The 54,526-nt window shown below is 65.9% G+C and carries 44 protein-coding genes and 4 pseudogenes (1 of these 48 running past the window's edge); 27 read left to right on the forward strand and 21 right to left on the reverse strand.

Features of this window, described 5'->3' with window-relative positions; translation table 11 throughout:
• From AC07EQ_RS33905 to AC07EQ_RS33940, 8 genes are all read left to right on the forward strand, one after another.
• Positions 1-717, forward strand: the end of a protein-coding gene (locus AC07EQ_RS33905) for an SDR family NAD(P)-dependent oxidoreductase (protein ID WP_478391908.1). 5,721 nt of this gene lie to the left of the window's left edge; the window shows 717 of its 6,438 coding nt (coding positions 5,722-6,438); the start codon falls outside the window, past its left edge; it ends in the stop codon at positions 715-717.
• Positions 718-783: 66 nt separating this feature from the next.
• Complete coding sequence (locus AC07EQ_RS33910) at positions 784-2,289, forward strand: ABC transporter substrate-binding protein (protein ID WP_478391909.1); 1,506 nt, start codon at positions 784-786, stop codon at positions 2,287-2,289.
• Positions 2,286-3,203: an ABC transporter permease gene (locus tag AC07EQ_RS33915; protein ID WP_478391910.1), complete on the forward strand. Its 918-nt coding sequence runs from the start codon at positions 2,286-2,288 to the stop codon at positions 3,201-3,203. The genes AC07EQ_RS33910 and AC07EQ_RS33915 overlap by 4 nt, the downstream gene beginning before the upstream one ends.
• Complete coding sequence (locus AC07EQ_RS33920) at positions 3,200-3,973, forward strand: ABC transporter permease (protein ID WP_478391911.1); 774 nt, start codon at positions 3,200-3,202, stop codon at positions 3,971-3,973. The genes AC07EQ_RS33915 and AC07EQ_RS33920 overlap by 4 nt, the downstream gene beginning before the upstream one ends.
• Positions 3,970-5,355, forward strand: coding sequence for an ABC transporter ATP-binding protein (locus AC07EQ_RS33925; protein ID WP_478391912.1), 1,386 nt, complete (start codon positions 3,970-3,972; stop codon positions 5,353-5,355). The genes AC07EQ_RS33920 and AC07EQ_RS33925 overlap by 4 nt, the downstream gene beginning before the upstream one ends.
• Positions 5,345-6,685 (forward strand): class I SAM-dependent methyltransferase, encoded by a 1,341-nt coding sequence (locus AC07EQ_RS33930; protein WP_478391913.1) that lies wholly within the window; start codon positions 5,345-5,347, stop codon positions 6,683-6,685. The genes AC07EQ_RS33925 and AC07EQ_RS33930 overlap by 11 nt, the downstream gene beginning before the upstream one ends.
• Positions 6,675-7,814 (forward strand): class I SAM-dependent methyltransferase, encoded by a 1,140-nt coding sequence (locus AC07EQ_RS33935; RefSeq protein WP_478391914.1) that lies wholly within the window; start codon positions 6,675-6,677, stop codon positions 7,812-7,814. Before AC07EQ_RS33930 ends, AC07EQ_RS33935 begins: the two co-directional genes overlap by 11 nt.
• Positions 7,811-9,754, forward strand: coding sequence for a condensation domain-containing protein (locus AC07EQ_RS33940; protein WP_478391915.1), 1,944 nt, complete (start codon positions 7,811-7,813; stop codon positions 9,752-9,754). Before AC07EQ_RS33935 ends, AC07EQ_RS33940 begins: the two co-directional genes overlap by 4 nt.
• Before the next feature lie 68 nt (positions 9,755-9,822).
• Here the strand turns inward: AC07EQ_RS33940 and AC07EQ_RS33945 are convergent, their stop codons facing one another.
• Entirely contained in the window at positions 9,823-10,737 is a 915-nt protein-coding gene (locus tag AC07EQ_RS33945) for an NAD(P)/FAD-dependent oxidoreductase (RefSeq protein WP_478391916.1), read from the reverse strand.
• Between the two features lie 71 nt (positions 10,738-10,808).
• Here AC07EQ_RS33945 and AC07EQ_RS33950 point away from each other — a divergent pair, with 71 nt between their 5' ends.
• From AC07EQ_RS33950 to AC07EQ_RS33960, 3 genes are read left to right on the forward strand one after another with little or no spacing between them, the layout of a single operon-like run.
• Entirely contained in the window at positions 10,809-11,894 is a 1,086-nt protein-coding gene (locus tag AC07EQ_RS33950) for a saccharopine dehydrogenase NADP-binding domain-containing protein (protein ID WP_478391917.1), read from the forward strand.
• A 44-nt stretch (positions 11,895-11,938) separates the two neighbouring features.
• Positions 11,939-12,352: a hypothetical protein gene (locus AC07EQ_RS33955; protein WP_478391918.1), complete on the forward strand. Its 414-nt coding sequence runs from the start codon at positions 11,939-11,941 to the stop codon at positions 12,350-12,352.
• A 36-nt stretch (positions 12,353-12,388) separates the two neighbouring features.
• A complete protein-coding gene (locus AC07EQ_RS33960) occupies positions 12,389-13,123 on the forward strand; it encodes a class I SAM-dependent methyltransferase (RefSeq protein WP_478391919.1) in 735 nt (244 codons plus the stop codon).
• Positions 13,124-13,161: 38 nt separating this feature from the next.
• Here AC07EQ_RS33960 and AC07EQ_RS33965 read toward each other — a convergent pair whose 3' ends face one another.
• Positions 13,162-14,001, reverse strand: a complete 840-nt coding sequence (locus tag AC07EQ_RS33965) for a metal ABC transporter solute-binding protein, Zn/Mn family (RefSeq protein WP_478391920.1) — start codon at positions 13,999-14,001, stop codon at positions 13,162-13,164.
• Positions 14,002-14,230: 229 nt separating this feature from the next.
• Here AC07EQ_RS33965 and AC07EQ_RS33970 point away from each other — a divergent pair, with 229 nt between their 5' ends.
• From AC07EQ_RS33970 to AC07EQ_RS33995, 6 genes and pseudogenes are all read left to right on the forward strand, one after another.
• The gene (locus tag AC07EQ_RS33970) at positions 14,231-14,533 is read left to right on the forward strand and encodes a hypothetical protein (RefSeq protein ID WP_478391921.1); all 303 of its coding nucleotides are present in this window, start codon (positions 14,231-14,233) and stop codon (positions 14,531-14,533) included.
• Positions 14,530-14,988, forward strand: a pseudogene (locus AC07EQ_RS33975) (CobW family GTP-binding protein); the annotation flags it as partial. The gene AC07EQ_RS33970 and the pseudogene AC07EQ_RS33975, both read left to right, overlap by 4 nt.
• Positions 14,989-15,088: 100 nt before the next feature.
• Positions 15,089-15,538 carry a CobW family GTP-binding protein gene (locus AC07EQ_RS33980; protein ID WP_478391922.1) on the forward strand — a complete coding sequence of 150 codons (450 nt, stop codon included), beginning with the start codon at positions 15,089-15,091 and terminating at the stop codon, positions 15,536-15,538.
• Positions 15,535-16,587 (forward strand): WD40 repeat domain-containing protein, encoded by a 1,053-nt coding sequence (locus tag AC07EQ_RS33985; RefSeq protein WP_478391951.1) that lies wholly within the window; start codon positions 15,535-15,537, stop codon positions 16,585-16,587. Before AC07EQ_RS33980 ends, AC07EQ_RS33985 begins: the two co-directional genes overlap by 4 nt.
• Before the next feature lie 138 nt (positions 16,588-16,725).
• Complete coding sequence (locus tag AC07EQ_RS33990; RefSeq protein WP_478391923.1) at positions 16,726-17,040, forward strand: Fur family transcriptional regulator; 315 nt, start codon at positions 16,726-16,728, stop codon at positions 17,038-17,040.
• A 63-nt stretch (positions 17,041-17,103) separates the two neighbouring features.
• On the forward strand, positions 17,104-17,325 hold the full coding sequence (locus AC07EQ_RS33995; RefSeq protein WP_478391924.1) for a hypothetical protein: 222 nt from the start codon (positions 17,104-17,106) through the stop codon (positions 17,323-17,325).
• A gap of 705 nt (positions 17,326-18,030) precedes the next feature.
• Here AC07EQ_RS33995 and AC07EQ_RS34000 read toward each other — a convergent pair.
• From AC07EQ_RS34000 to AC07EQ_RS34010, 3 genes are read right to left on the reverse strand one after another with little or no spacing between them, the layout of a single operon-like run.
• Positions 18,031-21,093, reverse strand: a complete 3,063-nt coding sequence (locus tag AC07EQ_RS34000) for a type I restriction endonuclease subunit R (protein WP_478391925.1) — start codon at positions 21,091-21,093, stop codon at positions 18,031-18,033.
• Position 21,094: 1 nt separating this feature from the next.
• Positions 21,095-22,255 (reverse strand): restriction endonuclease subunit S domain-containing protein, encoded by a 1,161-nt coding sequence (locus AC07EQ_RS34005; protein ID WP_478391926.1) that lies wholly within the window; start codon positions 22,253-22,255, stop codon positions 21,095-21,097.
• A 28-nt stretch (positions 22,256-22,283) separates the two neighbouring features.
• On the reverse strand, positions 22,284-23,798 hold the full coding sequence (locus tag AC07EQ_RS34010; RefSeq protein ID WP_478391927.1) for a type I restriction-modification system subunit M: 1,515 nt from the start codon (positions 23,796-23,798) through the stop codon (positions 22,284-22,286).
• Between the two features lie 418 nt (positions 23,799-24,216).
• Between AC07EQ_RS34010 and AC07EQ_RS34015 the strand changes: the two genes are divergently transcribed.
• On the forward strand, positions 24,217-24,528 hold the full coding sequence (locus AC07EQ_RS34015; protein WP_478391928.1) for an integrase: 312 nt from the start codon (positions 24,217-24,219) through the stop codon (positions 24,526-24,528).
• 10 nt (positions 24,529-24,538) lie between these two features.
• On the forward strand, positions 24,539-25,282 hold the full coding sequence (locus AC07EQ_RS34020; RefSeq protein ID WP_478391929.1) for an integrase core domain-containing protein: 744 nt from the start codon (positions 24,539-24,541) through the stop codon (positions 25,280-25,282).
• An 858-nt stretch (positions 25,283-26,140) separates the two neighbouring features.
• Here the strand turns inward: AC07EQ_RS34020 and AC07EQ_RS34025 are convergent.
• Together AC07EQ_RS34025 and AC07EQ_RS34030 are read right to left on the reverse strand one after the other, a co-directional pair.
• Entirely contained in the window at positions 26,141-26,491 is a 351-nt protein-coding gene (locus AC07EQ_RS34025; RefSeq protein ID WP_478391930.1) for a GNAT family N-acetyltransferase, read from the reverse strand.
• A gap of 4 nt (positions 26,492-26,495) precedes the next feature.
• Complete coding sequence (locus tag AC07EQ_RS34030) at positions 26,496-26,759, reverse strand: hypothetical protein (protein ID WP_478391931.1); 264 nt, start codon at positions 26,757-26,759, stop codon at positions 26,496-26,498.
• A 404-nt stretch (positions 26,760-27,163) separates the two neighbouring features.
• Here AC07EQ_RS34030 and AC07EQ_RS34035 point away from each other — a divergent pair, with 404 nt between their 5' ends.
• Positions 27,164-28,303 (forward strand): pentapeptide repeat-containing protein, encoded by a 1,140-nt coding sequence (locus AC07EQ_RS34035; protein WP_478391932.1) that lies wholly within the window; start codon positions 27,164-27,166, stop codon positions 28,301-28,303.
• A gap of 549 nt (positions 28,304-28,852) precedes the next feature.
• On the opposite strand, the gene AC07EQ_RS34040 is transcribed toward AC07EQ_RS34035, so the two are convergent.
• Entirely contained in the window at positions 28,853-29,278 is a 426-nt protein-coding gene (locus AC07EQ_RS34040; protein ID WP_478391933.1) for a hypothetical protein, read from the reverse strand.
• A 311-nt stretch (positions 29,279-29,589) separates the two neighbouring features.
• Here AC07EQ_RS34040 and cas3 point away from each other — a divergent pair.
• From cas3 to AC07EQ_RS34055, 3 genes and pseudogenes are all read left to right on the forward strand, one after another.
• Positions 29,590-30,471 (forward strand): annotated as a pseudogene (cas3, locus tag AC07EQ_RS34045) (CRISPR-associated helicase Cas3'); the annotation flags it as partial.
• Between the two features lie 89 nt (positions 30,472-30,560).
• Positions 30,561-30,668 (forward strand): annotated as a pseudogene (locus AC07EQ_RS34050) (hypothetical protein); the annotation flags it as partial.
• Positions 30,669-30,899: 231 nt separating this feature from the next.
• On the forward strand, positions 30,900-31,256 hold the full coding sequence (locus AC07EQ_RS34055) for a hypothetical protein (protein ID WP_478391934.1): 357 nt from the start codon (positions 30,900-30,902) through the stop codon (positions 31,254-31,256).
• Between the two features lie 324 nt (positions 31,257-31,580).
• Here the strand turns inward: AC07EQ_RS34055 and AC07EQ_RS34060 are convergent, their stop codons facing one another.
• On the reverse strand, positions 31,581-31,808 hold the full coding sequence (locus tag AC07EQ_RS34060; protein WP_478391935.1) for a hypothetical protein: 228 nt from the start codon (positions 31,806-31,808) through the stop codon (positions 31,581-31,583).
• Between the two features lie 741 nt (positions 31,809-32,549).
• Between AC07EQ_RS34060 and ltrA the strand changes: the two genes are divergently transcribed.
• A complete protein-coding gene (gene ltrA / locus AC07EQ_RS34065) occupies positions 32,550-34,025 on the forward strand; it encodes a group II intron reverse transcriptase/maturase (RefSeq protein ID WP_478391936.1) in 1,476 nt (491 codons plus the stop codon).
• A gap of 135 nt (positions 34,026-34,160) precedes the next feature.
• On the opposite strand, the gene AC07EQ_RS34070 is transcribed toward ltrA, so the two are convergent.
• Entirely contained in the window at positions 34,161-34,964 is an 804-nt protein-coding gene (locus tag AC07EQ_RS34070; protein WP_478391952.1) for a transposase, read from the reverse strand.
• Positions 34,965-36,086: 1,122 nt separating this feature from the next.
• Between AC07EQ_RS34070 and AC07EQ_RS34075 the strand changes: the two are divergent.
• A pseudogene (locus AC07EQ_RS34075) lies at positions 36,087-37,218 on the forward strand (IS30 family transposase).
• Between the two features lie 459 nt (positions 37,219-37,677).
• Here the strand turns inward: AC07EQ_RS34075 and AC07EQ_RS34080 are convergent.
• Complete coding sequence (locus tag AC07EQ_RS34080) at positions 37,678-40,632, reverse strand: AfsR/SARP family transcriptional regulator (RefSeq protein ID WP_478391937.1); 2,955 nt, start codon at positions 40,630-40,632, stop codon at positions 37,678-37,680.
• Between the two features lie 357 nt (positions 40,633-40,989).
• On the opposite strand from AC07EQ_RS34080, the gene AC07EQ_RS34085 reads away from it, so the two are divergent.
• A complete protein-coding gene (locus tag AC07EQ_RS34085; protein ID WP_478391938.1) occupies positions 40,990-42,237 on the forward strand; it encodes a hypothetical protein in 1,248 nt (415 codons plus the stop codon).
• Positions 42,238-42,248: 11 nt separating this feature from the next.
• Here the strand turns inward: AC07EQ_RS34085 and AC07EQ_RS34090 are convergent, their stop codons facing one another.
• From AC07EQ_RS34090 to AC07EQ_RS34135, 10 genes are all read right to left on the reverse strand, one after another.
• Positions 42,249-42,620 (reverse strand): hypothetical protein, encoded by a 372-nt coding sequence (locus AC07EQ_RS34090; protein WP_478391939.1) that lies wholly within the window; start codon positions 42,618-42,620, stop codon positions 42,249-42,251.
• A gap of 130 nt (positions 42,621-42,750) precedes the next feature.
• Positions 42,751-44,508 carry a tetratricopeptide repeat protein gene (locus AC07EQ_RS34095; RefSeq protein WP_478391940.1) on the reverse strand — a complete coding sequence of 586 codons (1,758 nt, stop codon included), beginning with the start codon at positions 44,506-44,508 and terminating at the stop codon, positions 42,751-42,753.
• Between the two features lie 1,476 nt (positions 44,509-45,984).
• Positions 45,985-47,145: a non-hydrolyzing UDP-N-acetylglucosamine 2-epimerase gene (gene wecB, locus AC07EQ_RS34100; protein WP_478391941.1), complete on the reverse strand. Its 1,161-nt coding sequence runs from the start codon at positions 47,143-47,145 to the stop codon at positions 45,985-45,987.
• Positions 47,146-47,169: 24 nt separating this feature from the next.
• Positions 47,170-47,820, reverse strand: coding sequence for an NUDIX hydrolase (locus tag AC07EQ_RS34105; RefSeq protein WP_478391942.1), 651 nt, complete (start codon positions 47,818-47,820; stop codon positions 47,170-47,172).
• Positions 47,811-48,608, reverse strand: coding sequence for a sugar phosphate nucleotidyltransferase (locus tag AC07EQ_RS34110; protein WP_478391943.1), 798 nt, complete (start codon positions 48,606-48,608; stop codon positions 47,811-47,813). The genes AC07EQ_RS34105 and AC07EQ_RS34110 overlap by 10 nt, the downstream gene beginning before the upstream one ends.
• Complete coding sequence (locus AC07EQ_RS34115) at positions 48,605-49,720, reverse strand: phosphoenolpyruvate carboxykinase (ATP) (protein ID WP_478391944.1); 1,116 nt, start codon at positions 49,718-49,720, stop codon at positions 48,605-48,607. Before AC07EQ_RS34115 ends, AC07EQ_RS34110 begins: the two co-directional genes overlap by 4 nt.
• Positions 49,720-50,514, reverse strand: a complete 795-nt coding sequence (locus tag AC07EQ_RS34120) for a hypothetical protein (protein WP_478391945.1) — start codon at positions 50,512-50,514, stop codon at positions 49,720-49,722. The genes AC07EQ_RS34115 and AC07EQ_RS34120 overlap by 1 nt, the downstream gene beginning before the upstream one ends.
• The gene (locus AC07EQ_RS34125) at positions 50,511-51,071 is read right to left on the reverse strand and encodes a hypothetical protein (RefSeq protein ID WP_478391946.1); all 561 of its coding nucleotides are present in this window, start codon (positions 51,069-51,071) and stop codon (positions 50,511-50,513) included. Before AC07EQ_RS34125 ends, AC07EQ_RS34120 begins: the two co-directional genes overlap by 4 nt.
• The gene (locus tag AC07EQ_RS34130) at positions 51,068-52,213 is read right to left on the reverse strand and encodes a radical SAM family protein (protein ID WP_478391947.1); all 1,146 of its coding nucleotides are present in this window, start codon (positions 52,211-52,213) and stop codon (positions 51,068-51,070) included. Before AC07EQ_RS34130 ends, AC07EQ_RS34125 begins: the two co-directional genes overlap by 4 nt.
• 202 nt (positions 52,214-52,415) lie before the next feature.
• Positions 52,416-53,606 (reverse strand): helix-turn-helix domain-containing protein, encoded by a 1,191-nt coding sequence (locus AC07EQ_RS34135; RefSeq protein ID WP_478391948.1) that lies wholly within the window; start codon positions 53,604-53,606, stop codon positions 52,416-52,418.
• Between the two features lie 74 nt (positions 53,607-53,680).
• Here AC07EQ_RS34135 and AC07EQ_RS34140 point away from each other — a divergent pair, with 74 nt between their 5' ends.
• Complete coding sequence (locus tag AC07EQ_RS34140; RefSeq protein ID WP_478391949.1) at positions 53,681-54,379, forward strand: HAD family hydrolase; 699 nt, start codon at positions 53,681-53,683, stop codon at positions 54,377-54,379.
• Positions 54,380-54,526: the final 147 nt, after the last annotated feature.

Here is a 54,526-nt window from a genome sequence, read left to right on the forward strand (position 1 = left end):
ATCGCAGGGATGGCCGCGCGCTTCCTCGACGTGGTGCGCCGGACGCAGCAGCACGGCCCCTACCTGCTCGGCGGCTGGTCGATGGGCGGTGACCTCGCGCAGGAGATGGCCCGCCGGCTCCACGCGCTTGGTGAGCGGACCGAGCTGCTGGTGATGCTCGACTCCAACGACCCGAGCTACATCACGCACATCGACGGGGGTGCGGACGAGGTGGAGCTGGCCGTCATCCGGCGTTTCCTGGGCGCGCTGGAGGGATTCGTAGGCGCCGACCTCGGCGTGGGCCCCGACCAGGGCGCCTCGGCCGTCATCGAGGCGATCCGGGAGCTCTCGGCCGATCAGCGCTGGGACGAGATCGACCGGCGGCTGCGAGCCGCCCGGCTGCTCGGGCGCCGCGACAGCGCCCGCCAGCGGGTCTCGGTGTTCGCCCGGCACCTGCGTGCGCTGGCCGACCACGAACCCGGGCGGCTGGACGACGAGAGCACCAGGACGTTGCTGGTGCGCGCCGATCGCCCGGCGCCGCGCAACTCCGGCGTGGGCATGGGCGTCGACGACACCCCGCCCGGCCTGGCGGACCTGGGCTGGGGCCGCCACCTGGCCGGACCGCTGGACGTGGTCGGCGTCGACGCCCACCACTACTCACTGCTGAGCCCACCGGCGATCACGCAAGTGGCGGCAGCGATCAACGAAGCGCTGAAAACGGCGCTGGACCGGCTCTGATCCACCCCCCGTGCGTCTTCTGCCACGGCCGGAAGGCGCACGGATCCGAACCGACGAAGGACCTCGATGCAACGACGACAGTTCGTCCTCGGCGCAGCCCTGGCCACCGCACTGGTGGCCACCGGTTGCGCCGCCAGCAGCACTCCGGGCACGAGCACCGACACGCTCCGCTACGCGGCCGTCGGCGCTCCGGCGGCGGCCAGCAACGATCCGCACGGCGGGCTCGGCAACGAGTCCGACGCCATGCGCTTCGCTCTGCTCTACGACGTGCTCACCGTGCCGGGCAGCGACGGCAGCACACAGCCCCGGCTGGCGACCTCCTGGACGTCGGACCCGACGTTGACCCGCTGGACTCTCGCGCTGCGCCCGGACGCGACCTTCACCGACGGGCGGCCGGTGCGGGCCGCCGACGTGCTGTTCTCACTGCGCCGGATGCAAGACAAAGCCGCCGAGAACTACGGCCGGATGGCCATGTTCGACCTCGCCGCGTCCACTGCGGTCGACGACCACACGCTGAGCCTGGCGACGCACAAGCCCTTCGCCGAAGTCGGCAAGGCGCTGGAGTCGGCGACCTTCGTGGTGCCCGAGGGCAACACCGACTTCGCCCACCCGGTCGCCGGTTCCGGACCGTTCCGGATGGCCGGCGGCGACGCCGCCAACGCCGTGCTGGAACGCAACGATCGCTGGTGGGGGCCGCGCCCGCCGCTGCGGCGCATCGAGATCCGCGCGATCGCCGACCCCCAAGCGCGGGCCGACGCGGTCGCGGCCGGGCAGGCCGATGTGGCCGGCAGCGTGAACCCGGCGGCCGCACGGCAGTCCGAACAGGACGGTCTGCAGGTCGTGCACCGGCCGGCAGTGACGGTGTATCCGGTGGTCATGCGCCTGGACCGGGCACCGTTCGATGACCCCCGCGTCCGCGAGGCGATCAAGCTCGCCGTGGACCGCAAGCAGTTGGTGGACACCGTCTTCCTCGGCCAGGGCGCGATCGGCAACGACCTGCTCACCCCTGCCGATCCGACCGCCCCGGCACCGCCGCAGCGGCAACGCGACCTCGACCAGGCACGACAGCTGCTGGCCGACGCCGGGCATGCGGGCGGCTTGGACCTCACGCTGCGGACGACGGCGGCCTACCCGGGCATGGACACCGCCGCGACGCTGCTCGCCGACCAGCTCAAGGCCGCCGGCATCCGGGTCCGAGTGCAGGTGGAACCGCAGGACACCTACTGGACCCAGGTCTATTCGCAGGCCGACTTCTACGTCAGCTACCTCGGCGGGATCCCGTTCCTCGACGTGGCGCGGGTGGCGTTGCTGTCGACGTCGCCGACGAACGAGACCGCGTGGCACCGGCCGGATTGGGACCGCGGCTTCGACGCGGCCCTCGCCACGCCCCACGAAGCCGGGCGTGGCGCACAGCTGGGCCGGTTGCAGCAGCAGGTGCGCGATGAGGGCGGCTACCTGGTGTGGGGCGCCGGCGACGGCCTCGACTTGGCGCGCCCGCAGGTGACGGGGCTGCCCACGGGGCCGGGATTCCAGCGGTTGTTCATCGACCAGGTCCGGATCAACGCCGCGTGATCCCGTCACTGCTCCGCTCGACCGCGCGCAGCTCCCTGTTGCTGCTCGCGGTCGCCGTCCTGGTCTTCGCCGCGACCGAGCTGCTGCCCGGTGACGCGGCGCAGGCCAGGACGCGCGGCCGGGCCAGCGATGCGGAGCTGGCCCGGCTGCGCGCGCAGGCCGGGCTGGATGATCCGGTGTGGCAGCGCTTCGGCCGCTGGTTGGCTGGTTTGCTGCGCGGGGACGCCGGTCGGTCGCTGATCAGCGACCGACCGGTGTCGGATCTGATCGCCGAACGACTGCTCACGACGCTGCTGCTGACCGGTCTCGCGCTAGCGGTGGCGGTGCCGCTGATGCTGCTGGTCGCGTGGGCGGGCAGCGCACCGCGCCTGCGGGCTCCGGCCAGCGGCGCGATCGCGGCTGCCGCCGGTGTGCCGCAGGTCGTGGTCGCCGGAGCCCTGGTCGCACTGTTCTCCGGCCTTCTCCATTGGCTGCCCAGGGTTTCGCTGCTCCCCATTGGACAGTCGCCGTGGCGGCAACCAGAACTCCTGGTATTGCCGACACTGTCCCTGGCTCTGCCGGCGGCGGCGTACGGCGCGGGTGTGCTCGCCGGAGCGGTGGCCGACGTGCGGCAGTTGCCTCACGTCGGCGATGCCGTCCTGCGAGGTGTCCCGTGCTGGCTCGTTGCGGCGCGGCACGTCCTTCCGATGCTGCTCGCACCGCTGCTGCGCATCCTCGCGATCATCGCTGGTGGGCTGATCGCGGGTGCTGCCGTGGTGGAGACCGTCTTCGGCTACAACGGCCTGGGCGAGCTGCTGGTCAGTTCGGTCGCCAGCCGTGATGTGCCGACCGTTCAGGCCGTGGCGGTGCTCGGTGCCGCGGTCGTGCTCGCCGGGCTGTGGCTGGCCGACCTGGTTCAGGGCGGCACCGGATGAAGCGGACGATCTGCGGCTTGTCGATCGCCGTGGTGTGCATGGCTCTCCTGGGCGGGGTGCTTGCTCCGCACGGTCCCACCGAGATCATCGGCGTGCCGCACGCACCTCCGGGTTCAGGCGCGCTCCTCGGCACCGATGGGCTCGGCCGGGATGTGCTGTCGCGGGTGCTCTCCGGCGGCCGGGACCTCGTCCTGATCGCGACGCTGGCCGCGCTGCTGGCGACGTCACTAGGTGTCGCCGGAGGTCTGTTCGCCGGCTGGGCCGACGGCCGGGCCTCCCGGCTGCTGACCGCGCTGGCCGACGTGCTGCTCGCCACTCCCCTGCTGCTCGTCGCACTGGTGCTGGCCGTTTCGCTGCCCGGTGATGCGGCTGTCGTGGCCGCGACCGTCTGCGGCGGCACTCCGCTGACCCTGCGGGTGGTCCGCGACGCCGCCCGGCTCTCCCGCCGCTCCGGGTACGTCGAGGCGGCCCGGTGCCGGGGCGAACGCGGTGCGGTGCTCCTCGTCCGGGAGGTCCTGCCGTCGATGGCCGGCCTGGTATCGGCCGATGCCGGGATGCGCTTCGTGGTCGCGATGCAGGTCGCCGCCGCGCTGAGCCTGCTCGGCTTCGGCGCCCAGCCACCGGATGCCGACTGGGCGCTGATGATCCGCGAGAATCTGCCCGGTTCCGGGCTCAACCCCGCAGGGGTGATCGCCCCCGCCGCAGTCTTGGCGGTGGTGACCGCTGGTGTCGCCGCTGCGGCGGCGCTGGCCGGCAGGAGGTCGGCATGAGCGTCTTGGAAGTCGACGGGATGACCGTGCTCGACCGGCGGGGACGTGCGGTGATCTCGGACGTCTCGCTGCACGCCGCCGCCGGTGAGGTCGTCGCGGTGGTCGGCCCGTCAGGCAGCGGGAAATCCACGCTGCTGCACGCGTTGCTGGACGCCTTGCCAGCAGGATTGCGCCGGGCGAGCGGCACGGTCCGTTGGGCTGGCCGGACGGTCGCACCTGGAAGTGCTGCGCGGCGCTGGCGGCGAACCGTGGCGGGCATCGTCGGTCAAGATCCCGCCGCTGCGCTGAACCCGTTGCAACGAGTGCATTCCCTGGTCGCCGAAGGCGCGCCAGACGCGCAGCTGGTCCAGCGCGCGCTCGATGATCTTGGGCTCGACAGCGCCCGGCTGTGGCGGCGGCGTCCGCATCAGCTCTCCGGTGGGCAGGCGCAACGCGTCGCCCTGGCCCGCGCGCTGGTGGGTGATCCGGAGTTGCTGGTGCTCGACGAGCCGACGGCCGGCCTGGATCCGGACGCCCTCGAACTGGTCGTGCGGGCGATTGCGAACCGACGTGCCGACGGACGCTCGGTGACGCTGGTGGTCTCGCACGACCGGGACTTCGTGTCCCGGCTGAGCGATCGCGTCGTCTCGTTCGGGGAGGCGACGAGGCCCACCGCTGACCGAACGATCGTGGGGAGATCGGCTGCACCGGTGTTCTCGGCGTCCGAGCTGACGGTCTCGCAAGGCGGCACGACGCTGCTCGACAACGGTGCTTTCGAGCTCCACCGGCACGAGCTCGTGGCCGTGCTGGGGCCATCCGGTTGTGGCAAGAGCACGATGCTGCGGGCGTTGGCCGGGTTGCACGTGCCGGATTCGGGCGAGGTCCGGTGGCTGGGCGAACCGCTCCCGGCTCAAGTCGAGCGCCGATCCCGCTCCCAGTTGCGCGCTGTGCAGTTCATCGCGCAGGATCCCGCCAACGCGCTCAACCCGGCGCACCGCGTCGGCGCCGCAATCGCCCGAACCGCGCAGCTGCTGCGCGACGTTTCTCCCGCCGACGCTCGGAAACGAGCCGACGACCTGCTGCGCTTGGTGGGGCTCGAAGGTGCCGCGAAACGCTTTCCGCGCGAGCTCTCCGGCGGGCAACGCCAACGCGTGTCCCTCGCGCGGGCGCTCGCCGCCGAGCCCGACGTGCTCCTGGCCGACGAGATCACATCCGCGCTCGACGATGCCACGGCCCACGACGTGCTCGATCTCCTCGACCGGCTGCGCACCGACGGTCTCGCCGTCCTGCTGGTCACGCACGACCGGACGATCGCCGACCGCGCCGACCGCACGCTCCGGCTGCACCAGCGCGGCCTGGCGCCCACCAGTTCCGACAGATCGGAGGAAACCCGTGCCCGGTGACGACACCGTGCCTGCAGACGACACAGCCATGCTGTGGCGAGCGGCCGAACACCTCAGCGCCCATCCCTGGATCGCTGCGGCCGAAGTGGATGACGAGGCCGTGCGGCTCGTTCCTGCCCGCGAGGCGCTCGCGGTGCGACCGACGCCGGGCGGGCTGCTCACCGAACACCTCGACCAGTGGAGCGAGGTCTACGACTGGACCTACTCCCAGGCCTCCGGGCGACATGCCGACGACCTGGACTTGTCGGGTTGGCGGGCGTCGGACACCGGCGAGCCGTTCCCGGTGGAGCACATGACCGACTGGCTGCGCCACACCGTCGAACTCGTGCTGCGCAACAAACCCCGTCGGGTGCTCGAACTCGGTTGCGGCACAGGCATGCTCATGCACCGCCTGCATCCACACGTCGACGCGTACGTCGGCACCGACGTAGCCGCTGACGCCGTGCGGAAACTGTCCGCATCAGCTCCGAAGGGCGTCAGGATCGTGCAGGCCGCCGCGCACGAGGCGCGAAGCGCTCCAGTGCAGGAGGCCATCGCAGCGGCCTTTCCCGGAGCTCAGCCCGACTGTGTGCTGCTCAACTCCGTCACGCAGTGCTTCCCCAGCGTCGAATACCTGCGTGCGGTCGTGCACGACGCGATCGGCATGGTCGCGCCGGGTGGCAGCGTCGTCATCGGCGACGTCCGCCACGCCGGACTGCTGCACGACCACCACCGCTGGCTCGACGACGCCGCCACAACCGCAGAACTGGACGAACGTGCCGAGCGCGACGAAGAGCTGCTCTTCGACCCGGCGCTGCTGGCCCGCTTGGCCGCCAAAGCCGGCCACGAAGTCCGGATCGCCGCCTTCGCCAAGACCATGCGCGCCGACACCGAGCTGACGCGCTACCGCTTCGACGCGGTGCTCCACATCGACCACGCCACCCCGACTGCTGAACCGACCGTGATCCGCTGGCCGGATCTCCCCACCGGCAACAGGATCGCAGCCCTGCGTGCCCGCCTCGACGAGACGCCGGTACGGATCGAGCAGATCCCCAACCGGCTGCTCCCCCCCGATGCCGGCACGACCGCCGCCGAACTGCACCAGGCCATCGGCGATCTGGACGCAGTGGTCTGCCTGGATCCGACCGATCCGCGACTGCTGGAGGTCATCGCGCCCGCCAGCTCCCTCGCCCGGCCGGTGCGGGACATCCCCGGCCCGGGAGCGGCCCACGAGCCGCTGCACGGGTTCGTGCGCCGCAGGCTCGCCGAGGTCGCCCGGCGGGAACTGCGCCGCGCGGGCCACGCTCCGGTGCCGATCACTGTCGCGCCGGGAGGCGCAGATGCCTGCTGACGCCTTGGAAGACCTCGCTCGATCCGCAGAGGCCGCGATCCGCGAGGTCGACGCATCCGCACTGCCCGGCTTCATGCGGCAGCTCGACCACGCCGCCCTGTTGGCGATGGCCCGCACCCTCGGCCGCAACGGGCTGTTCCGGCCGGGCATCCGCCACCGCTGGGACCAGATCGCCGACCGGCTGCGCGTCGCACCCCGCCACCGCTGGATCCTCCGCCGCTGGCTCACCGCACTGCACGAAGAAGGCCTGCTGCAACGCGACGACACGGGCTTCGTCCACGACCTGCGCGCTGTGCAGCGGTCCGAGGCGGCCGAGGCCACCGCCCTGGTGGCCGAAGCCGCCCAGGGCCTGGGATATCCCGCCGAGATGGCCCGGTTCTTCGTTTCGGCGATCGAGCAGCTCCCCCGCCTGCTCCGCGACGAGGTGGCGGTGCAGACGCTCTTGTTCCCCGACGGGGATCTCTCGACCGCCGAAGGCGCCTACAAGGACAACGTCATCAACTGCTACCTCAACGCGGCAGCGGTCGAATTGCTGCGCGGAGAATGCCGACGCGCTTCGGCCCCGCTCCGCGTGCTGGAACTCGGCGCCGGTGTCGGCGGGACCACCGCCGCCGTCGTGCCCGCGCTCGCCGGCGAGCCCGTGGACTACCTGTTCACCGATGTCTCCCAGTTCTTCCTGGACGCCGGACGGCGGCGGTTCGGCGACCGGCTCCGCTACGGGATCTTCGACATCAACGCGGACCAACCCGTGCAACCGGGCTCCGCCGATGTCGTGCTCGCCGCGAACGTCCTGCACAACTCCGTCCACATCGGACGACTGCTCGCGCGGTTGCGGGACCTGCTCGCCCCCGGCGGGCTGCTCGTGGTCATCGAGTCGTGCCGGGAGCACTACCAGGCCATGACGTCGATGCAGTTCCTGATGTCCCCGCGCGACGGCGAACCGCAGCCCGGCGCCACCGACGTGCGGGCCGGTACCGACCGCATCTTCCTCACCCGCGACGAGTGGCTGGGCGAACTGGCCGACGCCGGCTACACGCCGCTGCTCGACCTGCCCGCCCCGACGCACCCGCTCGCCACCCTCGGCCAGCACGTCTTCGCCGCCCGAACCGACGAACTGGAGCAACCATGACCGCCGAACCCGACATCAGCACCGTGCTGGCCGAGATCTGGGCCGAACTGCTCGGCCTGGACGAGGTGGCGCCGGAGTCGAGCTTCCTCAACCTCGGCGGGGATTCCGTGCTCGCCGTGCGGATGTCCGCCCTGGTCCGCCGGAAACTCGGCGTGGCGCTCGCCCTGTCCGACGTCCGGGTGGAGATCACCCTCGCCGAGTTGTCCGACCTCGTCGCCCGCCGCAGCGCCGGCACATCCAGCGACCGGGCACTGCCCGTCGAGGTGACCCGGCGCCTCGATCCGCTCGCACCGTTCCCGCTGCTGCCGCTGCAGCAGGGCTACTTCGTCGGCCAGCAAGACGGCTGGGAAATGTCCTACGACTCCGCGCACCACTACGTCGACATCGGCCTCACCGGCGTCGACCCGGACGAGGCCCCGGAAGCGCTCCAGGACGCACTGCGCCGACTCGTGCAGCACCAGCCGACGCTGCGAGCTCGCGTGCTACCCGAGGGCCGGCAGCACATCCTCGCCGCCGACGACCCCGATGCCGTGCCCACCCTCCAGGTGATCGACCTGCAAGACGCGCCTGACGAGGAAGCCGACGCCGCGGTGGCGGCCACCCGGGTTCAGATGAGCACCAACGGCCCGGATCCCGCTCGCGGCCCCGGCGTGGAGATGCGCCTGACGCTGCTGCCCGGCGACCGCGCCCGGCTGCACACCGCGGTCAGCCTGCTGATCATCGACGGCTGGTCGTCGAACGTCTTCTACCGCGACCTGTTCGCCCTGGTGGCCGACTGGAACGCGATGCTGCCGCCGCTGGAGGTCGATTACGGCGACTACGTCACCTCGGTGTCGACGCTGCCCGACACCGACGCGTGGGAAGCCCACCGCGACTGGTGGTGGGACCGCCTCGACGACTTCCCGCTGCCACCGGCCCTGCCGCTGGTCGCCGAACCGCGCGAGGTACGGCCGCAGCTCATGGGCACCCGCCAGACCACTGTGGACGCCGAAACCTGGGCAGCGTTCCGCAAGCAGTGCACCGCGCACGGGGTGACGCCGTCCGCGGCGATGTTCACCGCCTACGCGATCGTGCTGGCCCGCCAGGCCGGACACCGCCACATGCTGCTCAACTCCTTGCAACTCAACCGCTTGCCACTGCACCCCGACGTGCACCGCATCGTCGGCGCGTTCGCCTCGACGATGCTCATCCCGGTGGAGCTGGCCGAAGGCACCACCTTCGCCGGACTGGCCGCCGACAACCAGCGCCGGTTCAGCGAATCGGCGGCGCACAACCTGATCAGCGGCGTCGAGGTGTCCCGGGAACTGGGCCGCCGCCGCGGCACGCACCGCCCCGTCGCGCCCATCGTGTTCCAGAGCACCCTCGGGATGGACGCGGCCATGGGCGAACGCGTGCCGGACACCGCCGGTCCGCTGGGGCGCATCGACATGGCCGAACACCACCAGCAGCTGCGCACCCCGCAGGTCGCGCTGGAAGTGCGGATGTTCGAGCTGCGCGACGAGATGTTCCTGGTGTTCTCGCTGGTGGACGAGCTTTTCGACACTGTCGTGGTGGACGCGATGTTCCGCGAGCTGACCGGCATCGCCCGCACGCTCGCCGAACCGGGTAGCTGGGACGCCCCGGTGGCGCTCCCACCCGCGGCGGACGCTCCGGAATCGACGGATCTGCGCGTCGGCCGGTACGAACGCCAAGACCGAACCGAAGAGGCCGGTGCACCGCGAACCGACCTGGAACGCACGATCGCCGAAGTGTGGGAGGAAATGCTCGCGATCAGCGGAGTGGACCGCGCGGCCGACTTCTTCGCTCTGGGCGGTGATTCCTTGCTCGCAGTCCGAGTGCTCGGCAAACTCGCCCGGGACGGAATCACCGCGCCGGTCCGGGACTTCCTCGAAACCCCCACGATCGCCGGCCTGGCCGCGCTCGCGGAGCGCAACCGCTGACCGGCTTCGCCACGGATGCCGTGAGTACTTTGGGGCGTTATCGCACCCCAAAGCACTCACGGCAGGGGTCAGGCCAGGCTCGTGTGGAACAGGCCCTGTTCCACCCAGACCGCAGCACGAACACCATCGGCAGCGGCCTGACTGACCAACGTCAGCGCGTCCGGCACCGCCGGGACTCGAGCCATGTCCCCAGCCGCGGAAACACCCGGGACCGTGGTGGCCTGCAGCTCGTCGACCTGCACACAGCCGTCCTCCAGGATCGCGCACCCGAGATCGGCGGCGAACGGAGCGCGCTGCCGGGTCGGCGCGCGGTGGAACATGGCCTGCCGTTCCAGCGTCGAGTCGTCGGCGAAGTGCAGCTGCAGCGCGTCCAGTTCGCCGGTCACCTTCGCCAGCGGTTCGGTGCGCACCTCCACCCCGCGGCCGGACAGCTTGGCGATCACCTCGTCGGGCAGCTCGTGCGGGCCGTGGGTCACCACGACCACGTCGTCGCTGTAGCGATCGGCCAGGTACAGGCCGAGCATCACCTGCGGGACATCGCGGCCGAGCACCGCCAGCGTCTTGCCGGTGGCCTCCCAGCCGTGGCAGAAGGGACAGTGGAAGATGCTGCGGCCGAAGCGCTCCGGCACTCCCGGGACGTCGTAGGGCTCGTCGACCTGCCCGGTCGCCAGGATCAACCGGCGCGCCCGCTCCCGGCTTCCGTCGGCGAATTCGACGGTGAAGTCGTCGATGCCACCGGAAACCGAGGTGACCTGGCCGGACCGCAGTTCGATGCCGGGGTAGGCAGCGAGCTCCGCGCGCCCCAGCGACAGCAGCTCGTGCGGCGAGAAACCGTCCCGGCTGAGGTACATGTGCATCTCGTCGGCCGGTGCGTTTCGGACCTGGCCGCCGTCGGCGACCAGCACGCGGCGGCGCTGTCGACCCAGCACGAGCGCGGCGCTGAGCCCGGCAGGCCCACCGCCGATCACGATCACGTCTAACACGCTTGCTCCCTCTGTTCGGAAACTAATGGAAACGATTATCATTGTTACGCAGGATCTGCGAAAGGGGCACGATGGCCGATCAGCTCATCGCCGCACTGGGCGGTTACGGAGAGGTCGGCGCAACGGCCGTCCGCCGGCTCGCCGAGTCCGGCCACGGCCGGATCCGCGTCGGCGGACGCAACCCGGAGCGGGGCCGAAGTCAACTCAGCGACCTCCACGACATCGACACGTCCTATGTAGACATCGATGATCGGGAAAGCTTGAACAGGTTCTGCGCCGGCGCCGATCTGGTCCTCAACTGCGCTGGACCCTCCTACCGCATCCTCGACACCGTCGCCCGGGCAGCTTTGCGCGCGGGCGCGCACTACGTCGACGTCGCCGGCGACGTACCCGCCCGCCGTGCGCTCGGCTCGACCTTCGGCGACCGCGCAGCGGTCTTCTCCGCCGGGTTGATGCCAGGCCTGACCGGGCTGCTCCCCCGGCTCATCGCAGGTCCCGGAGATCGGCTGGAGATCAACGTCGGCGGCGCCGTGCGCATGACACCGGCCTCCGCAGCGGACATCCTCCTGGCGCAAGGACCGGACTTCGGGGAATCGTTGGCCCAGTGGCGAGGCGGCACCGTAGTCTCGCGAGCCCTATCGCCGCGGCGCGGCATCCGGCTGCCCGGCTTCCCAAAACCCGTCGACGCGATGCCGTTCCTCCCGACCGAGAGCGTCCGAGTGGCCGGCGAACTCCGCGTGGAAGAGCTGCGCTTCTACACCGCCTACGCCTCTGAGGCCATTCCGACCGCTCTGGCGATGGCCTGGGCGGACGATCCCGAGCACCGGGACGAATACGCCGAGATGCTGATCCAGGCGGCGTCCTCCGACCTGCGAGAGCGCGATCCGTACTACGTCCTCACGGCGAGCACCGGGGCATCTTCGGCGATCCTGCGCACTGACGATCCTTACCAGCTCAGCGGCGTGGTGGCGGCGTTGACGGCCGACGCCGTCCTCCAGAAAAAGCTCGGCCCGGGAGTGCACTTCGCGGACAGCGTCCTGGACCCGGCGGACACCGCCGAAGCCCTCCGCCACGACCCCCTCGTCCACTCGCTCACCATCGACACCCCGACCAGCACCAGCAGTGCTTTCGATCACACCCCAGCCGCAGGAAATTGAGAACGACGGTTGTCAGATGCGGCCAACAGAATCCAGGGACAGTGATGGAGCGAAAAACACGCCGCAGCACCGAAAACAACTCCCAGAAAGGGTTCACCGCCATCTTCTGCGACAGCTGCGGGAAAAGCGCGGAGCCTACGCTGCTCGACGCCTTCCGGGAAACGATTCGACGCTCCCCCAACGGAGTGCTCGTGCGCGCAAACTGCCCGCTCGGCCGCCTGTGGTGCCGCACCAGGAAGATCGCGGCATCGCAAGGAACGGGGCAGGTCGTGCTGGTGCAGCGGTGCACCAGCAGCAACCGCAGGCCGCTGGGCCCTGTCATCCTCGTCGGCCCCGTGGAAACCGCCGAGGACGTCACGGCGTTGACCCGCTGGCTGGAAACCACACCGCTGGCCGTTGACGCACTTCCCCAACGCCTGCGGCGACTCCAGAACGCCCATCACACCACCCAGAACTGAACCGTCGCGCACCCGAGCAGAGAAGCGAGGAGTCCTGTGATCGACGAATACGCCGAGTCAGCTGAGTTCATCGACATCCTGATCAGCCCGTTCTGGAACGACCTCGGCCCCGCACTGGCCGAGGCGATCAAGACGACCAACCCCGCCACCGGGCCGGTGGTGGACGTCGGCGCCGGAAGCGGCTGCGGAACTCTCGTGATCGGGGACGCGGTGCCGGAGGCCGAGATCTTCGCAGTGGAACCCTCCACCGGTCTGCGGGCGGCACTGCTGGCCAAGGTCAACGCCCACGACACGCTGCGCGAGCGGGTAACGGTCCTACCGGAAGGGTTCCTCGATAGCGACCTGCCCGATCAGCTGAGCCTAGTGGTCGCCATGAACGTCATCGGCCACTTCTCCCCGACCGAGCGCCTGGCGATCTGGGAACTGCTCGCCGAACGCCTCGCACCCAGCGGTCAGGCGGTGCTCAACCTCCAACCTCCATCCGAGCCGATCGAGATTCCGGAAACGGTGGCGGCAACAAGGCATGTCGGACGTCGCCGGTACGAGGGCCGAGCACGCGCCGAACCCGCCGGCGACAGGACGCTGACCTGGCACATGACCTATCGCACCTACCAGGGTGACGACGTCGTCGACGAGCGGACGCTGAGCTACACCTGGCACTTGGTCAGCGAACCGCTGCTCCGCGACGAACTCGCACAAGCAGGTCTCCGCCTACACCGCCTAGAGCCGGCAGAACTCGACATGTTCGCCATCACCCGAACGCAGGCCTGACCGCCAGGAGCAGGGCGCCGCCCCGCCCCCGGCCCCGCTCACGCCAGGCCCTCCGCGCGGCGGAGCGCGTCGATCTGGGCACCCATCCACTGCAGATAGCCCTGGCCCACAGGAAGGGTCTCCGTCATCGAGACCACCGGGATGCCCAGTTGCTCGGCGCGAACACGCAGTTGCGCGGTCACCGGACCTTCCGTCTGCGGCTTGAACACCAACGCCGAGGCTCGCCGCGCATCGAGCGCGTCCTGGATCTCCGCGACAGCAGCGACAGGCGGATCATTGCCGGCCTCCACCGCATCGACGAAGCTGTCCGGCGTGATGTCGCTGAGCCCGGACTCCTCGAGCAGGTAGAACGCGACGGGCTCGGTCGCCACCACCTCGGCACCCGGTCGCGCCGCCGCGATCTGCCGCGCCTGATCCGCAAGCCGCCCGACACCCGCGCGGAACCGCTCCGCATTGGCGACGAATTCCTGCGCCCTCGCGGGATGCAGCTCGCCAAGGTCGGCTGCGATCCGGTCGGCAACTGCGTCGACGGCGTGGAAGTCGTACCAGAAGTGCTCGTTGACCGAGTGGTCGTGGGAATGGCCGTGCCCCTCGACCGCCTGGGGCTCCGGCACGTGCTGCTGCGACTCGTCGGCGAGCGCAGAAGCTTCGACCGTCGGCTTGGCCCGCGGCGCAGCAGCCAAGACCTTCTCGACGAACTCGTCGTAGCCGCCTCCGTTGAACACCACCAGATCTGCTTCGGCGATCTTGGCCGCGTCCTCCGGGACGCTTTCGTAGGTGTGCGGGTTGACGACCGGGTTGCTGATCAACGGACGCACGTCGACGGCGTCGCCGCCGATCTCCTGCACAACACTCCCCCAGACGTTTGTCGAGGTCACGACCTCAATCCTGCCCTCACCCGCACGAGGTTCCGACCGGACCGAACCACATCCGGCCACCACCAGAGCCACCGCGCCGAGCCCTGCGGCGGCCACAGCCACCCCGGACCTGCGGCCTGCACTGCACGTCATCAAGTTCCTCCCCTGGAAGTCACGAATCCCCAGGAGCATATTCGAAAATGATTGTCGTTATCATCTAGGTCAGGAGTCCTGACGTCTGCGAGGTGCGATGAACGAAGCGTTGAGCCGCCTGCTCGGCCGGTCGAACCGTCCCGACCCCGGCCGCGCCGACCGCGCGGGCGAGATCGCCGAACTGGCGCGCGCCACCCTCAGCTTGCCCGTCAACGCGGCCGTGACGGTGCAGGAACTCGCTTGCGCCGAGCCCGGATGCCTGCCGATCGAGACGAAGATCGCCGTGCTCGACGAGCCACCGCGGCGCTGGACGATCCACGCCCGAGTGTCCGAAGTGGACGACGAGGCCGTCCAGGCGCTCCTGACCAACCGACCTGAAGGGGAGAACGCATCGCGATGAGCGAAACCGACAACCGGGTGTCGGTGACGGTGCTGACCGGATTCCTCGGATCAGGCAAGACCACCCTGCTCAACCGGATCCTCACCGAGAACCACGGCATGCGCATCGCCGTGATCGAGAACGAGTTCGGCGAGGTCGGCATCGACGACGGCCTGGTGCTCGACGCCGAAGAAGAAGTCTTCGAGATGAACAACGGCTGCATCTGCTGCACCGTCCGCGGCGACCTGATCCGCATCCTCGGCGCGCTGCTCAAGCGCAAAGACCGATTCGACGCCATCCTCATCGAGACCACCGGCCTCGCCGACCCCGCCCCGGTCGCGCAGACCTTCTTCGTCGACGACACCCTGCGCGCCCAGCTGCGCCTGGACGCGATCGTGACCGTCGTCGACGCCAAGCACATCATCCAGCAGCTCGACGACGACAAACCCGAAGGCACCGAGAACGAGGCCGTCGAGCAGCTCGCTTTCGCCGACCGCGTGGTGCTCAACAAGACCGACCTGGTCGACGCGGACGAGATCGCGGGTCCGGCGGCGCATCCACCGCATCAACGCCGGCGTGCGGATCCTGCCCACCCAGCGCGGCGACGTCGACCTCGACGAGATCCTCGACGTGCGGGCGTTCGACCTGGACGCAATCCTGGCCGAGGAACCGGAGTTTCTCGACGACACCGACCACCAGCACGACCTCACCGTGACCAGCGTCGGCATCGAGACCGACGGCGCGGTCAACGTCGAACGCCTCAACAAATGGCTCGGCACGCTGCTCGGCGAACGTGGCACCGACGTGTTCCGCAGCAAGGGAATCCTCAACCTCGCCGGAACCGACCAGCGCTACGTCTTCCAGGGCGTGCACATGCTCCACGACGGCGACCTCGGCGCACCCTGGCGCGACGACGAGCCACGGCGGAACAAAATGGTGTTCATCGGCCGCAACCTCGACCGCGACCAACTCGAGCGCGAATTCCGCGCCTGCCTGGAACCGGCGACCGCGGAGGCCACAGCGTGAAAACCCTCGAGAACAACTCACTGCAGCCCCGCTGGCAGGCCGACACGGGCGAACCCGTCGTCGCCCTCAACGTCCTGCCCGCAGGAAACAGGCACCCTGGTGCCGTGGTGGTCGGCGGATCCGAAGGTGCGGTGCACGTCATCGACCCGGACGGCTCCCCGCACTACGAACGGGATCTCGACGACGCCTTGCTAACCGTCGCCGCAAGCCCGGACGGCACCCGGATCGCCGCACTGGGCGTGGCAAGCCGACGACTCTGGAACGCCACCGACGGCGAGCTGCTGCGCAGCGAGGCAGCCGGATGGTCGGCCTCGGCGGCGTGGGACAAGAAATCCAAGTACCTGGCAGTCGCCGACGGCAGAAGGGTGCGGATCCTGGACCGCGATGGCGCGACCCGCTGGAGCTCCGCCCCGCTGTCCAGCACCGTCACCAACGTGCTCTGGCCACGGGGGCAACGGCGCGTAGCAGCGTCGTCCTACCAAGGCGTGACCATCTTCGAACCCGAGACCGACCGGATCACCAACACTTTGGAGGCACCGGGCGCCATTTCGGGGCTGGCCGCCGCGCCGAACGGCCGCTGGGTGGTCGGCGGCAGCCAGGACGCCACCCTGCACGGCTGGAAAATCGACGACGCATCGGACTTCCAGATGTCCGACTTCCCTGCCACCATCTCACACCTGGCCTTCGAGGACGGCGGCCGCTGGATGGCCTGCGAATCAGCCGAAGTCCTCACCTGCTGGGACTTCTCCGGCCCCGGACCCACCGGCCGCGCCGGCATGGTCCTCACCGGGCATCAAGCCGCCGTGTCCGCCTTCGCCTGGGCACCAGGCCACCGGCAGACCCTCATCAGCGGCGACCAAGACGGCAACGTGCTGGTGTGGCGGATCCCCGGTGCTACGAAACCGGGAGACGAACTCCGCCCCACCGGCGGCGTCCGCGACGAAGACCCAGTCACCGCGATCACCACCAGTCGCGGCTCTCTCACCGTCGCCCCGACCGCTTACATCGCACGACGCTCCGGACGTATCGACGCCCTGACCGTCACCTGACTCGCGGGCCCGGTCGGCCACCCGAACCCGCGAACGCGGTGGAGAGGCGTTTCCACCCCTGCACCTCTCCACCGCACTCACCCGCCGAGCTTTTCAAGAAAAACCGGGCAGCGGTTGCCCGTTCAGGTGGAGCCGCCCATGAACAACTCAGCCAACCGCCACGAAACCCGGCAGCGGCGCATCATCCTTCGCGCCCTGGCGGACATCAACGGGCTCACCAGTGCCCAAGAGCTGCACCACGCCATGCGGGCAGCAGGCCACCAGGTCGGCGCAACCACCGTCTACCGCGCCTTGCACGCCTTCGTGGTCGCCGGCCACGACTGCCATCGGCAGAAGTTCGTTCCCATGACCTTCGTCGAGGAGTGGGCAAACCGCATCGCTGCAGAGCACGGCTTCCTCAACCCGCAGCTCACAGTAGAAATCAACGGACTCTGCGGCGAATGCCGAAGGTAGCTCGTCGCCGTTCGAACCACATTGCCCGCACCGTGTATCGACACATCCACCGAAGCCGCAGTAATGGATCTGCTCGACATCCTGCGCAGCGAGCTCGACCTCTCAATCCTGCTCATCACCCACGACGTAAACCTGGTCGCCAAACACGCCGATCAGGTGCTCGTCATGTCGGGAGGCCAACTCGGGGAGACCGGGAGCCCAGCAGAGGTGCTCGGTGCACCACACCACCCAGCGACCATCGACCTCGTCACCAGCGTCATCGAGACCGCGGCGAGAGCGATGTAGCCGACAAATGCAACGCCGAAAGACAAGTGACAGAACCACGCAATTTCGAACCGACAGCGAGATCGCAACCACGAGGCAGCCGTACCCGGTGGCGCGCCAACTGGTCAGCTCACGGTCAAACGATCACTTCTGCACCAAGTGACGCCCCGCCCTCAAGCCCCGCACTGCCCCGGTGAATACAGACCTACGGCAAACAAAACCGCAGGTCATGCCCTCACCCAAGCGATCATCGGGCACCGCGCGACCACAGCGTCACTCCAGGACCGCCGTCATCGACAACACGTCATGTCCAAATCGGTGCGTACGCCACAGTCATGTCACCGTCGCGAGACCTCATACGCAACACAGCCCCTGCCGGTGATGACCACCGTAGGGGCTGTGAGCTGCGTATATAGATGGTGCGCGATACTGGGATTGAACCAGTGACCTCTACCGTGTCAAAAAAAAAAGGTAGCGCCCTGCATCGCCCCGACCTGCGAAAACAGAGAACCCGCAGGTCGGGGTGGTTCCGTTGTGAACGGTTCAATGCGGTTCGATGCAGTTCACCGCGCATCGATCCTCCCAATATCCTCCCAAGTTGCCGCTCCCACCGCGACATCGGCGACCAGACTCCCGAGCCACGGCCAGCCAGACCCGCCAGGACCGTTGACTGCCGCAGCAGCGCGCAAGGTTGGCCTGTTCACGTTCCCGCTCGCGCCAGCGCGGTCAGTAGTTCTCCCGAACGTACTCGTACGTTTTGTCGAACAACTCGCCCGTCACGGGGAGTCCGAAGTTCTTCAAGGCGGCCCGCAGTTCCTTGCGGACTTTCTTGTCTCCGGCGTCGCTCTCGGTCCATCCGGTATAGGCGACCTTGAGGACGATCGAATCGATCCTGAAGACGATGTCCGGCACGATCTTGTGGAGGCCCGGAGGGGTGTTCTCCTCGACGATCTGTGTGAGCGCGCCGCGCTTCGGGTCGGCGAGTGGCTCCAATTCCTCCAGGCGGCCCTCCTCAGCCGCCCGGTCGGCCGCGACAACGTCCTGAGCGATCTGCAACGCCTGTTCGAGGAACGCGAGGGACTCCGCGACGCTGGTGATCGCCTTCTCACGTAACTTCTCGATGCGTGTGGCGAGGCTTTGGTAGACCGGGCTGTCGGACTCTTCCAGGCGGCGCTTCAGACGGCTCTCAATGCTGTCCAGGACTTCCTGGTAGACGCCGCCCGGCTTCGTGTCCTGCGACTCGATGTCGGGAACCTTCAACTCCTCGGCGATCTTCTTGATCAGTTCGAGGCCGGCCGCGTCGAGCGTGACGTTCTTAGTCGGGTTCGCACGTACGGTCACGTTGCTCATGTGACCGTGGATGAGGTTCCGGGTCTTCGTACCGAGCCGCTCCCACAGGAACGCCTTGGACACGTCCTTAGGACGGATCGACTCATACACCTTCGCCAACCAGTAGTAGGCGCCCTTGAACGGGGCCAGCATCGGGTTCGGGTCGAGGAACTCCCATATCGTCTGGATCGAGACGAATCCCTCGACGAACGCGTCACGCTGCGGAGTGCCCTCCTTAATCCGCTCGTGCGCCTCCGCCAGGGAGGCGAAGCCGGAGTCGGTCTTGTCGATGCCCGTGAACATCGCGTCGAGCTTGGTCAAGTCGCCCATGAACTTGGCGACCAACTGCGAGACGTCGACGACATGGAGTTCATCCGGCTCGCCGGACTTCGGTTTTGGGCCGACCAGCGATTCGCCGATCGCCTTGGCCAGGCCGATGTAGTCGACGACGCGGCCATAGTCCTTCCGCTGCCCGGTGAGGGGGTTCTTCCACGGGCGGTTGGGCCGGGTGATCGTCTGGAACAGGTTCGCCGCCTTCAGCGGCTTGTCGAGGTACAGCACGCCCTCGATGGGAGCGTTGAAACCGGTCATCCACTTCGCGGTGACAACGACGAAGCAAAGCGGGTCGTCGACCTTCTTAAAGCGTCGCTTCAGCTTCTCCTCCTGCTCATCGGTAAGCAGGTGCTGCTTCAACTCCGCGGGGGTGTTCTTGGAGTCGACGACGTGCATCACGACGCCGACCTCACGTTCCTGTCCGTCGGGCATCCGAGTGACCGCGCCGCGACGCTTCAACTCCGACTCGATGGCCTTCGCATAGGCGACAACGAGCCGCTGGTTGTAGGCGACTACCTGGGCCTTCTGACCGAGCGGCGCGACGTACTTCAGGTAGTGCTCGACGATGTCGGCGCAGATGGCCGCAATCCGCTCCGGGTTGGAGAGGACGGTCTCGGCGTGGGAGGCCTTACCAGAGAGGTAGGCCTTCTCGCCCTCGTCCAAGTCTTCCTGCTCCGCCAGTTCGTCGAACGCCTCGTCCAGGTCTTCCTTCTTCAGGTCGAAGCCCACGGAGCGCCCCTCGACGATCACCGGCTTGGTGAACCCGTCGACGACGGAGTGCTCCATCGTGTAGCGACTCATGATGAGGTCGGGGTCGTCCGGGTCACCGAACAACTTGAAGGTGGACCGATCTTTGTCCTCGATCGCTGTGCCGGTCGCGCCGAAGAACTTCGCGTTCGGGACGGCCGCGCGCCAGGCCTTGCCGAACTTGCCCTCCTGGGTGCGGTGGGCCTCGTCCACCAGCACGATGACGTTCGACCGGTCGTTGAGGTGACCGGCCTCCGCGAACTTGTGGACGGTCGTAATGACGATCCCGGGCTCGTCTCGTTTCAGGATCTTCCAGAGTTCCCGCTTGTTCTCCGGCACCGACATGCGTGGCATCCCGGCCGTCTCGAACATCTCTGCCGTCTGCCGGACGAGGTCCTTCCGATCAGCGATCACTATGACGGTCGGCGAGCCAACCTTCCGATCACGCAGGAGCCGCGAGGCGGTGAACGCCATCAATTCGGTCTTCCCAGAGCCTTGATGATGCCAGATCAGCCCACCGGGGCCGCCGGCAAGGACCTTCGCGTGGATCGCCAGGGTGGCCTCGAACTGCGGGTACCTCGGCAAGAACTTCACGTCCTGTTCGGAGGCATCCCGGGCGTGCCGGTACATCGCGAAGTCCTTCAGGATCGGAAAAATCACCTGCGGCGTGAGCAGCAGCCGAGCGGCGCGCTCGACCCGGGCCGGCCCGGTCAGCTTCGGGTCGTCCGTGGTTGAGCCCCACTTCGCCCAGATTTCCGAGTCCGGATCCGGGTAGGACCGGATAGGAGCCATGCGGAAGTCAAGGCCTTCGGTGGCGACATTGAAGACGTTGGTGGCGAAGAACTGCGGGTACTCGGCCTCGTAAGTGCTGTAGAGGTCCTTCGCTGCGTTGACCCACGACACCTGCTTCTTCACCGGGGTCTTCGTCTCGACCACGACGAGTGGGAAGCCGTTGACGTAGTAGACGACGTCCATGCGCCGCGGCTTCACCGCCCCCGTGATGGTGACCTCGTCGGCAACTACCAGCCGGTTGTTATCGAGGTCCTCGAAGTCGATGAGCCGCCGCGGCACATGCTTGCCGTCGACCGTCACGAACGAGTAATCACCGCGCAACATGACAGTGAGCCGCTCGTTGGCCGCCACAAGCCCGTTCTGTGCGTCGAGGATCGCCTGGTTGATCTCGAACAGGACCATGTCGGCCGACTCTGGGTCATCGACGAGATCCGGATTCAAGGTGAGGAGAGCCTCACGAGCCCAGGACTCGATGACGACGTCATGCTCATCCCGAGGCAGGTCGGCACCTGGGAAATGCTCCCAGCCCGCGTCCTCCGCCCATTCCAGCAGCGACGTCTGGATCGTGCTTGCCTCGGTGAAGCCCATATCAGGACACCGCCTCCAGAAGCGCGTCGTAGGACTCGGGAATCTCGATCTCCTGGCTCAGGAGGGCGGTCAGGAGGGCGGAGCGGAACGAGCGAAGATGGGCGAGTTCGTCACCCAACTGCGTTCGCGCGGCCTCCACTGCCGCTAACGGGGCGGTGAGGCGTTCCTGCTCTTCGACTGAAAGGTCGGGCACTGGCATGGCGCTTGCCCGGCCGAAGCCAAGTGCCTTGATTGTGATGCCGGTTGCCTGCGCTTCAAAGGCGCCCACTTCGCGAGCCCAGTGACACCATTGCAACGCGAACTCGGAGGTTGAGACACCGTCACGTGCTCGCAGCCGGATCACGTGCTTGTCGAAGCCAACGAAGCCGTCGATCTCTCCGTTCCAGCGCGCCGCCTGACCGAGCGATCCGCCCTCCACAAGGACGATGTCGTCAGGTCGTAGCGCGTACTTCGCCTGCTCGCGTGGCTCGAAATTCATCTCCTGCACATCCCCGAGCGCAAGCACACCGACACCGATATTCGCGGCGCGGATGTACGGCCTGACTTGCTCGCCCGTGGACTGCCGAGCAGACTTTTGGCGTCCCAGAAGCATGTTGAACTTCTCGCCCGCCGGAACAGTTCGAGCCTCCAACGCGCCGAAGGCCGTGGAACGGAGCGCAACACCAGACGCTGCCAGCCGACCCGCTTCCTCACTCTTGGCCTCGATCTGCGCGTCCACGGCCACCATGACGTCGATGATGCGGCGCTGCTCAGGAAGGGACGGTAGGGCGATGTTGATTGTCAGGAAGTCGTTTGGCTTCACGCGCTCACGCCGTCCGCCCATCCCCGTCGACAGGTTCTGCAACGTGTCCCAGAGACGCTTCGTCGTCGTCAGAAGACGGAAGTAGCCCGGCAGCAGCGATGGCCCGCAGGTGAACGTCGGGAATTCATGCGACGCGTAGACCTTGTGGAGTCCGCCGGGTGCGACGGTGATCGCGCCCTCGAAAGCCTTCAGGCGACTGTAGACGACTTGGTCCGGGCCGACTCGATTCAGCTTCTTGTATGCGGTCTCGGAGCCCGCCATACGCTCGCGGTAGAGCAGACCACGGCCACGATTCAGCACCCCAACGATGTCATAGGACTGTGCGGGATCAACCTCCACTGCGTTGACGTCGAGCGCCATGAGATCTCCGAGAGTCACCTCGCCCCACTCACTCACCGGGCACCTCGAACATGCTCAGGTCGATCCCAGCCGCAGTGAGCCGCTCGAACATCGCCGCCTCGGCCTCTAGTCGCTTCTGCCGAGCGTCGGCGTACGCCACAAGAGCCGTGCCGAGGTCCGCGGTTTCTTCGGCTGCGACCCTGATGTACTTACCGATGTTGAGGTCGAAGCCGTTGTCCTCGATCTCTCCGATCGGCACAAGCCGGACGTTCGCTCCGCCTTCGCCGTCCTGGTCCTCGCCGGTCTCGTAGGCATTGATGAGGACTTTGATGTCCTCATCGGTCATCCGGTTCTGGTTCTTGCCCTTCACAAACCGTGCCGAGCCGTCCACGAAGAGGACATGGTCCTTCCGGTCTTCGGCCTTCTGGTTACGGAAGACAAGGATGCAGGCGGGGATGTCCGTCGAGTAGAAGAGTTTGGGCGGCAGGCCGATGACCGCATCGAGCAGGTCCTTCTCAAGGAGGTGCTGCCGGATCTCTGCCTCGGCTTTGCCTCGGAACAGGACGCCGTGGGGCATGACGACGCCGACGCGACCGGAGCCGGGCTTCATCGATGAGATCATGTGCTGGATGAAGGCGTAGTCGCCGTTCTTGGCGGGCGGGACGCCGCCGACGGCACGTGGGTCCTTGGCCCAGCGGTCGGCACCCCAGTCGGTCAGCGAGAACGGCGGATTGGCGATGACAGTGTCGAACTGACGCATCGTGCCATTCGCGTCCTTGAACGCTGGAGCGCGCAGCGTGTCGCCGCGCTTGATGTCGAAGTCCTCGATCTCGTGCAGGAAAAGATTCATGCGAGCGATCGAGGCGGTCGTCAGATTGACCTCCTGACCATAAACCCGGAGCGTCCGATGATCCTTGCCCTGCTCTCGAACCTGATTGATGGTCGCCACGAGCATGCCGCCCGATCCGCAAGTCGGGTCATGGACCGACTCGCCTGGCTCCGGCCGGAGGACGCCAACGATCAGGTTGACTACCTCGCGCGGCGTGAAGAACTCGCCAGCCTTCTTGCCGGACTCATCCGCGAAATTCTTCAGCAGGTACTCGTAGCCCGCACCGAGCAGGTCGTGGGAGACGGTTGAGGGGTCGAGACGAATCTCGTTGAACGCGTCGATGAGGCCGAGGAGAGCCGACTCCGGAATGCGTTCCTCGTTGCCCCAAGCCGCGTCACCGAAGACTCCTGCAAGCGAGCGGAAGTTGGCCTTCTCGATGCGCTGGAAGGCTGTCGCGATCTCGGCGCCCAGCTTGGTGACATTCGTGGTCACCTCGCTCCAGAGCGTGCCTTCAGGCATCTCGAAGCGGTGGTAGTCGGCCTCGATCTCGTCGTTGAGCTCGTCGCCGTATTCATTGAGCGCCTCGTCGTGCTCGTAGACCCAGGTGTCGCTGATCCACTTCCAGAACAGCATGGGGAAGACGTAAGTCTTGAAGTCGGCAGGATCGACCGGTCCGCGAAGTGCGTTAGCGGCCTGCCAGAGGCGTGCCTCCAGGCCCTGCTGCGTGATGGTCACGAGAGGTAGATCCTTCTGCTCGGTGGTGTGATCCCATCCTGTCGGAGAGGACCGACAGTAGTCGACACGTTCTTCCTATACCGTGACCTTTCGGCCTAACGACGCAGCACAACCTACGGAGCTTGATTCGGCCGTCACGACTCGACTCCCCAGGACCGTTTCCCCAGCTCCCAGACTCGCCCCGAACCCAAGATCACCAAGTCGATCGGACACTTGCCGCGTCGAGGTAGGTGGTCGGACCGGCAAGCCACCGAACCGTCGAGCGCCCAACCGTACTCCGACATAAGCACAAACTGTGTAATGGACCACAACGAAGTCGCAGCCGCTAGGCGACACGCCTGTGGGGTTCCAGAAGTTGGCCCGCGTGTCCGACCTACGACTATCGCTGCGCTCGCCGGGCAGGGCATGATCGCGAACCGTGTCCCTGCGTCTGGTCTATCTGATCTTCATACGGCTTGCGGGCTGGCTGGCGTTGCTAGGCCGCTCGTCGGCGTCGAAGGACGTCGAACTGCTGGTGCTGCGTCACCAGGTGGCCGTGCTGCGCAGAACCAACCCGAAACCCCGGATGGACTGGGCCGACCGGGCGGTCTTCGCCGCGCCAATACGGCTGTTGCCGAAGGCGCTGCGGGCGAACCCGCTGGTCACGCCAGGCACGGTCCTGCGCTGGCATCGTCGCCTGCTTGCCAGGAAGTGGACACACACACCGCATCGGCCGTCCGCCCGTCGATGACGATGTCGCCGTGTTGATCGAGCGCATGGCCAAGGAGAATCACACCTGGGGATACCAGAGGATCCAGGGTGAGCTACTCAAGCTCGGCTATCAAGTGGGCGCCTCGACGATCCGCCGCGTTCTCAAGCGATTGCGCATCCCTCCAGCGCCACTCCGACACACTGATACGACCTGGCGGCAGTTCCTGCGCATGCAGGCCTCGACCATGCTGGCGTGCGACTTCTTTCACGTGGACTGCGCGGCCACCCTCAAACGGGTCTACGTGTTCTTCGTGCCGGAGGTCGGCAGCCGGTACGCACACCTGCTGGGCACGACCACGAACCCGGACGGGGCGTGGACCGCTCAGCAGGTCCGCAACCTGCAGATGGACCTCGGCGATGGCGTCACCGAATTCCGGTTCGTCGTCCGGGATCGGGCCGGTCAGTTCACCACGTCGTTCGATGCGGTCCTTGCCGATGTAGGCATCCGCGTAGTCAAGACTCCCCCGCGCTGCCCGCGGGCGAACTGTTTTGCTGACCGGTTCGTGCACACTGTCCGAGCCGAACTCACCGACCGCCTGTTGATCTTTGGTGAACGCCACCTGCGTGCGACGCTCGCAGACTACGTCCGGCACTACAACGGGCGCCGGCCGCACCGTGCACGCGAACTTCGGCCACCACGGCCGAGTTACCCCGTCGCAGACTTCAGCAGTGCGCGAATCAAACGTCGACCGGTGCTTGGCGGCTTGATCAACGAGTACGAGCGCATAGCTTAACGTCGCAGCTCAGGCATGGGGAGCCGATTTCTGGAACCCCACAGGTTCGCGATGTCATTTCGGGTGTCGACGCCACATCAGGACGAAGAGAACATCCAAAGCTGCCTTACGGCGTGCGGGTTGCTTGGTGAAGATTGCGACTGTTGAAGCTAGAGCGATCAGTGCAACATAGATAGATACCGTGATGCCGGCCGCACCTGAGATCGCAGATACTGAGCCCGGGATCACGATGAGGTCCCGCCTGTGTGCTGCCGCACGGTAGAGGCATGTCGATGTCGGTTTAGTCGACCCATGCTTTGCGTTAAGTGCAGCATGGGGTATGAGATTTCGCGAGAATCCGCTGGATCAAGAAATGCAACACTGCAGTCTTTCAGGAAGTCCGACGCGGATTTTGCTGAACCGCATTCTGAAACCAGGAAAAGGGGGCGCTGATTAGATTGCACCGCTTTCGTGAAAACATTCACGAAAAATTGAGACTTTCCGTTTCTTCTGAGTCCTATAAGATGACTTGAAACGGGTTTTGTGTTCCTGAGGGCGTCCACGGCCTGGACCGCGTGCTGGTAAGAGCAGCCGTGCTCGGCCATGTACTTCTTCGCGGCGCGCTTCCGTGCCTTGTTCACACGACGTTTGGGATCTGGGTCACCCATGATCGCCTCCGCAGAGCCCACGCCACCCCGCATGAGGTCGGGTACCTGGCGCCGACATCTGCGACATCTTCTTTCCTCGTCGCCACCAGCCGCGTGGAAGCTAGGTGACTCGGAAAAGGACAGCGTTTGCCCGGTGCCGAGTGTAGCGAGACTCGCCAGCGGGTTCGATCAGTAGGGCGACCTGGCGACGAAAGGCCTGGTCAGTGAAGGCTTATGGCGTCCATTCGTCGGCATGTCGCATGTGGGCGCACTCGACGGGCGAACCGAGCGTCTCGGGCTCGGGCCAGTCCAACGACTTCCAGAAGCAGAGCGCTCCGTGCCCGTTGATCGGTGACGTGCTCCAGCGGTAGCCGGACCAGTCGGCCAGTACCTTGGTGATCGCCTGCGTCGCCAGCCCGAGCCGGCGAAACGGCGGATCGACGCGAACGTGCTCAACGACGCCCAAGCGGCAGATGCGGCAGACGCGGTAGTCGGCGTCGCCCACGATCACGCCGTGCTCGCGGATCTCGACCACGGCCAGGCCCGCAGGCTGCTCCGCCGGGAAGGTGACCAGCTCGACCACGGGCTCAGGATGATCCCGAACCAGCCGCACCGCGCTTCGTCTCCGGTCTTCGTGGACGGAACGCCGTCGACGGAACGAGCTGCTGAACCGGCAGGTTGCCGACAGCGGTCGGAACGGAGAAGGTGACCACGCCCAGCCACTGCCCGCGATCGGAGCGCAGCCACGCGAGCTGCATGCCCGCCACCAAGCGGTCGAGCTCCACCCCCCGGGCATGGACGACCATCGGCACCTTGTCGGCACCCGGCCCCCGGCCCCGGTTGTGCGACACCAAGGCATCCACATTGATCCAGACCGGCCGCGGTGGGCTGATGCGGCGAGCCAACATCCGATGAACGCCTTCGAACACACATTCAGTATGTGCTCTGCCCGGCCATGATCACCAGCAACGCAGCGTCGACGCGCCGCCCGACGGGTGGAGCGCTCGGGTGATGGGCACGCGCGCAACTATTCTTCGTGCAATTCCAAGAAAAATAGCCCGAAACTAGAACCATTCTCGGCAGAGCTAGACTGCAACCGAGCTCTCCGCCCAAAGGCGGCAACCTCCGGGACATTCTATCCGTTCATCGGGAGCCCACGAGGAGTCTCACGTCTAGCGCGTGGGACTCCTCTTTTCGTGGCGAACTGCACTGAAGTCCTCATGCCAGCGGGCGCCGGCTGCCATCATCTGCCGACATGTCGCACGATGCACCTGACGGCGCCCGAAAAGTCCTGGGCTGGCCCACCATCTGGATCGCTGCCGCAATCATCCTGCTCGTCACCATCGGTTCGGGTGTCTTGCTGTTCGCGATCTACCCGCCACCCGGATCCAAGGAAGCCCTCGACATCATCCGTACCGCGGGAACGTTGGGCGTGGGAACCGGTGGGGCTGCCGCGTTGTTGTTGCATGCGCGGAGGCAGAGGTCTACCGAGGAAGCCAACGAGATTGCGCGGAAAGCGAACGAGGACACCCGGTACGATGCAGAGGAAAAGAGGATCAGCGAACTGCAAGCCAAAGCTGGTGAACAGCTGGGCAGCGACAAGGCGGCGGTGCGACTCAACGCGCTGTATCAGCTGGAACGACTCGCGCAGAATCATAAACAACATCGGCAGGCCATTGTTAACGTGATCTGCTCCTATCTGCGAATGCCCTTCGCGCATCCCGGCGATATTGACGAGTCAGCTAAGGCCGACACGAAAGAGGCAAGCGAAGAGATTGAGGTTCGCAATTCAGCGCAGAACATCCTCGTGAGGCATTTACGTCCATTTTCTGACGGCTCCACCGGCGAGCCAAGTAAAGACTTCTGGGATGACATCGGAATCGATCTATCCGGCGCAGTGCTTGATAGCTTGAGCCTTTTTGGTTGCCATGTTCAGGCTGCCCAATTTCAGAATACCCGATTTGTGGGACATGTCAGCTTCTGGGGTGCACACTTTAAAGAATCAGCCTCGTTTAGGGGTGCACACTTTGAAGATGCAGTATTCTTTATTGAGACTCATTTTGAAAAAGACGTCTCCTTCGAGAGGGCTCGTTTTGGCAATCTGGCATTGTGGGAAGACATGAATTTCGGACGAAGTGCACGCTTTTCTGGTGTTTCGTTTGCGGCAGGCTTAGATTTCGAAAATGTGAGAGTTCGGTGGCCTGCAGGGTTTATGACCGCGTGGCCAGAGGGATGGTCCGCAAAAGCTCCCGAATCCGACGAAGACGGGCGCATCGAAGGCAAGGAAGGCGCCTGGGGTTACGTCGTCCCGGTCGACGACGCGCAGAACACGGCGGATGACACCGACGGCGGGAGCAGTGAGGAGGCCACAGCCGATGATCACGGAGTGTCATAACACCGCAGGGTACTGCTCCGGCGAAGGATAGCCGGAGCTGATCGTCCACAGTGGCCTGCGGCGTGGGGAAGATATGGAGCAGCCTGCCCCACGCCGCGCTATACGACGCTATCTGCCAATCGGGCTAGACAGCTTTTGACCTGCGGCGGAGCCACCACGCTACACGGCGTGTCAAGAGGCTATGAGGCCGGAAAGACACTCGTAATGCGTAGGTCAAGGGGCCGATTCCCTTAGGCGGCTTGCCTCCAAGACCGCAGGATCACACGCCGGACCTGCGGTATTTCTTTTGGTCTGGGGTGCAGCGCGGAATCCTCTGTGACGGTCCTGCGCGTGGCGTTTTGATCATGTTCGGCAGGTCTCCGGCGAGGACTCGGCGCTGCGGGAATGGAGTGATGACGCCGAGCAGGCCCTGCTGGAGCGCCGCGATCCGACGCGCTACCAGAGGAAAGCTGAATGCTCCGGTGATCGCGCTCGATGAAGACTTCTGGTCCGCCCACCAGATGTGAACAGGGTGGGCTCCGGCGCGCGAACCAGGCCCCACCTCTGTTCTCATTCCTGGCGGAGTCGGTCGAGATCCAACGCCGTCACGACTGGCAGATGGTCACTGGCGGCGCGGGTCTGATCGTTCTCAATGACCTCGTGATCGACCACGGCCGGTACCAGCGCTGGGGTGACGCGGTGGCCGTCGATGGCCCGATCGCCCATGTCCGCATGGCCGAAGTGTCCGACGGTGCGGTGCCAGGGTTTGTTGACCAGGGCGGCGGTGTCACGGAGTCCTGCGCTCCACAGTGTGGTTCCGGGGCGGCGGTCGGCCCGCCACTTCGTCGGCAGGTCGGTGGCGTCGTCGATGTCCCAGAGGCACTGGTAGATGAAGGGTTCTACCCAGGGGTGATCGGCGTAAGGGTCGGGGTGGTAGTGCTGCCATGATCCGTCGGCACCTGGGACTCGGTCATCGGACACGCTGTTCCAGTCCACTCCGACGATCCCGAGCGGGAACTGTCCGTAGGGCCTAGTCAGTGCGGACACCACTCGTTCGGCCTCGTCGATGCGCTTCTCGCGGCCGAACGGGTTGCCGTGATATTGACGCCGTCCGCAGCAGCACGCCGTCGACGTCGAAGGCCAGTGATGCTAGGTTATGCCAGAACTCCCCGTTGTACGCGCGGAATGTGTCCGTGTAGGGCGTGATCGTGCTGGGATTCCACAACAGGCCGACGTGGAAGTCGGCGCGACTCGAAAGGCTCACCGACTGGGACGACGACCAGGACCCCGACACCGGGCTGCACGCGATGCTGCTGCAAGGTGCGGTCACGCTGGCAGACCACGTCGCCTCCGCCCACGGGCACCTCGACACCCACGCCCCACTCGAGGGCTTCCGCGAACGCCTCGAACAACGGATCAGTCTGCGAGAGCACCAGAAACGCGCCGCAGACGTCGACGGGCATCTCGTGCTGCGCGCCCCCACCGGCAGCGGGAAAACCGAAGCGGCCCTGCTGTGGGGGCAATCAGCCGCCGACGCCATCACCCGGCAGCGCGGGGGTGTGGGGCGTCTGATGTGGACGCCCCCGTTTCTCGCCGCATCGAATGCGATGGCCGACCGGCTCCGCGACGACCTCAACTCGCCGGTCGGGGTCCTGCACTCCAAAGCCGCTATCTACCACCTGGAACGGCAGGATGACCGCGACAGCGTGCCTGCTGCGAAATGCGCAGTCGCCGCTGCGGAAGCCAGCCGACTGTGGCGCGAGACCGCACGTGTCGCCACCCCGTGGCAGTTGATGAAAGGCGTCCTCGGCGGCGTCCGGGAATCAGCGACCCTGCTCGAGTGCACCAACAGCGTGTTCGTGTTCGACGAACTCCACGCCTACGAACCCGACCGGCTCGGCCAGATCCTGGCATGCATGGCGCTGTGGGAACGCCTCGGCGCGAGGATCGGGATCGTCTCCGCAACACTCCCCGACCGCCTGGTGACCTTGCTGCGGGAAACCCTGAACCGGCCGGTGACGGGAATCGATGCGCACCAGACCGGGCAATGGCGCCCACGACACCGCATCCAACGACGCGACACGCACCTCACGGACGAAGCCTGCCTCCGCGAGATCAAATCAGCCTTGCTTGACCAGAACAGCGTGCTCGTCGTCGCCAACACCGTCGACCACGCCATCACCCTTTTCGACCAGCTATCCCCATCGCACGGGCTCTCTTCGGTGACGACGCTGCGATTCTGCTGCACTCCCGGTTCCGCGCCGGCGACCGCGCCGCCATCGAACGCAAGATCCTCCATCGCTACGGCACACGACGCCCCCACACTCCGGGGCTGGTCGTGGCCACCCAAACCGTCGAAGTCTCACTCAACGTGGACTTCGATCTCCTGCACACCTCCTGCGCCCCCCTGGAAGCACTCCTGCAACGCTTCGGCCGCATCAACCGCCTCGCCGCCCGCGACCCCGCACCCGTCGTCGTACACCGACACTACTGGGCCCACCGCGGCAACCAACGCCTCGCCGACGGCGTATACGCGGCCCCGCTGGTGGAAGCAGCGTGGAACATCATCACCCGCCACGACCACCACGCCATCGACGAAGCAGCGACCCAAACATGGGTGAACACCATCTACGACAGCGACTACGCCGATACGTGGGACAAACAGGTACGCCAGGCCCGCGATGAATTCACCACCACATTCCTCGACTTCACACAACCCTTCGCCAACCACTCAGGCCTCGAAGAGGCCTTCCAAGCCGCCTTCGACGGCCTCGAAGCAATCTGGAGCCAAGACGTCCCCGCCTACACCGCCGCACTTCGGACCACTCCCGGGCCCGCCGGACGCCTCAGGGCCGCCGACCTGCTCATTCCCCTCGGCTCCCACCAACGACACGTCGCACGCTGGAAACCCGACCTCAAAGTCCACGTCATCAACGGCGCCTACACCACCGAACGCGGCCTCACCCTGCAGTGAACCAGCACGCTAACCTGCACAACCAGCAGCTCACCGCACCACTGCCGCACGTTGACATCTGAACACCGTCAACCGCCAGGGGTTTTACCCTCGGGTACTCATCCCACCTACAAGGTGTCGCAACTCCCACAGGTCCGACGGAACCGTCGATCGCTGCTGCCGATGTCGACGATGACGCGGTGTGTGTCTGGTGGGAGGCAGTCGTGGATGGCGGTGGCGTCGGGCCACCGGCGCAAGACGACGGCGTGCACGTTCATTCGGCCGGTCGTTCACACGGCTGATCGCGCCGTAGATACGCGGCACCTCGAACCGGCGCGTCACCGTCTATGCCTCCCACCTCCGGCACGCGGCGACCGCGTGTTCCACGGTCAGCCCGTCACCCCCGGCGTCGGCGAAAGCGTCCAAGATCGCTTCGTCGACGTCGAGGGTCGACGGGTCCACGATCATCGCGCTGGCCTCCCGCGCGAGTACCGCGAATACCTGCCGATACACCCGCAGCACCGCGGCCTCACCAGAAACATCATCCAGCGTCAGCTCCGCCGGCTCGCTCAACGCCACCCCCTCGGCTTCCGCACAGTCACACGCATTCCTTCTTCTCTGCCCACAGCAATGACCGGTCGTGCGCGCATTTGATGCTGACGACCGACTGTAGAAAGACTTCTGTCGCGGTCGGGTGAATCCTGGCTCTGGCACGGTTTCCGGTGCGCCACGAGGCGCTGATGTATCGGATGGAGGTGGAAGACCTTCATCGCTGGGCCGTCGTAGCGGCCTGGTGAAGCGGGAGGCAGCCTGAGCCGGGGGTCGCCGGGGAGGGTGGGAGCAGCCTCGACGAAGTCGCGTCGGTCTAGCACTGCCGGATGGGCTGGGCGCGGTGAGCGAGACGGGAAGGTATACGTGAGGAACCGGTGTTGTTACGCCTCTTGACGTGCCGCCAGCTCGAACCCGGTAGATCTGGGCTGGTTCGCGGTGCGCACCCACCTCTCATCTCGGGTGGGAACTCCTGGTCGGGTATCGAAAGCCTGGGCTGGGAGGTCACGGTGAAGGACTACGGCGTAGCCGTGACGATGCCGCAGGGGTAAAGCCGGATGCCTAACCCGTCGACCGAACATTAGTGAACGTGGGAACCACCCTTGTTTGTTCCTCGATTGTCCTTGAGCCACAAGGAAAGAGCCGGGATAGGTGCGATGCCAGCCGAAGGATGAGGGTGGGGCGGCGCCGCCGTAGTACTCCGAGCCGGGGAAAGCCCGAGCGCATGGGGAAGGGCGGCAGCGTGTCCGTCAAGGAGAGGATGCAATGTCCGAAGACGCGCTGGTGAATATCGGCGCCGTGAATTGGCCGGATGCTGATTCGGCGCACTTCGCGGTACGGAGGATGCAGATCAAGTTGCACCGCTGGGCGGGAGATGATGATTCCCGCCGGTTTGGAGACCTGTTCAACCTCGTCTACGACCCGGCGTTTCTGGTACACGCGTGGGAACGCGTGGCCTCCAACACCGGGGCGAGGACCGCGGGAATCGACCGGGCCACCGTGGCTTGGATCGAGACCCACATCGGGGTCGCAGAGTTCCTGAACCATGTACGGGATTCGCTGAAGTCAGGCGAATTCCGGCCGGTCGAGGTCAGGCAGGTGATGATCCCGAAGGCGAGCGGCAAGCTCCGCAAGCTGGGCATCCCGACCGTGACTGATCGAGTGGTGCAGGCTGCTGTGAAGGCAGTGCTGGAACCGATTTTCGAGGCGGACTTTCTGCCGTGCTCGTATGGGTTCCGCCCGAATCGGCGTGCGCAGGACGCGATCGCCGAGATCCATTATCTGGCATCCGAAACCCGGAACTACCGGTGGGTGCTGGAGGCCGATATCCAGGCGTGTTTCGACGAGATCGATCACGTCGCCCTGATGGACCGGATTCGGCGCAGGATCAGGGATAAGCGGCTGCTGGCGCTGGTGAAGGCGTTCCTGAAATCCGGTGTCATGACGACGCCCAGTGTTCGGGAACAGGCATGGACCGGGACCCCGCAAGGCGGCGTTCTTTCCCCGCTGTTGGCCAACATCGCACTATCCACACTGGACGAACACTTCGCTCGTCAGTGGGAGCAGGGGATGAGAACCGAGTACCAGCGGAGCAAACGCAAGCGCAACGGCGAAGGTAACTGGCGGCTGGTCCGGTACTGCGATGACTTTGTCGTCATGGTCTCCGGACAACGCCGACATGCCGAAATGCTGCGGGAGCAAGTGGCCGACGTGCTCGCACCGCTGGGGCTGCGTCTGGCCGCGGAGAAGACCCGCGTGGTCCACATCGATGAGGGCTTGGACTTCCTCGGCTTTCACATCCGCCGGATGCGGAAACGTGGAACGGACAAGCACTACGTCTATACCACCCCGTCGAAGAAAGCCGTCAAGGCGATCAAGCGGAAGGTGTCGGCGCACACCTACAGGTCAACCCTGCACAAGGAACCGGCTGAGGTGATCACAACGCTGAACCGGATGCTGCGGGGCTGGGCGAACTACTTCCGATATGGAGTGTCCAAGCAGGCGTTCAGCCATGTCGACAGCCACGCGTGGCGTCGGCTGACCGGCTGGATCTATCGCAAGCACTCCCGCCTGAGCTGGAAACAGCTACGACACAGATTCTGCGTCCCGGGCGGTTGGAAGATCGACCACAACGGGGTCGTATTCACCGGCGCATCCAGCGTCGCAGTGACCCGCTACCGCTATCGACGCAGCACCATCCTGACCCCATGGGCCCCTAACCCGGCAACCAGCAGTGGTTGACCAGCGGCCAAGGCACGTGGAGCGCCCGGTGCCTGGAAACAGGCACGCCGGGTGCGGCGGGCGGACCGGGGAAACGGACCGGGAGCAATCCCGGCACCGCGCCCCGGTCCGACCCAACTGAATCTGGCCCGGGCTTCAGTCGCTGAGGAGGATGCGTTTGCGGAGCAGGTCGGGCTTGGCTCTGCCGAACATCTGTCTTTTGCTCACTTTGATGCGGTTGACGTGCCCTTCCACCGGGCCGCTGTTGTAGGGCAGGGTCAGCCCGGCGTTGACGGCGTCCTGGTCGCGTCGCAGGCCGACAACGAAGGAGTGCAAGGCCGGTTGATCGTCGGCGTCGACGGCGGCCATCCACCCTTCCAGCTCGTGGCCGCGGAGGCCGCACATCATGGTGGCGAAGGCACGGACGTGACCAGCCAGCGCAGAAAGTTGTGGATTGGCAGCGAGTATGGCGTCGAGCCTGCGTTGGTCCTTCGTTTCCACGTTGTCCGGATCGCTCATGATCCAGCACACGACCCGCCGAACCGAGGGCGGCTTGCGAAGCGGTTCGGGAACGCGGCCGGCCTCGCGGAACGGACGCAGGTACTCGCGCACGATCTTTTGGCCACCACGGTAGCCGCGTTCCTTGATCTCGGTGAACAGGACAGCGACATTGGTGCACCCGTCGTTGAAACGCTGCTGCAGGTAGGGCTTGAACCGCTCCAACAGGCTCGGTCGTCGCCCGGTGCCGTTGCGGGTTAACAACTCCTCAACCGCATCGGCGCGGGCGAAGCGGCGCACGGCCCCTCGTGCAAGCCCGAGCCGGGCAGAGATTGCCCTGATGCCCACGCCTTCGGCGAGCAAGGCATGGATTGCGGCGTAGCGCTCCCGCGTCCGAGACGCGATCCGATCCGTTCTGTCCTCGGGCTGGACAGGCGCTACCGGGCACCGTGGCGTGATCATCTTGGTCGTGCTGCTGATCGATATCGGCAGGAGGGCCAGGGCCGGCGTAAGTGTCCACCGCTGCACTCAGGCACTCCTGGTTTCGGCCGACCGTGCGCTCCACCACGCCGGCAAGGTATGCAGGGTTGCGACAAGTGGAGCCGGAGTAGCGCTACCCGAGCGACATCCCCGTACGCACGGGCCTACGCGAAGCTGGGAGTCCCGATGCATCGTGCAGGGTGTTCATCCCCGTGCGCGGGTTTTCAGATTGGACCCGTGTCAAGATCCTGTGCTGGTCTTGTTCCGGATGCCGACTTCTTGGGCGAGCGGATCCGGCCAGATGGGATGATCATCTCCCCTGTATGGGCCGAGGAACGGGACCTAGTAAGAATAGTCCGCCCCGCGACCGTCCCCGAATGCGCTGGGCCGACCGCACGGTAGGCGACGCCTGGAACATCACCGACGAACCATCCCCGCTTCCGCGGGCGAATTCGCCCAACTACTCGACGAATTCGTGCGCGGCAGGACGAAGTGAACCGCCCTCTGACGTGCTCCGTGTCAGGTTGGAACTCTGCACGAAGCTGATCGAGGATGCTCGGTGTGATCAGACCTGACCTCGACCACCTCCACGCGAGCATGGACGCAGCGAAAGTCCGCGAGGCCCGGTTCTGGGAATGCATGACCGAGCTCGACATCCCAGAGCACCTTGCGTAGCAATGTATCCGAGTCGTGTTCTCCGAGATCCAAGGCGGCGCAAAGCACACCGACCCGTTGACCGACGCTTCCAGTCGCCGCGCCGCTGATCCGCAATGGAGCCAAAGGGAATGAGCCCGCGCCCGCCGATCGTTCGCTACGTCGACAGCCGCGTCCTGGTCGACCGGGACGGTCGGTCTCGACCGACGTGTACGGCGCGGTTCTACTCTAAATGCCGAGCGCCGCAGTATCGACCCTGGCCACGATCGCGTCGCTAATTCCCGACAACTCCGCGCGAAAGGCCCCGCTTCTTGCTTGGGTTCTAGGGGTTGTCGCAACACCCCAGCTCAAAGGGGTGCGGGGTTCGAGATCCGGATGGATCGAAAGCCGCAGGGGCCGAGGAAGCTCGGCCGTGAACGCGAGGCTTACTTTGATCTTGTGCGCCAGGGTATGAGCAACGCGGAAGCGTGCCGGATCGTCGGGGTTAACCGGCGGACAGGCAAGAAGTGGCGCAACGGCCACCACTCGCCGAGCAAGGGCCTGAAGCCGAGACCTCCCGCTGACCAGGAGGTTCCGGCTTCAGGCCCTTCTCGCTACCTGCGGAAAGAGGATCGGGTCCACATCGCTGACCGGCTGCGGGAAGAAGCAGGGATTCGTACCATCGCGGCCGAGCTGGGGCGTGCGCCCGTCGACGATCAGCCGTGAGATCCGCCGCAACCGGCATCCCGGTGGTGCCTACCGGCTGCATGCCGCGCAGGCCCGCGCCCACGCCCGCCGACCCCGCCCGAAGACTGGCAAGATCGCGGGCAACCCAGACCTGCACCAGGCGGTCCAGGCACTGCTCGACAAGAAGTTGAGCCCGGAACAGATCGTCTGGACACTGCGCCGGGACTTCCCTGGCCGGCCGGACATGCGTGTGACCCACGAGACGATCTATCAAGCGCTTTACCAGCAGGCCCGCGGTGGACTTTGGCGCGAGCTGGCCAAGGTGCTGCGGACCGGGCGGGTCATACGCAAGCGACGCCGCCACGCCAACCAGCGCATCTCTCGCTACATACACCCGATAGTCGTGATCACCGAACGGCCAGCCGAGGCCGCCGAACGCGCCGTCCCTGGTCACTGGGAGGGTGACCTGATCATCGGCAAGGACCACAAGTCGGCCATCGGCACCCTGGTCGAGCGCTCCACCCGGTTCGTGAAGCTGGTCCACCTGCCCGAAGGCCGCACCTCAGCGCGGTTCAACGACGCCCTGGCCGAGACCATCACGCCCCTGCCTGCCGAGCTGCGGCGGTCGCTGACCTGGGACCAGGGCGCTGAAATGGCAGCTCACCACGCCTTCAGCACCAGCACCGGCATCCCGGTCTACTTCTGCAACCCGGGCAGCCCCTGGCAGCGCGGCTCGAACGAGAACACCAACGGCCTGCTGCGCCAGTACTTTCCCAAGGGCACCGACCTCGCCCGCTACGGCCGCGAGCACCTGGACCAGGTCACCACCGAACTCAACACCCGACCACGAAAAACGCTCGGCTGGGAAACCCCAGCCGAGCGCTTCGCTAGGCTCCTAGCCGCCAGCAGCAACTAGCCGCCATGTTGCGACAACCCCTTGAATCCACCTTGGAGCACGGGGCCTTTCGTCATGGCAGTAGAGCACTCCGGCTGGGCATTAGATGCCTCTTCCGTTGGGCGTCTACGACTCAGCGATGCTGCATTGGCCGAACCATTGGTGGCTGATGGGCGCCGCGGTCGCTGCCGGCGACCCGATGACAGCCGTGCCGAGCATCAGGGCACCCGCTGCCACAACAGCCGCGGCCCAGCGCTTGAGGCCACGACGGAGGTGGTGCAACTCCATATGAGTTATATCCTCACGACTTTGCTTACTCCCTGCACGGGAGGTTGAGGTTGACATACCTACAGGGCGACCGAGGTGCGACTCGGACGTGTTCCCTGCATCACAGCATGCCATGTTGATCTTGAATGCCTGCAATGGGGTCCTCTTTGGACCCCGATCTTGCGTGGACCTCAGCAAATGGCCGTTTGTGAATTATCCTCGCATACTCTTCAGGTGGTCGTTGATGGCGATCCACTTCGGATCGCCGATGTCTCGGTACAGCAGGCTCGAGTGCTCCCAGCCCTCGCGAGCGGCGTCAAGGTGGCCAAGTTGAAGAAGCGCGGTGGCCAGGATCTCGAGGGCGCGTGCTTGCGTGTGTTGTTCGCCGAGCTGCCAACTGGCCCGGATGCTTTCGCGGGAATATTCCACCGCGCGGCGGTGGCGCTGGTTGCGTAGGTACGCCTCGGCGAGGAGGCAGCAGGTATCAGCGAGACTGGGGAGGTCGTGGCTATCCACGTGACGTGTGAGGGCGTGTTCTCCGTAATCGATGGCGCGGTCGACCTCACCGGCGTCCAGGTGCGCCTGTGCGCAGTCGTGCAGCACCAGGCCAACGCCTTGGCCGTCTCCGACGGCATCGTAGAGAGTCAGGGAACGGTCCCAGAGGATCTTCGCGCCGCGGTGGTCGCCGCGGCGCTGGCGGACTGAAGCGAGCCTTCGAAGGGTTCCTGCCCTGGCGTGATCGAGGTTGTGCTCCTGCTCGATGTCCATAGCGCGCTGGAAGAGCTGCTCTGCTGCGTCGAGATCGCCGACGCGGAACCGCTGATACGCGAGGTTGTGGAGTGAGATCGCGATGCCGCGTGGGTGCGGGTGTTCTGCGTCTTGGAAGAGATTGTATGCCTCGGCAAAGAATTGCTGCGCGGCATGATACTCCCGCAGTGCCATGTAGATGTAGCCGATGTTGTTCAGTGTTCCCGGTTCGCGGGCGCGTTCCTCATCGGATTCGTTGGCTGCCGCGGGGGCGGAGTGGATGGACTGGCGTGCGAGCTGCAGGCAGGCCAGTGCGTCACGGTAGTAGCCCTGGCGTTTCAGAGGTTCGTTGATGGCGTTGGCCAAGCGCCAGACGTGCTCACCGTAGCCGCCCACATGGGCGAGTCGTACCGCTGCGATGAGTGCGGCGCGCTGATTCGTATGCCACTGGAATGCCTCATGTTCGGTGTCGAACTCGGCGGGATGGACCTGCGAGCTCACTTTCCCTGCCGGGACGGCGGGGCGTTGCGGGAACAAGGCGCGTTCAGCGTTATGAGCGCTGACGACGTACCAGTCGAGCACGCGCTCGGTAGCCGTATTCCGTTCATGGGGTATCTCGTCGGTGGTGGCGCATTGCGCGGCGAACTCGTGGAGCAGGTCATGTAAGCGGACCTCACCGGCGGCCTGATCAAGCAGGCTCGCTTCCACAAGAGCGTCGATGCTGGCTAAGGCCTCCAGTCGCCTAGTGCCGGCCAGGGCAGTTGCGGCACCGAGAGACACGGTCGAGGTCGGGTGCAGGCCCAGCATCCGGAACAAACGCTGAGGAGCGGGATCAAGTTCTCGATAGGAGAGCGCAAAGCTCGCGCGGATGCTGACCGCGGCGGGTTCGGTGCCGCCGACGTCGAGGACCCGGTACTCGTCACGGAGCAGGGCAGCGATGTCGCGCAGGGTGTCGGAGGGCCGGTCTGTGGCGTAGTGACTGATGATGTTGATCGCGAGCGGGATACCGGCGGAGAGCCTGATCAGTTCGCGGAATGCCTCCGGTTCGCAGTCACATCGGGTGCCGATCGTGTCGTGCATCCACCGCCGGGCCGCGTCCGGGGAAAGTACAGGGACAAGGAGCTCGACGGCGCCGTACTGAAGGGTCAGAGGCCCGAGATGGTGTCGGCTGACGATCAGGATGAGCGCCTCGGAGGCCGAGTCCAGGACGGGGCGGACCTGGCGGTGGTCGGCGACGTTGTCAAGGACGATCAGGATCCGTCGGTGGCCTAGGACAGCGGCGAGTCGGTCGAGTTGTGCTTGTTCGCCGCCGAGAAGGTCTGCGGAGGTGTCGAACAGTTGCAGCAGCCGTCGAACGAGTTCAGTGGAGGTCATGCTGGGCGAGGTTGAGAAGCCTTTGAGATCGAGATAGATGCAGCCACCGGGGAAGCGGGCGCGGACGCGGCGCGCCCAATGCAGTGCCAGTGCTGTCTTGCCGACGCCTGCGGTGCCGGTCAGGACGACGACTTTCGCCGCGCGTGCCTGGTCGGTCCGGGCATCGAGCTCGGCGATCAGGTGATCCCGGCCGCTGAGCTCGCTGTGACCGGATGGGAGCAGGCTGAGCGGGACGCGATAGTCGGGTTTGGCCTCGGCAGGTTTACGTGGGGCTGGGATGGCGGTGGGCCGGAGGGTGTCGGCGTAGGCGAGCAGTTCGTCGGCTTCGTCGAACCGGTCATGGGTGCGGAGGGTGCGGCGCATTTCGATCAGGTAGTCGTCGGCCTCGTCGTGACGGCTGGTGGCGCGCAGGGCCGCCAGCCGGCGTTTGGCCAGGATGATGTTGAGCTCGTGCTCGGGCTGGATCTCCTCCAGCGCATCCAGGACACGTTCCGGGTAGTCGAGCCGGAGCCAGCTGGCCATCAGCGTGTAGTGACAGGGAAGGACCAGCCGGCGGACGACACGGCGCCGGTATTCCTCGGCCAGCGGGGTCTGCAGGTCGAGCAATGGCGGTTCGTTGACGAGGTCGAGTGCTTCGGCCAGCAGGGTCCAGACTCGCTCGTGTTCGCCGGCTTTGGCGGCTCGGTGCCCTTCATCGTGCAGTGTCTTGGCCCGGTGCAGATCGATGCGGCCCGGGTCGACCTCGATGCGGTATCCGCCGGACGCTGGGGGAACGAGCGGCGGCGCGTCCATGTTCTTCAGGGTCTTGCGGAGTTTGCTGACGTAGTCCTGGAGTTTCCGCGGGTCCTGCTCTGTAGCGTCGCTGCCCCACAGCCATTCGAGCAACACGCTGTCCGGGATCGTCTGGCGTGGCCGCGTCAGGAGGACGCCCAGCATCCCCGGTGTCTTCCGGCTCCCCTGCCAGTCCGCCGTCCACGCGCCATCGACCTGGATGTGGACGCGTCCGCACATTTTGAAGTCCACCAGCGTAGCCCCCTCGCTGGTCACCGTTTTTCCCCGGACTATCGAGTGTCCTCCCCTCCCTGCTGCCGTACAGCGGCCGATCGCCGTATGCACACGTGTGCGACAACATCAACTTCCACTGCAGTGCAAGCAGAATTCGACCGCAGAGTTCCATGAGCCCCACACACCGCGCTCAACTCCCAAAAAATGATCGTCTTCCGTCGTCCACCAGAGGGAAATGATCGACTTCAGTGTCGATTACCTGTGTGTTCGGGCTTTTCGGTGAGTTGATCACCGCAGTACTGCGAGTGTCGCTTCGCATTCTGGTCCTCGTCACGAACCACGTCCGTGATCAAGGCACATCAGGTGCCTGGCGGCAGTGGTTCGGCCAGGAGGTGGCGAATGTACCCGATCTGGGTCAACGGGCCGCTGGGCCCAGGGCATGAACGACGACTCACCCACAGTGGCTTCCGCACAGTGCTCGTGATGGTGCCGCACATGGTCGCCGGCGCCCGGTTGGCCGACTTGCTTACGCTGATCGAGTCGGATCATCGGGTGCAGACGGTCTTCACCGTGCCGGAGACCGTCGCGACGTGGCATGGAACCGAGGAGTTCGTGCGAGCCCAGGGTGGCCTCGTGATTCCCTGGCATCAAGCCATGCAGCACGACTTCGACCTCGTCCTCGCTGCCAGCAGGAGCTTCACCGACGTCGTGAGAGGACCGGTGCTGGTCACATCGCACGGGGCGGGAACGATGCGATCCCGGCTGCGGTCCCGCAAGGAAGGCTCAGCAGGACTTCCCCAGCATGACTTGGTTCGCGAGACGCTGGTACGCAACGGGCGTGTGGTGCCCTCGGCGTTGGTGCTCTCGCATGACGACGAACTGGAGGTACTCCGGCAATCCTGCCCGGAGGCCATCCCGGCGGCAGTGGTCGCCGGCGATCTGTGCATAGACCGCATGCTGACCGGCCTTCCTTACCGCCAGCAGTACCGGCACGAACTGGGGGTCGGCGGGGGGCAGACCCTCGTCATGGTCAGTTCGACGTGGTCGGCCGAGTCGATCTTCGGGCAGCGTCCCGGCCTTTTTCGTCGGCTTGTCGACGAGCTCCCCTCGGACCGGTTCCGGGTCGTGACGTCCTTGCATCCCAATGTCTGGACGGTGCATGGTCACCGGCAGGTTCGCGCCTGGCTGTCGGACTGCACGCGACGAGGCATGCTCGTTATGCCGCCGGACGAGGGCTGGCGGGCGGCCCTGATCGCCGCGGATGTCCTGCTCGGCGATCACGGCTCCGCCACTCAGTACGGCGCCGCGCTCGGGGTTCCGACGATGCTGGCAGCGTTCCCGGAGGGCAACATTCGGCCCGGCAGTCCCGCCGACGCGCTCGCACGGACCACTCCACGCCTCACACTCGACCGTCCCGTGGGCGACCAGCTTCAGGCAACGATCCGGAGCACCAGTCCGGCGGTAGGGGCGAGCATGATGGCTCGGCTGACCTCTCGTCCTGGTCACGCCGCCACGATTCTGCGGCGCCGCATGTACGAGCTGATGGGCCTTCCCGAGCCTGCCCACCCCGCGTGGCTCGCCCCATTACCGCTCCCCCGGCCGCTCACCGGCCCCTTGCAGGAAACGCCTCCGGAGGTATCGCCATGAGCCCGTCACCCTTATGGCCGACCGCGCACCCCCACCAGACCTCTCACGACCTCCCACCGGCAGTGCCCAGCTTTCGGGTTGACCGCCGTGCCCGCGGCGTTGTCGAGGTCACCTGGGCGCCGCTGCCGGAAACCGAGGGCATCCTTCGGCAATTCCTGCTCGCCTTCGTCCAGGACTCGGTACCGGAAGGCTGCGAGCTGGCGGATGTGCTCGTCGACGAGCGCATCCGCCACCCGGCGACGAGTGCGACCGCGGGGCGTGCGCTGCTCTCCCGGTTTCCGGGGTGCCAGCTCGTCGTGACCGCGGTAGCGGCCCACCGCTACGAGATCCTCCCGCGAACCGGCCCGGTCACAGCCGTGGATCCCGGCGCTGGACTCCCCCATGCCGCTTTCCGCTGCGCCGTCGCGGCCGGATATCTGCTCTTCACTGCGCGTCCAACGACCACCGTCAGGACGGCTCAGCTGGCACGCGATGCTGTGCTGCGGTGGCCTGCCCCGAGGGTCGCGACGGCGGTCACCGAGTCTGCGATTCCGACGCCGCGAGCCGATCCCGCGCTTCCTCCCACCGAGGGTGCCCCGCGTCGCGATACAGCTCCTGTGCCTCCGCCCAGTACTGCCGGGCAGCCGTGACATGGCCGGTGCGTTCGGTCAGGGATCCGAGCTCCCAGAGAATGTCTGCCTGGTATGTCGCAGAACCCGATTCCCGCATCACCTGCAGAGCCTCGGACAGGGCCGCGCCGGCCTCCACGGTGCGATCGAGACGAGCATAGGTCTGCCCGAGGAACGTCAGGGCCCGCGCATGCCCACGCTGATCGCCGAGCTCGTTGAGGATCGCCGCGGAACGCTGCATGCAGTCCACGGCTTCTGCCGCGTAGCCCAAGTCGGCCAGGACGAGCCCGACCCTGCGCAGCCGCAGCGCGATCCCTCGCCGGTTCCCGCTCTGCATGGCCAGCTCCAGTGCCTGCCGGAAGTAACCCAAGGCCGCCTCGAGGTTCCCGCGCGAACGTTCGGCCTTGCCCAGCTGCGACAGCGCAGTGGAGATGCTGTCGTGGTGGCCTTCGGCTTCGGCCAGCGCCAACGCTGGCCTGCAGAGGTCAGAGGCCATATCGAACTGCCGGAGATCAAGGTAGGCGAACCCGAGCTGGCACCGCAGGCGGGCTTCCGCCAATCGGTGCCCATCTCTCTCCGCAGCAGTGATCCCGATGCGGTGGGTGATGATCCAGTCCTGGTAGTGCTTGCGGTACAGGAAGAAACTCCACAGCGCTTCGCAGAGCTGCCAGCACAGGTCATAGTGTTCGAGCTCGAATGCCTCGGTCACCGCGGCAATGAGATTGGCGCGTTCCTGCTCAAACCAGTGCAACGCATCCTCAGCCGAGTCGAACTGCGCCGAGGCCCCATCGAACCTTGGCCCGAGGCGCCATCGCTGCGGGTTCACCCTCAGGTCCGCCCCGACAGCGTGGTCGAGGTACCAGAGTAGGGACGCCCGCTTCATCCGTGCACGCTCCTGCTCGGTCTCCTCTTCCTGACCACGCTGCCGAGCGTGCAGACGCAGCAGATCGTGATAGCGATAGCGGTGGCGTACGAGCTCCTGAATCAGGTTCGACTCGACCAGCTCTTCCATGCTGTCCTTGACATTATCGATGTCTGCCGCAATGCCAACCGCACACTCAAGTGAGAAGTCCTCCCCTGGGCACTCCGCCAGCCGCCGGTACAGACGAGCAGCCGGTTCCGACAGATCTCGGCAGCACGCATCGAACACGGCCCTCACGGACACGTCATCAGCCAACGACAACTCCGACAAGCGGCGCGCTTCGTTTCGTAACTGTTCCGCGAATTCTTCCAGCATCCACTGTGGATGAGCGGCAAGGCGTGCTGCGATCACCGAGAGGGCAAGGGGAAACCCACTGCACAAGCGACTGATCTCAATCGCACTGGCCTGTTCTCGCAGCACTCGCTGTTCACCGAGCACAGAGGACAGCAGCTCCACTCCCGCGTCGTGTCGCAACGGAGCCAGATCAAGAAACCTCGCGCCATCCAGGGAAAGCGCGACCAGTCGCGCGCGACTGGTCACCACAACCGCGCTCGTTTCCGAGATCGGAATCAGCGGGCGCGCCTGGGCGGCTGACACCGCGTTGTCCAGCAACAGCGCGATGGACTTCCGGGCCGTCATGGAGCGGTACAGCAAGGCACGGTCTTCCAAGTCCGTCGGCACCTGGTCAGAGGCCACACCCAAGGCACGCAAACAACGGCCCAGCGCCTCACTGGGCGACATCGGCCCAGTCGTATCAACCGCACCTAAATCCACATACAGCTGGCCATCAGGGAACCGGGACTCAAACCGACGCAGCCACGACGCCCCCAACGCAGTCTTCCCTACACCACCTGAGCCCCCCACAGCCACCAGCAGCCGACCACTGTTCGCTCGGACAGCCCACGAGTCAAGCTCATGGAGTTCACTGTCCCTGCCCACCAGCTTCGCCGGCGCGGAAGGAAGCTGCCGCGGAATCACACGCGGCATCGCAGTGGCCTCGTGGATATGCACACCACCATGCACGACACCCGCCTGAACCATTGACCCCGCCACGGCGCCCGACATCGTGTTCGCCGTATCCGAGCCCTGCTCCAGACTTCGATCACCGTCCCGACTGCGCGCCCCGTCCCCGACCACGTCGCTCCCCGCTGCGTCCGACAGCCCCCGAACCTGGCGCCCCGAGTGCCCGCACCTGCCACCCCTACGCCCGGCGGACCCTCCCCTCCACCAGCCGACCCAGCAGACCCGAGTCGAACCGTCCATCAGACTATGTCGCTCAACAAATGTCATTCATTACAAAACACGCCAGCACCCTGCGCGACATACGCGTTATCAGGAACACAAAACATGCATCGATAAAGTGGTGAGCATCTCAACTAGAGTAGTGAAAAATCAGCCAGACGGCGGGCCGCTACGGCACTCAACCCCACTATCGTGGCATCTCGACCCCTACATTCATTCTGTTCACATTTTTAGAAACGAATACTGTTTAACTAGGCTGGCCACTCCCACGTCTGGTTCGTCGCCACGCTTTGGACAGAATCGAAGTCCGCAGAACGCATAGTTCCCGCGACTCAACGGAGACGGCCCGCGCAATCGCGGCTCCCTGGCTTCGGGAGCGGCGGGCAGCAGCTCCGTTGCGGCCTCGCGAGCCTCCTCGCGTACAGCCCGGCTTGCGCAGGGGGCGCGGACGGGACATACAGTCCGTCTTTGATGCACCCGCTCACACCTTGATCAGCCAATCAAGCTGACCAGGTCCTGGCCTGCCCCTAACACACTAGCCTCGGCGAGCCCGCTTTGCTTACAGCTGCGGCCCGACCGACCAGACTGGCGTGCCATTGGCGTCGTACCAGGGAGTCTCGCCGTCGCCTTCCTGTACCTCGACCTGAGAGTCGGCTGGATCGTCAGACATGGGCAAACGTCCTTTCAGGATCCTCGTTGGCCGTACCACCAGAACCATTACACGTACCACAAGGCGCTCGCGTTCTTCGCACATCGACACGCCGCGTTCACACCGTTCCTGTGCGGTTCTCCAACGATGTCCACATGCGAGGCTGCGACGCCGAAGGGTGCCCTCACTGTCACCGTGATGGAAGAACTACTCTCCTCCGACACAGCGCACCGAAACACTGTCAGAGCAGAATAAGCCACAACGATACTGGAGACGTTGACGCAGTGCGTTTTCTCCTGTGACCTGTGCTGCCCTTTCCGTAATCGTCATGGCCGTGCCACCGCCCGCTGTCTGTTGCGGGGAAGCTGTGACCTGCGGTGATCGACGTTCATAGCTTCCGCCGGGACCCGTGCAGACGCATCTACGTGCGGAGTGAAGGCTCTTGTTGCTCGGACAATGCGCTCGGCGGCAGCCCCGTCTCCAAACGGTGATGGAGCAAGACCCACTCTACGATGCAGCGACGGTAGATGAGCCAGCCAAGATTGAGTAATGCGGGTGATGTCTGGTCCGGGAAGGCTACGGCGGCCGAAGGTTCCCTCAACTTCTGGGCGTTCGTTGCTGTTGCGGACGACGAGAACGGGGCGTTTGAGGACGGTAGCCTCTTCCTGGACACCGCCGGAATCGGAGATCACCAGAGCCGACCGACGAATCAGAGCGAGCAACGCTGGATAGCGGAGCGGGCCGGTCAGGCGCAGCTGGTCAGCGAGGTTTTCCAGGCCGTGAGCGACGATATGATGCTGGGTTCGCGGGTGCAGCGGCAGCACTACCGGCACCGGCAGCTTCGCGAGTTCGTTGAGGATGGCTTCCATCGCGTCCGGGTCATCGGTGTTCTCGGGACGGTGGAAGGTCGCCAGGACGAATGTCTCGCCGGTGAGACCGAGATGGTCGAGGATGCTGTTCTGCTCGTCGCGGCTGGGTAGGGCCGCGGTCGCGGCTTCGACGATGGTGTTCCCGGTGACGGCGATGCGGCTTTCGGGGATGTTCTCGGCAAGAAGGTTCTCTCGTGCGAGGCCGGTGGGTGCGCAGCAGAGGTCGGCGAGGTGGTCGATCAAAACGCGATTGTGTTCCTCGGGCATGGCGCGGTCAAAGCTTCGGAGCCCAGCCTCGACGTGGACTAGCGGGATGTCGATTGTGCTAGCGGCGAGTGCTCCGGCCAGCGCGGAGGTCGTATCCCCTTGCACGAGCACGACGTCAGGGCGTGCTTTCCGCAGTACGGGATCCAGCGCGCTGATCCCACTGCCAAGTTGCTGTCCCCGTGAGTTACTGGGGTGGATGTCAAGGGTCAGGTGTGGGGTGAGGTCGCCGGTCATGCCCGTGGTGTAGTGCTGTCCGGTGTGGATGATGAACGCCTCTCCGGCGAGAAGCCGCGCGATGGGCGCAAGTTTGATGGCTTCAGGCCGGGTTCCGAGCACCAGTGCGATGCGCATCGAGAGGGGCCTCCTCGTGCTGTGTCACCAGAAGAGGTGCCGTCGTTGGCCGGCGCAGAACCGCTGTGCGGCGAGGAACAGCCGCAAGTAGAGCTGGTCGAGGGTAAGGTAGTTCGGGACAAGGTCAGTGCGGGCAAGGGGGCCTTCGTCGTAACTCACGCCGTGGCCGCTGCGGGTGGCGTAGCGGGCAACGATGGCGGTGGTGTCGCCGGCGAGGAGGCGGAGGGCGTCGTCGAGATCGAACTCGACGAGGCCGGTAACTTCGGCGTCGGCGAACGGGATGTCTTCCAAGGCGACGTCGAGGGGAAGCAGATGCCAGTGCTGGAATTCGCGTTCGATGTAGTCAGGTGCGAGGGTGACTGCGGTCTGACGTAGGCCGATGGGATGCAGGTCTGTGTAGGTGATCGCGAGGCCGAGTTCTTCGTGGACCTCGCGGATGCCGTCAGGGATGGTTTCGCCGGCGTGGTAATGGCCGCCGACGGTGATGTCGGCGTAGTCGGGCCGGTTGAAGGAGTACCGGCCGGGTGCTTTCTTCTGCAGGTAGACGCACCTGCGCCGGGGGGCCAGAGCGAGAGCGGAGAACGTTCGGTGCCAGTGACCTTCGCGGTGGGCTTGTTTCTTGTCCTCGGTGCCGATGTGCTGGTACCGGTCGTTGTAGATGTCGATCAGTGGCACGATTGTCCTTTGGTGAGCTGGTTTTCGTGGAGATTGCAGTAGGTACTCAGAGTCTCGGCGTAGTGTTGGGGGTCGCCGACGGTGCCCCAGTGGCCTTCGATTCGATGTACCGACACCGCTGCTGTTGCGGCGAGGTCGCCGACGGCGATGCCGAGGTCCACTTCACCACGTGCCCGCCTGGTCGGCACCAGCCGGTCGAGGATGGTCGGGCGCAGAATCAGGCGTGACACGACCGCTAGCGGTTCGTCCACGGTATGCGACGGCGGGCGTTGCCGGATAGACGTGACCAAGCCCGGATACGACGGGTCGGTGTCGATGATGCCGAACGAAGCGACGTCGTCGATGGGAACGAGCTGGCCGGCAATGACGGCCGCCCTTTCCCAGGCAAGCCGGCGCATTGCCGCCAGGTTGCTGCCACGTGCCGGTTCGCCGAGCAGGAGGTCGTCGCCGAAAGCGACAGCGAAGGTATCGACTGCGGCCAGCCTGTCGCGCAGGGTCAGCAACGGTGTGGCGTTCCCATAGCCGTGAGCGAGGTCTTCCTCGACGGACTCGACGGGCATCCCGCCGCAGCGCAGATGCTGGATGTAGTCCGGGACGACACGATCACCAGGCCGAGTGACGACGATGACTTCCGTGGCGCCGGCGGCAAGGCACTCACCGATGACGTGCTCAACGGCTGGCGTGGCGCCGACAGGCAGCATTTCTTTCGGAACAGCCTGCGAGAACGGGTGAAAGCGTGTCGCGGATCCGGCAGCGGTGACCACAGCCGGGAACGGTGTCAGGCTCATCTCACGCTCCTGAGGAGGTCTTCGATGGCGGTGTCGAGTTCGTCCAGCGGACTGCGGACGCCGAAGTGGACTGCGTAGCAGGGAACCGTGGCGACAATGTCGTCAATACGGTGACGAGCACGGTCGCTGAGATCGTGGTCGGATGTCGTGCGGGGCACTAGCCAGGGCTGAATCCAGAACTCGTCGTGTGGCGTGAAGCAATTGCGCAGCAATATGTTTCGCGCCTCGATGGCAGGTAGAGGCGTGATCTGGACCGGGTCTGCCGTGTTGGTCAACCGCGGCACGAGGATGGTTTTCAGCCAAGAGCCCGTAACGCAGCCTGCGCCGAGCGCGTCGGCGTACTCGCGGGCGCTGAACTCTGCCTTGAGCGTCGCGCCGAACGTTGTGGGGAGCTCAGCGATGTCACGCTGTGGCCGGGACAGCGTGGCCGTCGCGCGGGCGAGTTCGGGCACAACGTCAAGGGTCCCTCTTGCGATCGGCACAGGCAGCGGGACGCCGATCAACCGGGAGCGGCCATACAGGATAAGCCGATCATTAGAGAGAAGGTTTCCGTGGGTGCTGCGGAGCAGGCAGGTCAGCAGGGTTGTCTTGCCGGCTGCTCGTGGGGCGCAGATCATCACCCCGTGGCCGTCGAGATCAGCGCCGGCTGCGTGGAAGACGAGGCCGTCGTGGTCTTCGTAGGTGCGCAGCATGGCTTCGCGCATCAGCCGTAAGGGATAGCTGTGCTGCCTCGAAGTTCGAGGATCGAGGTAGAGTTCGATGTGCTGGTCGTGTACCCGGGCCGCCCACGCGCTGCCCTGCTGCTCCAGGTGGTCCGTGGCGATGGCGAAGTAGCGTTCGCCGCGGCCCTGCGCCTCCAGCACAACCACGCCCGGGACCGTCTCGACCCGCCGTGACGGACCTCGGACAGTCTGCTCGATGAGTGCCCGGCACGCTGCGGTATCAACGGTGATGTCAAGCTGAAATGCCCGCAGGGTTCGGTCACTGAGGCGGCTCGGTAGATAGTGCGCGAGGTAACGGCGCTGAGCTGCCGCCCAGTCGAGGGGGGCGGTGATGCTGAACTCGATGTCCCCGGCGTACGAGATCCAGGTGGCAGGGGCTGCTGTTGCCATCACAAGTCCAACTTCCAGATGCGGGTGGCCACCTCGTCGACACGCCGTCGGCGTCCGCGCTCGTCAAGTTGCAGAAACCCGAGAACTGATGTGAATGCAAAAAAGTCATGCACCACCGCGGGGTCGAGGTCGGCGCGAACTGCCCGGAGCGCGATCCGGAGTCGCGCGCGGAACCAGCGGTCAGCTAGCCCGTTACCGCCGTGCCGGTCGCGCGTGAGTTCGTCGACGACGGAAAGCAGATCGTCGATAACGCGGGGCGTGGCCGCGCGCAGTGCGGACCGGAGCGCGTATCCGCAGAGTGCGTCCAGAATGACGCCGGTGTCGAAACACAGCCCGGAGAACAGCCGATCGAACAGCGTCTCCGGCCGTGAGCGCTGGCTCGGGATCAGCGGCGGCAAGACGTCGATCAGTACAGGCTTGCCGTCGACGACACAGAAGTTGGCCAGGTTCGTGTCGATGCGGGCATCAAGAGAATCCAAGCGGCGAACCCATCCACCGATCTCGGCAATGGCCGAGGCGAATATCTCAGGGATGGACTCCAGCGCTTCCAGCAAGGTCGGGCCAGGCATCCATCGGTGACACACGGTCAACGGGGTCGATGCCACGATCTCCAGCTCACCGGGCAAGCGCACGCCGACCGACCTCAGTGCGGCGAGGTAGACCCGCATTCCCGAGGCCCCGGTGTGCGTCGCGGCGGCGATGAAGCCATCGCCGGCCGGATGACGTCTGGTCAACCGCTTGACGACGTACTCACCGTCGCGACGATGGGTGCTGAACTCCCCCAGGACGGTCATGGTGCTTCACCTCGCCGGTCGAGGAAGGTGTCGGCGTCGGTCACCATCGAGCGGAACTCGGCAAGCAGGTTCAGGCCGAGGTGATCCGCCAGGTCCTCGCATGCCGCGAGCACGTTGGAGGCACTCTCCGACAGCGACACAAGGCGGCCTGTTGGTTGATGCCGGTAGTGATTTTCGACCATCGCGATCTCCGACAGCGCTCCGGCTGCCACCAGCAGCCGATGAAACGCCTCGGCCTCGTTGGCCGCGGAAGCAGACCCGCGGGGTGAGGTAGCAGGTTGGGTGTGAGCGAGCACCGCGATACTCAACGCCGCCAACGCCACGTCGGCCAGCTCGTCGCCGATGTCGGTAAGGGGCCGTTCTGCGTCTTCCAGCGCCGACACGTCGCTGCCGTTTCGGCGCAGCAGGCACAACGCCAGGTGCCCGATCTGGACAGCCAGCTCGGCGGCCGCGGTCACCGGTTCCCACCCACGAGTTGCTGTGCCGGCGAATCGCCGCCGAAGTCGGCCGACCTCGGCGATAACGTCCTGAAGATCGTCGCCGTGCAAGATGCTCATCCGAGAATCACGGGCGTAGCCCCAGCGGTACCGCTGCTCCAGTACGCATCGGATTCGCTGCGCCGAGCTCGGACTCGAACACCGAGGTCCTGGGTCAAGGCGGCAACGAGACCCGTACCTACTGCCGCGTTGAGCAGCAGCTCGCGGCCTTCGTCTCCGAACGTGAACGGGACCTGGGCCAAGCCGCGGTCGGTGAGCGCAGTCTGGACATCATCCAGGCTGGGCGGGGTTCGAGCGGCCTCGGCTCTCCTGCACCGGTCGCGTTGCCCTACCGGGCAGTTGTTCCGCATCCGGCACACCGTGGTGCCGAAGATCCCGAATGAGTCCGAGGTGCGCAACACGTATGCGAGAGCGCAGGAGTTCGTGTGGAACACCGGGTAGTTCGCATGCCGGCGCCAGGTGCGATGGATGAACTCCCAGAACGGACGGGGATACACCCCTTCCGCCTCGGTCACGCCCGGGGCGTGCGCAAGTTCCGGCCAAAGACGGGACAAGCGCTCCAGCGCAGCCTTCTCGACCTTCAAGCCCGCTGCCACGGTGCACCGCGCGTAGTCGGCGACGTGATCGAGGACCTGCTGCATCGTCGTAGTCGTCGCCGATTCCGGGAACGCGGGCCGCCAGTAGTGCACGACCGGAATCCCGGCCTCGGCCAGCCGTGGGAAGTTCGAAGCGGTGGCCTCATGCCGGACGCCGCGCTCGATGTGGCGCCCCAGACCCGAGTAACTGACGTACACCACGATGCTCAGTCCGCGCTGCCGCGCAGCCTTGATCTCCGCGATCGTGCCCTCCGGTAACCCGCACTTGGTGATCAGCACGACCGGATTCGGCACCCCGCTCGCGGCGAGTTCTTCCAGCAACCCGGACAGATGGTCGCGGGAGTCCGGCAACGCCATCACGTCGGTCCACGTGTACAGCGCGACCGGTCGAGATGGCCCGTAGAACTTCGATGCAACGAGCGCTTCGGCGCTCTCTTTAGGCGTTGCCACGTACTCCGGGTGTACTGCTGTCTGGCCACGTTCGTTGAGGAAGCAGTACCCGCACGCTTTCGGGCACCCCTGGATCGGATTCACCGCAAGCCATGTCGCGTGCTGATCCACAAGCGGAGTCCGAACTCGCACAGGTGACGAATGCCACGACGTCATCGTCTTCCTCCTTACGTCGCTGTCTGGAGAGCCCTGGGACCGGGGATCGCGGGCAGGCAGCTGAACGATGTCGGGGAAGTCGCGTTCAACTGCCGTCCGGTCCCAGGGCACACGAGGAAGCTAGAGCCACTACCGACGGGTAACCCGGTCTGTCAGTCAGGGTTGCCGGGCAGTCTGGTTGCCTGGTCGCCGATGTGACGGGCTAGTTCAGCGGAATGCGAAGACGGTCTGCCAGCGCCGCCGCTTCCTTCGCAGTCGTCCGGCGGGCGCGATGCACGATGGTCCGCAGAACGCTTCGCGCCAGCGGGCGGTAGGCGACGTCCTCTGCAGCCTCGCGCTCGGCGGTGTGCAGCAGCACCAAGGCACTGCCGAAGTCCTGCCTCTGCTGATGAGATCGGGCCTGCTCCAGCAGGAAGGCGACGCGGCGTTCGATGGACGGCGAGCGCTCGTACTCCAGGTCCTCGGCTAGATGGCACGCCTGGCTGACCTCGCCAGCCTCGACCTCGATACTGATCGCGTGCATCGCCACGTTCACCGGACCGAACGCGGTCCACAACGTGTTGCGCTCACCGGTCTTCCACGCCACCGGCGTCACCGAACGAATCCTGTCCCGCGCAGTCCACGGATCCCCGCGACGCGCTGCGGCAACGCCACCCACCAGCACCAAGGAGCCGTAGACCGCGGCGGCCTCGGGTCCGGAAAGTTCACCGAACTTACGGACCGCGCTCATCGCGATATCTTCGGCGACCTCGTTGTGCCGACCGGCGAGGGCGACATGCGCCCGGTTCCACTGCGCAGCCCCGACACGCAGCGCATCGCCACTGATCACCGCGCTCCGATGAGCGCGGTCGGCGGCTGTTTGGGCAAGGTCAACCCGTCCCGCGCGCTTGGCGACCGTACGAACCAAGCCGTACAGATCGGCAGCGATCCGCTGTGCGTTCAAGTCCTCCGAATGCAGGAGTGCACGTTCGGCTTCGATCGTCAGCGTCGGCATGATCTCGGCGACTTCGGTGTACCGGGTCGGTGAGGTTTGCCAGACTCGCCATGCGTCGTCGACTTGGCGACGCAGATCCGGCAACGGCATCGGTTCGGCATCCGCCGAGATCGGCAGCGTCATCGCCCGGTGCAGCGCCTCACCGAGCTCAACCTGGCCTAACCCCGGCCTAACCGGAGCGCCTGAGTGTTCTCCGAGCAACGCCGCGGGATGGACGTCGAGTGCCCGCGCTACGGCCATCAATACCGGCACCGTCGGCAGCTTCCGGCCGCGTTCGATCTGGTAGAGGTAGTCGGTGGTGATCCCGGCAAGGCCGGCGACCACCGCCTGGGTCTTCTTCGCGGCAAGCCGCTGGAAGCGCACACGCTCGCCCACGTCCTGCGCCAGTTGATCAGCCATACGCCGTCATCCCCCAGCAGAATGGGTTGGCCGGTTGGATGCTACCGCCGAGATCACCTGCCACACTGACGTTCATGGCTACCACCGGTCAGACACGCCTGGTGCTGTGGGACGTCGACCACACCCTGATCGAAACCCGCGGCGTCGGCCGCGCGATCTACGAGCGGGTCTTCCCTGAGGTTACGGGCCAACCCCTGCGCGAGCTCGCGACCGTGCAAGGACGCACTGAGCTCGACATCATCCACGACACCCTCCAAGCACACGGCCTCACCCCAACCAAGGACGCCGTCAACCGGCTCGCAACGGCGCTCGTCGAGGGATACCGCGCCGCACTCGACGAACTCATCGCCCGAGGCCGCGCCCTACCTGGTGCACAAGACGCGTTAAAGGATCTCGCCGCCGACCCACTTCTCAATCAGAGCGTGCTGACCGGCAACACCACCGAGGTCGCCAGAATCAAGCTCGAAGCGTTCGGGCTCGACCCGTACCTCAACCTGGCCATCGGCGCCTACGGCGACGACCACCACGACCGCGCCACGCTCGTCACCATCGCCCGCACCCGTGCAGCCCAACACCTGGGAATCTCCATCGAGCCCAACAACATCGTCCTCATCGGAGACACACCCAACGACGCCAAAGCCGCACTCGCCACAGGCGCCCGCATCATCGGCATCGCCTCCGGCAAATACTCCACATCGGAGCTCCGCGCCGCCGGCGCAACAACCACCTTCGAGGCGCTGCCGGAACCATCCCTACTCAGGACCGTACTGTGAGCGCCCCAGAAATCATGCGTTCCGTTGGATTCACGCCACCCAACGATCCCGGCTTAGGGGTCCTTGCAGAATGATCTTGTTGTGGCAAGGTGGTGGCTGGAGTTGATCACGTTTGCTTGTGGAGGAGCGTGGGATGGCTCAGCCGAA

The organism is Saccharopolyspora sp. NPDC045839 (genome assembly GCF_056431645.1).

Excerpts from the sequence above, each read along its gene's own strand:
- AC07EQ_RS33910 (WP_478391909.1), top strand. The coding sequence starts at position 784 with ATGCAACGACGACAGTTCGTCCTCGGCGCAGCCCTGGCCACCGCACTG.
- AC07EQ_RS33920 (WP_478391911.1), top strand. The coding sequence starts at position 3,200 with ATGAAGCGGACGATCTGCGGCTTGTCGATCGCCGTGGTGTGCATGGCT.
- AC07EQ_RS33925 (WP_478391912.1), top strand. The coding sequence starts at position 3,970 with ATGAGCGTCTTGGAAGTCGACGGGATGACCGTGCTCGACCGGCGGGGA.
- AC07EQ_RS33935 (WP_478391914.1), top strand. The coding sequence starts at position 6,675 with ATGCCTGCTGACGCCTTGGAAGACCTCGCTCGATCCGCAGAGGCCGCG.
- AC07EQ_RS33940 (WP_478391915.1), top strand. The coding sequence starts at position 7,811 with ATGACCGCCGAACCCGACATCAGCACCGTGCTGGCCGAGATCTGGGCC.
- AC07EQ_RS33950 (WP_478391917.1), top strand. The coding sequence starts at position 10,809 with ATGGCCGATCAGCTCATCGCCGCACTGGGCGGTTACGGAGAGGTCGGC.
- AC07EQ_RS33955 (WP_478391918.1), top strand. The coding sequence starts at position 11,939 with ATGGAGCGAAAAACACGCCGCAGCACCGAAAACAACTCCCAGAAAGGG.
- AC07EQ_RS33970 (WP_478391921.1), top strand. The coding sequence starts at position 14,231 with ATGAACGAAGCGTTGAGCCGCCTGCTCGGCCGGTCGAACCGTCCCGAC.
- AC07EQ_RS33990 (WP_478391923.1), top strand. The coding sequence starts at position 16,726 with ATGAACAACTCAGCCAACCGCCACGAAACCCGGCAGCGGCGCATCATC.
- AC07EQ_RS33995 (WP_478391924.1), top strand. The coding sequence starts at position 17,104 with ATGGATCTGCTCGACATCCTGCGCAGCGAGCTCGACCTCTCAATCCTG.
- AC07EQ_RS34000 (WP_478391925.1), bottom strand. The coding sequence starts at position 21,093 with ATGGGCTTCACCGAGGCAAGCACGATCCAGACGTCGCTGCTGGAATGG.
- AC07EQ_RS34005 (WP_478391926.1), bottom strand. The coding sequence starts at position 22,255 with ATGGCGCTCGACGTCAACGCAGTGGAGGTTGATCCCGCACAGTCCTAT.
- AC07EQ_RS34035 (WP_478391932.1), top strand. The coding sequence starts at position 27,164 with ATGTCGCACGATGCACCTGACGGCGCCCGAAAAGTCCTGGGCTGGCCC.
- ltrA (WP_478391936.1), top strand. The coding sequence starts at position 32,550 with ATGTCCGAAGACGCGCTGGTGAATATCGGCGCCGTGAATTGGCCGGAT.
- AC07EQ_RS34070 (WP_478391952.1), bottom strand. The coding sequence starts at position 34,964 with ATGATCACGCCACGGTGCCCGGTAGCGCCTGTCCAGCCCGAGGACAGA.
- AC07EQ_RS34085 (WP_478391938.1), top strand. The coding sequence starts at position 40,990 with ATGTACCCGATCTGGGTCAACGGGCCGCTGGGCCCAGGGCATGAACGA.
- AC07EQ_RS34090 (WP_478391939.1), bottom strand. The coding sequence starts at position 42,620 with ATGGGGGAGTCCAGCGCCGGGATCCACGGCTGTGACCGGGCCGGTTCG.
- AC07EQ_RS34095 (WP_478391940.1), bottom strand. The coding sequence starts at position 44,508 with ATGTCGCCCAGTGAGGCGCTGGGCCGTTGTTTGCGTGCCTTGGGTGTG.
- wecB (WP_478391941.1), bottom strand. The coding sequence starts at position 47,145 with ATGCGCATCGCACTGGTGCTCGGAACCCGGCCTGAAGCCATCAAACTT.
- AC07EQ_RS34110 (WP_478391943.1), bottom strand. The coding sequence starts at position 48,608 with ATGAGCCTGACACCGTTCCCGGCTGTGGTCACCGCTGCCGGATCCGCG.
- AC07EQ_RS34115 (WP_478391944.1), bottom strand. The coding sequence starts at position 49,720 with ATGGCAACAGCAGCCCCTGCCACCTGGATCTCGTACGCCGGGGACATC.
- AC07EQ_RS34120 (WP_478391945.1), bottom strand. The coding sequence starts at position 50,514 with ATGACCGTCCTGGGGGAGTTCAGCACCCATCGTCGCGACGGTGAGTAC.
- AC07EQ_RS34125 (WP_478391946.1), bottom strand. The coding sequence starts at position 51,071 with ATGAGCATCTTGCACGGCGACGATCTTCAGGACGTTATCGCCGAGGTC.
- AC07EQ_RS34130 (WP_478391947.1), bottom strand. The coding sequence starts at position 52,213 with ATGACGTCGTGGCATTCGTCACCTGTGCGAGTTCGGACTCCGCTTGTG.
- AC07EQ_RS34135 (WP_478391948.1), bottom strand. The coding sequence starts at position 53,606 with ATGGCTGATCAACTGGCGCAGGACGTGGGCGAGCGTGTGCGCTTCCAG.
- AC07EQ_RS34140 (WP_478391949.1), top strand. The coding sequence starts at position 53,681 with ATGGCTACCACCGGTCAGACACGCCTGGTGCTGTGGGACGTCGACCAC.